Annotated in this window: 60 protein-coding genes, 1 pseudogene and 2 other annotated features (1 of these 63 running past the window's edge); of the genes and pseudogenes, 53 read left to right on the top strand and 8 right to left on the bottom strand. The window is 41.3% G+C overall.

What is annotated here, in order from left to right; genetic code table 11:
* From DS742_RS12285 to DS742_RS12190, 20 genes and pseudogenes are all read left to right on the top strand, one after another.
* Nucleotides 1–22, top strand: partial view of a KOW domain-containing RNA-binding protein gene (locus DS742_RS12285; protein WP_117417299.1) — the final stretch only. Its footprint begins 260 nt before the window's first position; only the last 22 of its 282 coding nucleotides appear in the window; its start codon lies beyond the left edge, outside the window; its stop codon occupies nt 20–22.
* A 5-nt stretch (nt 23–27) separates the two neighbouring features.
* Nucleotides 28–246 carry a translation initiation factor IF-1 gene (gene infA, locus DS742_RS12280; protein ID WP_013274317.1) on the top strand — a complete coding sequence of 73 codons (219 nt, stop codon included), beginning with the start codon at nt 28–30 and terminating at the stop codon, nt 244–246.
* Nucleotides 247–591: 345 nt separating this feature from the next.
* Complete coding sequence (rpmJ, locus tag DS742_RS12275) at nt 592–705, top strand: 50S ribosomal protein L36 (RefSeq protein ID WP_003497809.1); 114 nt, start codon at nt 592–594, stop codon at nt 703–705.
* A 27-nt stretch (nt 706–732) separates the two neighbouring features.
* A complete protein-coding gene (gene rpsM, locus DS742_RS12270) occupies nt 733–1,101 on the top strand; it encodes a 30S ribosomal protein S13 (RefSeq protein ID WP_104439438.1) in 369 nt (122 codons plus the stop codon).
* A 130-nt stretch (nt 1,102–1,231) separates the two neighbouring features.
* A complete protein-coding gene (gene rpsK / locus DS742_RS12265; protein ID WP_006771855.1) occupies nt 1,232–1,633 on the top strand; it encodes a 30S ribosomal protein S11 in 402 nt (133 codons plus the stop codon).
* A gap of 16 nt (nt 1,634–1,649) precedes the next feature.
* Nucleotides 1,650–2,243, top strand: coding sequence for a 30S ribosomal protein S4 (gene rpsD, locus DS742_RS12260; protein WP_117417298.1), 594 nt, complete (start codon nt 1,650–1,652; stop codon nt 2,241–2,243).
* 108 nt (nt 2,244–2,351) lie between these two features.
* Nucleotides 2,352–3,320: a DNA-directed RNA polymerase subunit alpha gene (locus tag DS742_RS12255; RefSeq protein WP_097002521.1), complete on the top strand. Its 969-nt coding sequence runs from the start codon at nt 2,352–2,354 to the stop codon at nt 3,318–3,320.
* 97 nt (nt 3,321–3,417) lie between these two features.
* Entirely contained in the window at nt 3,418–3,954 is a 537-nt protein-coding gene (locus DS742_RS12250; protein WP_117417297.1) for a bL17 family ribosomal protein, read from the top strand.
* A 193-nt stretch (nt 3,955–4,147) separates the two neighbouring features.
* A complete protein-coding gene (locus tag DS742_RS12245; RefSeq protein ID WP_117417296.1) occupies nt 4,148–5,377 on the top strand; it encodes a PspC-like choline-binding domain-containing protein in 1,230 nt (409 codons plus the stop codon).
* Nucleotides 5,378–5,399: 22 nt separating this feature from the next.
* A complete protein-coding gene (locus DS742_RS12240) occupies nt 5,400–6,422 on the top strand; it encodes an N-acetylmuramoyl-L-alanine amidase family protein (RefSeq protein WP_117417295.1) in 1,023 nt (340 codons plus the stop codon).
* A gap of 192 nt (nt 6,423–6,614) precedes the next feature.
* Entirely contained in the window at nt 6,615–7,520 is a 906-nt protein-coding gene (locus DS742_RS12235) for an energy-coupling factor transporter ATPase (RefSeq protein ID WP_117417294.1), read from the top strand.
* Nucleotides 7,510–8,358: an energy-coupling factor transporter ATPase gene (locus tag DS742_RS12230; RefSeq protein WP_117417293.1), complete on the top strand. Its 849-nt coding sequence runs from the start codon at nt 7,510–7,512 to the stop codon at nt 8,356–8,358. The genes DS742_RS12235 and DS742_RS12230 overlap by 11 nt, the downstream gene beginning before the upstream one ends.
* A gap of 13 nt (nt 8,359–8,371) precedes the next feature.
* A complete protein-coding gene (locus tag DS742_RS12225; RefSeq protein WP_117417292.1) occupies nt 8,372–9,184 on the top strand; it encodes an energy-coupling factor transporter transmembrane component T family protein in 813 nt (270 codons plus the stop codon).
* Between the two features lie 16 nt (nt 9,185–9,200).
* A pseudogene (gene truA, locus DS742_RS12220) lies at nt 9,201–9,935 on the top strand (tRNA pseudouridine(38-40) synthase TruA); the annotation flags it as partial.
* A 567-nt stretch (nt 9,936–10,502) separates the two neighbouring features.
* On the top strand, nt 10,503–10,937 hold the full coding sequence (rplM, locus tag DS742_RS12215; protein ID WP_117417290.1) for a 50S ribosomal protein L13: 435 nt from the start codon (nt 10,503–10,505) through the stop codon (nt 10,935–10,937).
* A 28-nt stretch (nt 10,938–10,965) separates the two neighbouring features.
* Complete coding sequence (rpsI, locus tag DS742_RS12210; RefSeq protein ID WP_117417289.1) at nt 10,966–11,358, top strand: 30S ribosomal protein S9; 393 nt, start codon at nt 10,966–10,968, stop codon at nt 11,356–11,358.
* 406 nt (nt 11,359–11,764) lie between these two features.
* A complete protein-coding gene (locus DS742_RS12205; RefSeq protein WP_117417288.1) occupies nt 11,765–13,453 on the top strand; it encodes an ABC transporter ATP-binding protein in 1,689 nt (562 codons plus the stop codon).
* Nucleotides 13,454–13,563: 110 nt separating this feature from the next.
* Nucleotides 13,564–14,586 (top strand): transglutaminase domain-containing protein, encoded by a 1,023-nt coding sequence (locus DS742_RS12200; protein ID WP_117417287.1) that lies wholly within the window; start codon nt 13,564–13,566, stop codon nt 14,584–14,586.
* An 84-nt stretch (nt 14,587–14,670) separates the two neighbouring features.
* Nucleotides 14,671–15,531, top strand: coding sequence for an RNA polymerase sigma factor (locus DS742_RS12195; RefSeq protein WP_117417286.1), 861 nt, complete (start codon nt 14,671–14,673; stop codon nt 15,529–15,531).
* Nucleotides 15,528–15,845 (top strand): hypothetical protein, encoded by a 318-nt coding sequence (locus DS742_RS12190; RefSeq protein WP_117417285.1) that lies wholly within the window; start codon nt 15,528–15,530, stop codon nt 15,843–15,845. The genes DS742_RS12195 and DS742_RS12190 overlap by 4 nt, the downstream gene beginning before the upstream one ends.
* Here the strand turns inward: DS742_RS12190 and DS742_RS12185 are convergent.
* Entirely contained in the window at nt 15,842–16,756 is a 915-nt protein-coding gene (locus tag DS742_RS12185) for a helix-turn-helix domain-containing protein (RefSeq protein ID WP_117417284.1), read from the bottom strand. The two genes, DS742_RS12190 and DS742_RS12185, sit on opposite strands and share 4 nt — an antisense overlap.
* A gap of 152 nt (nt 16,757–16,908) precedes the next feature.
* On the opposite strand from DS742_RS12185, the gene DS742_RS12180 reads away from it, so the two are divergent.
* Together DS742_RS12180 and DS742_RS12175 are read left to right on the top strand one after the other, a co-directional pair.
* On the top strand, nt 16,909–18,255 hold the full coding sequence (locus DS742_RS12180) for an MATE family efflux transporter (RefSeq protein ID WP_117417283.1): 1,347 nt from the start codon (nt 16,909–16,911) through the stop codon (nt 18,253–18,255).
* 51 nt (nt 18,256–18,306) lie between these two features.
* The gene (locus tag DS742_RS12175) at nt 18,307–18,978 is read left to right on the top strand and encodes an HAD family hydrolase (protein WP_117417282.1); all 672 of its coding nucleotides are present in this window, start codon (nt 18,307–18,309) and stop codon (nt 18,976–18,978) included.
* On the opposite strand, the gene DS742_RS12170 is transcribed toward DS742_RS12175, so the two are convergent.
* A complete protein-coding gene (locus tag DS742_RS12170) occupies nt 18,975–20,111 on the bottom strand; it encodes an alpha/beta hydrolase family protein (protein ID WP_117417281.1) in 1,137 nt (378 codons plus the stop codon). The two genes, DS742_RS12175 and DS742_RS12170, sit on opposite strands and share 4 nt — an antisense overlap.
* Before the next feature lie 140 nt (nt 20,112–20,251).
* On the opposite strand from DS742_RS12170, the gene DS742_RS12165 reads away from it, so the two are divergent.
* From DS742_RS12165 to DS742_RS12155, 3 genes are all read left to right on the top strand, one after another.
* Nucleotides 20,252–20,797 carry a TetR/AcrR family transcriptional regulator gene (locus DS742_RS12165; RefSeq protein ID WP_170313445.1) on the top strand — a complete coding sequence of 182 codons (546 nt, stop codon included), beginning with the start codon at nt 20,252–20,254 and terminating at the stop codon, nt 20,795–20,797.
* Between the two features lie 75 nt (nt 20,798–20,872).
* Nucleotides 20,873–21,457, top strand: coding sequence for a PadR family transcriptional regulator (locus tag DS742_RS12160; protein WP_117417279.1), 585 nt, complete (start codon nt 20,873–20,875; stop codon nt 21,455–21,457).
* A gap of 91 nt (nt 21,458–21,548) precedes the next feature.
* Nucleotides 21,549–22,355: a flavodoxin family protein gene (locus tag DS742_RS12155; RefSeq protein WP_117417278.1), complete on the top strand. Its 807-nt coding sequence runs from the start codon at nt 21,549–21,551 to the stop codon at nt 22,353–22,355.
* On the opposite strand, the gene DS742_RS12150 is transcribed toward DS742_RS12155, so the two are convergent.
* On the bottom strand, nt 22,352–23,104 hold the full coding sequence (locus DS742_RS12150; protein WP_117417277.1) for a helix-turn-helix domain-containing protein: 753 nt from the start codon (nt 23,102–23,104) through the stop codon (nt 22,352–22,354). The genes DS742_RS12155 and DS742_RS12150 overlap by 4 nt on opposite strands.
* A 136-nt stretch (nt 23,105–23,240) precedes the next feature.
* Here DS742_RS12150 and DS742_RS12145 point away from each other — a divergent pair, with 136 nt between their 5' ends.
* From DS742_RS12145 to DS742_RS12115, 7 genes are all read left to right on the top strand, one after another.
* Nucleotides 23,241–24,260 (top strand): glycoside hydrolase family 5 protein, encoded by a 1,020-nt coding sequence (locus DS742_RS12145; RefSeq protein WP_117417276.1) that lies wholly within the window; start codon nt 23,241–23,243, stop codon nt 24,258–24,260.
* A 110-nt stretch (nt 24,261–24,370) separates the two neighbouring features.
* Nucleotides 24,371–24,623, top strand: a binding site (T-box leader).
* A 110-nt stretch (nt 24,624–24,733) separates the two neighbouring features.
* Nucleotides 24,734–25,945 carry a tyrosine--tRNA ligase gene (tyrS, locus tag DS742_RS12140; RefSeq protein ID WP_117417275.1) on the top strand — a complete coding sequence of 404 codons (1,212 nt, stop codon included), beginning with the start codon at nt 24,734–24,736 and terminating at the stop codon, nt 25,943–25,945.
* A gap of 410 nt (nt 25,946–26,355) precedes the next feature.
* A complete protein-coding gene (gene rsgA / locus DS742_RS12135; protein WP_170313444.1) occupies nt 26,356–27,366 on the top strand; it encodes a ribosome small subunit-dependent GTPase A in 1,011 nt (336 codons plus the stop codon).
* Nucleotides 27,367–28,356, top strand: a complete 990-nt coding sequence (locus DS742_RS12130; RefSeq protein ID WP_117417273.1) for a GNAT family N-acetyltransferase — start codon at nt 27,367–27,369, stop codon at nt 28,354–28,356.
* A gap of 57 nt (nt 28,357–28,413) precedes the next feature.
* Nucleotides 28,414–29,268, top strand: coding sequence for an AAA family ATPase (locus tag DS742_RS12125; protein ID WP_117417272.1), 855 nt, complete (start codon nt 28,414–28,416; stop codon nt 29,266–29,268).
* Between the two features lie 42 nt (nt 29,269–29,310).
* Complete coding sequence (locus tag DS742_RS12120) at nt 29,311–29,769, top strand: GNAT family N-acetyltransferase (protein ID WP_117417333.1); 459 nt, start codon at nt 29,311–29,313, stop codon at nt 29,767–29,769.
* A gap of 16 nt (nt 29,770–29,785) precedes the next feature.
* Nucleotides 29,786–30,064 (top strand): YciI family protein, encoded by a 279-nt coding sequence (locus tag DS742_RS12115; RefSeq protein WP_117417271.1) that lies wholly within the window; start codon nt 29,786–29,788, stop codon nt 30,062–30,064.
* 82 nt (nt 30,065–30,146) lie between these two features.
* Here the strand turns inward: DS742_RS12115 and DS742_RS12110 are convergent, their stop codons facing one another.
* Entirely contained in the window at nt 30,147–31,034 is an 888-nt protein-coding gene (locus DS742_RS12110) for a sigma-70 family RNA polymerase sigma factor (RefSeq protein ID WP_242996463.1), read from the bottom strand.
* A gap of 142 nt (nt 31,035–31,176) precedes the next feature.
* Nucleotides 31,177–31,752: a 50S ribosomal protein L25/general stress protein Ctc gene (locus DS742_RS12105; RefSeq protein WP_117417269.1), complete on the bottom strand. Its 576-nt coding sequence runs from the start codon at nt 31,750–31,752 to the stop codon at nt 31,177–31,179.
* A gap of 286 nt (nt 31,753–32,038) precedes the next feature.
* Nucleotides 32,039–32,304: a binding site (T-box leader), on the top strand.
* A gap of 59 nt (nt 32,305–32,363) precedes the next feature.
* Here DS742_RS12105 and DS742_RS12100 point away from each other — a divergent pair.
* From DS742_RS12100 to DS742_RS12045, 12 genes are all read left to right on the top strand, one after another.
* A complete protein-coding gene (locus DS742_RS12100; protein WP_170313443.1) occupies nt 32,364–34,736 on the top strand; it encodes a valine--tRNA ligase in 2,373 nt (790 codons plus the stop codon).
* A gap of 90 nt (nt 34,737–34,826) precedes the next feature.
* A complete protein-coding gene (locus DS742_RS12095) occupies nt 34,827–35,471 on the top strand; it encodes a class I SAM-dependent methyltransferase (RefSeq protein WP_117417267.1) in 645 nt (214 codons plus the stop codon).
* 419 nt (nt 35,472–35,890) lie between these two features.
* Nucleotides 35,891–36,877 carry an ABC transporter ATP-binding protein gene (locus DS742_RS12090; RefSeq protein ID WP_117417266.1) on the top strand — a complete coding sequence of 329 codons (987 nt, stop codon included), beginning with the start codon at nt 35,891–35,893 and terminating at the stop codon, nt 36,875–36,877.
* Complete coding sequence (locus DS742_RS12085) at nt 36,864–37,664, top strand: ABC transporter permease (protein ID WP_242996462.1); 801 nt, start codon at nt 36,864–36,866, stop codon at nt 37,662–37,664. Before DS742_RS12090 ends, DS742_RS12085 begins: the two co-directional genes overlap by 14 nt.
* Entirely contained in the window at nt 37,664–38,464 is an 801-nt protein-coding gene (locus DS742_RS12080) for an ABC transporter permease (protein ID WP_242996461.1), read from the top strand. Before DS742_RS12085 ends, DS742_RS12080 begins: the two co-directional genes overlap by 1 nt.
* Before the next feature lie 15 nt (nt 38,465–38,479).
* A complete protein-coding gene (locus DS742_RS12075) occupies nt 38,480–39,355 on the top strand; it encodes a GNAT family N-acetyltransferase (RefSeq protein WP_117417265.1) in 876 nt (291 codons plus the stop codon).
* 88 nt (nt 39,356–39,443) lie between these two features.
* Nucleotides 39,444–39,737 carry a diguanylate cyclase domain-containing protein gene (locus tag DS742_RS12070; protein ID WP_117417264.1) on the top strand — a complete coding sequence of 98 codons (294 nt, stop codon included), beginning with the start codon at nt 39,444–39,446 and terminating at the stop codon, nt 39,735–39,737.
* Between the two features lie 27 nt (nt 39,738–39,764).
* The gene (locus DS742_RS12065; protein ID WP_117417263.1) at nt 39,765–41,036 is read left to right on the top strand and encodes an Nramp family divalent metal transporter; all 1,272 of its coding nucleotides are present in this window, start codon (nt 39,765–39,767) and stop codon (nt 41,034–41,036) included.
* Nucleotides 41,037–41,071: 35 nt separating this feature from the next.
* Entirely contained in the window at nt 41,072–41,647 is a 576-nt protein-coding gene (locus DS742_RS12060) for a GNAT family N-acetyltransferase (protein WP_117417262.1), read from the top strand.
* Between the two features lie 112 nt (nt 41,648–41,759).
* Nucleotides 41,760–43,007 carry a [Fe-Fe] hydrogenase large subunit C-terminal domain-containing protein gene (locus DS742_RS12055; RefSeq protein WP_117417261.1) on the top strand — a complete coding sequence of 416 codons (1,248 nt, stop codon included), beginning with the start codon at nt 41,760–41,762 and terminating at the stop codon, nt 43,005–43,007.
* Nucleotides 43,004–43,831 (top strand): amidohydrolase family protein, encoded by an 828-nt coding sequence (locus DS742_RS12050; protein WP_117417260.1) that lies wholly within the window; start codon nt 43,004–43,006, stop codon nt 43,829–43,831. The genes DS742_RS12055 and DS742_RS12050 overlap by 4 nt, the downstream gene beginning before the upstream one ends.
* A complete protein-coding gene (locus tag DS742_RS12045; protein ID WP_117417259.1) occupies nt 43,806–44,444 on the top strand; it encodes a CatB-related O-acetyltransferase in 639 nt (212 codons plus the stop codon). Before DS742_RS12050 ends, DS742_RS12045 begins: the two co-directional genes overlap by 26 nt.
* Before the next feature lie 51 nt (nt 44,445–44,495).
* Here the strand turns inward: DS742_RS12045 and DS742_RS12040 are convergent, their stop codons facing one another.
* Together DS742_RS12040 and DS742_RS12035 are read right to left on the bottom strand one after the other, a co-directional pair.
* Nucleotides 44,496–45,107: a GNAT family N-acetyltransferase gene (locus tag DS742_RS12040; protein ID WP_117417258.1), complete on the bottom strand. Its 612-nt coding sequence runs from the start codon at nt 45,105–45,107 to the stop codon at nt 44,496–44,498.
* An 11-nt stretch (nt 45,108–45,118) separates the two neighbouring features.
* Entirely contained in the window at nt 45,119–45,691 is a 573-nt protein-coding gene (locus DS742_RS12035; RefSeq protein WP_117417257.1) for a TetR/AcrR family transcriptional regulator, read from the bottom strand.
* 178 nt (nt 45,692–45,869) lie between these two features.
* On the opposite strand from DS742_RS12035, the gene DS742_RS12030 reads away from it, so the two are divergent.
* From DS742_RS12030 to DS742_RS12020, 3 genes are all read left to right on the top strand, one after another.
* Nucleotides 45,870–46,742: an aminoglycoside 6-adenylyltransferase gene (locus DS742_RS12030; RefSeq protein WP_117417256.1), complete on the top strand. Its 873-nt coding sequence runs from the start codon at nt 45,870–45,872 to the stop codon at nt 46,740–46,742.
* Between the two features lie 70 nt (nt 46,743–46,812).
* Nucleotides 46,813–47,697, top strand: a complete 885-nt coding sequence (locus DS742_RS12025; RefSeq protein WP_117417255.1) for a LysR family transcriptional regulator — start codon at nt 46,813–46,815, stop codon at nt 47,695–47,697.
* Between the two features lie 119 nt (nt 47,698–47,816).
* Nucleotides 47,817–49,754, top strand: a complete 1,938-nt coding sequence (locus DS742_RS12020; protein ID WP_117417254.1) for an oxidoreductase — start codon at nt 47,817–47,819, stop codon at nt 49,752–49,754.
* Nucleotides 49,755–49,828: 74 nt separating this feature from the next.
* Here DS742_RS12020 and DS742_RS12015 read toward each other — a convergent pair whose 3' ends face one another.
* Complete coding sequence (locus tag DS742_RS12015; RefSeq protein WP_117417253.1) at nt 49,829–50,770, bottom strand: NAD(P)H-binding protein; 942 nt, start codon at nt 50,768–50,770, stop codon at nt 49,829–49,831.
* Between the two features lie 274 nt (nt 50,771–51,044).
* Between DS742_RS12015 and DS742_RS12010 the strand changes: the two genes are divergently transcribed.
* The 6 genes from DS742_RS12010 (at nt 51,045) to DS742_RS11985 (ending at nt 57,403) form a co-directional block, all read left to right on the top strand.
* Entirely contained in the window at nt 51,045–52,019 is a 975-nt protein-coding gene (locus DS742_RS12010; protein WP_117417252.1) for a hypothetical protein, read from the top strand.
* A gap of 17 nt (nt 52,020–52,036) precedes the next feature.
* Nucleotides 52,037–53,356 (top strand): 4Fe-4S dicluster domain-containing protein, encoded by a 1,320-nt coding sequence (locus DS742_RS12005; protein ID WP_117417251.1) that lies wholly within the window; start codon nt 52,037–52,039, stop codon nt 53,354–53,356.
* 29 nt (nt 53,357–53,385) lie between these two features.
* A complete protein-coding gene (locus tag DS742_RS12000) occupies nt 53,386–53,889 on the top strand; it encodes a GreA/GreB family elongation factor (protein ID WP_117417250.1) in 504 nt (167 codons plus the stop codon).
* Between the two features lie 23 nt (nt 53,890–53,912).
* Nucleotides 53,913–55,256, top strand: a complete 1,344-nt coding sequence (locus DS742_RS11995) for an MATE family efflux transporter (RefSeq protein ID WP_242996459.1) — start codon at nt 53,913–53,915, stop codon at nt 55,254–55,256.
* Entirely contained in the window at nt 55,253–55,861 is a 609-nt protein-coding gene (locus DS742_RS11990; protein WP_117417249.1) for an HAD family hydrolase, read from the top strand. Before DS742_RS11995 ends, DS742_RS11990 begins: the two co-directional genes overlap by 4 nt.
* Before the next feature lie 237 nt (nt 55,862–56,098).
* Complete coding sequence (locus DS742_RS11985; RefSeq protein WP_117417248.1) at nt 56,099–57,403, top strand: IS30 family transposase; 1,305 nt, start codon at nt 56,099–56,101, stop codon at nt 57,401–57,403.
* Nucleotides 57,404–57,671: the final 268 nt, after the last annotated feature.

Here is a 57,671-nt window from a genome sequence, read left to right as displayed (position 1 = left end):
AGATCAGGTTGTTAGGAGGTAAGCTTTATGTCAAAAGCAGATGTTATTGAAATTGAAGGCACCGTTGTGGAGAAGCTTCCCAATGCCATGTTCCAGGTTGAACTGGAAAACGGGCATCAGGTATTAGCTCACATAAGCGGAAAACTTCGCATGAACTACATTCGTATTTTACCAGGTGATAAGGTGACCATTGAGATGTCCCCTTATGATTTAAGCAAGGGAAGAATCATCTGGCGAGATAAATAAAGCGTCCGGGTCCGGCGCGTTCCACATCAGGAACGCGACACACCAGGGCAAAGGGTTAATAAATATATAGGAAAAAGCGCTTGCATTTTAAAACAAACAGTGTTATAATGCTATAGCGACTTTGTTGAAATACTGGGTGTATTATGCCCATGAGGGCAGCACTGGTTTTAAGATAAAAACACACTGCGGGTATACTCAGAAAGCTCTTTTGGAAGGAGACTCCTTTGCCGCCGGATTTATATAAGAAGAAATCAGGTGCGGAGGGATTATCTTTGCACATAAGCGTCTTATGACGGACGCGAAGTGTTTCATGCGAAAGGGCGCATAACGGAAAGGAGAATTGCTGTGAAGGTTAGATCATCAGTCAAGCCGATTTGCGAAAAATGCAAAATCATCAAAAGAAAAGGCAGTATCAGAGTAATCTGTGAAAATCCTAAGCATAAGCAGAGACAAGGTTAAAATAATTAATGGAGGTGTACTACACACATGGCTCGTATTTCAGGTGTTGATTTACCAAGAGAAAAACGTGTTGAGATCGGTTTAACTTACATCTACGGTATTGGTAGAACCAGTTCAAACCGCATTCTTACAACTGCTGGCGTTAATCCTGACACTCGTGTTAAGGACTTAACCGATGACGAAGTAAAGAGAATTGCAGAAGTGATTACGGAATCTCAGACTGTAGAAGGTGATTTACGTAGAGAAATCGCTATGAACATCAAGAGACTTCAGGAAATCGGCTGCTATCGCGGAATCCGTCATAGAAAGAGTCTTCCGGTTCGTGGTCAGAAAACTAAGACTAACGCAAGAACTCGTAAGGGTCCAAGAAAGACTGTAGCAAACAAGAAAAAGTAAGATACTAAATTTAACAGCGAATCACGTTACATGTTTTAAAAACAGGAATAACAGGATTCAGATTTCGTACCCTGCGTTACGCGGCTGCGGGCAGGGCGGAGCAACTATAAAGAAAGTAGGTTAGTTTAAAATGGCTAAAAAAGTGTCCACTACTAAAAAAGTGACAAAAAAGCGCGTAAAGAAAAACGTTGAACGCGGACAAGCACATATCCAGTCATCTTTTAATAACACAATTGTGACATTAACAGATACACAGGGTAATGCATTATCCTGGGCAAGTGCTGGTGGTCTGGGATTTAGAGGTTCAAGGAAATCTACTCCATATGCAGCTCAGATGGCGGCAGAAACTGCTACTAAAGCAGCTCTTGTACATGGTTTAAAATCAGTAGACGTTATGGTTAAAGGTCCTGGTTCAGGCCGTGAAGCAGCTATTCGTGCACTTCAGGCATGCGGTTTAGAAGTAACCAGCATCAAGGATGTAACTCCTGTACCACATAACGGATGTCGTCCACCAAAACGTAGAAGAGTCTAATTAGGAGGTAATTACAGTGGCAGTTGATAGAGTTCCTGTTCTTAAAAGATGTAGATCCCTTGGTCTTGATCCAATCTATTTAGGAATAGATAAAAAATCAAAGAGAGAATTAAAAAGAGCAAACAGAAAGATGAGTGAGTACGGCATTCAGCTGAGAGAAAAGCAGAAAGCTAAATTCATCTACGGTGTGCTTGAGAAACCTTTCCGTAACTATTATGCCAAGGCTGAAAGAATGAATGGTATGGTTGGTGAAAACCTTATGATTCTTCTTGAGAGAAGACTTGACAACGTAGTATTCCGTATGGGATTCGGAAGAACAAGAAGAGAGACCAGACAGATGGTTGACCACAAGAGCATTCTTGTTAATGGCAAATGCGTAAACATTCCTTCCTTCATCGTAAAGGTTGGAGATGTGATCGAAGTAAAAGAAAAATGCAAAACCAATGCAAGATTCAAAAGTGTTCAGGAAACAACGGCTGGCCGTATGGTTCCGGCATGGCTTGATGTTGACCATGAGAATTTACGTGGTACTGTTAAAGAGTTACCAACAAGAGATGAGATTGATGTTCCAGTGAATGAAATGCTTATCGTCGAGTTGTACTCCAAATAATTGAAAGTCTGTTGATAGAAGCTGGCTTTCGCCCGGGGGCGTTATGCTTCCGGGCAAGGTTTGAGTATAAGACCCTCGATACAAAATACCCAAAAGGAGGGGCTATTAGTGTTCGATTTTGAAAAACCAAACATTGAGATTGCTGAAATCTCAGAAGACAAAAAATATGGCAAGTTTGTAGTTGAACCGCTTGAAAGAGGTTATGGCACGACTTTAGGTAATTCCTTAAGAAGAATCATGCTTTCTTCCTTACCGGGCGCTGCAGTCAGTCAGGTAAAAATCGACGGCGTTTTGCATGAATTCAGTTCTATTCCTGGAGTTAAGGAAGATGTGACTGAGATCATTATGAACATCAAGAGCTTATCTATTAAAAACAACAGCGATACCAACGAGGCAAAGGTTGCATACATTGAGTTTGAAGGCGAAGGTGTTGTAACTGCTGCTGATATCCAGGCTGATCCCGATATTGAGATCATGAACCCGGATCAGGTTATCGCTACGCTTAGCGGCGGCACAGACAGCAAGTTCTATATGGAACTTACTATTACAAAGGGCCGTGGTTATGTGAGTGCAGACAAGAATAAGAGTGAAGATTTACCGATAGGTGTGATTGCTGTTGATTCTATTTATACACCAGTAGAGCGCGTCAACATGACGGTAGAAAACACCCGAGTAGGTCAGGTTACCGATTATGATAAGCTGACATTAGATGTATTTACAAATGGAACTCTGGCACCGGATGAAGCAGTCAGTCTGGCTGCAAAGGTACTGAGTGAGCATTTGAACTTATTCATTGATTTATCTGAGAACGCCAAGACTGCAGAAGTTATGGTGGAGAAGGAAGACAATGAGAAGGAAAAAGTTCTGGAGATGAACATTGATGAACTGGAGCTTTCTGTCCGTTCTTATAATTGTCTCAAGAGAGCCGGAATCAATACGGTAGAAGAACTGTGCAACAGAACTTCTGAGGATATGATGAAGGTTCGAAACTTAGGCCGCAAGTCTTTAGAAGAAGTGCTGGCAAAGTTGAAGGAATTAGGCTTACAGCTGAATCCAAGCGATGATACCAATGCATAATTGATTCGCTTAAGCAGTTGATTTATGGAGATTAAGCACTGATACAGTAAGACCGAAGAAGCATGTATCCGTGTTCCACAAATGGAGGAATATTGAGATGGCAGGATATAGAAAACTGGGAAAAACTTCCAGTCAGAGAAAAGCGTTAATCAGAAGCCAGGTAACTGCATTAATCTATAATGGCAAGATCGTGACAACAGAAGCAAGAGCAAAAGAAATCCGCAAAGTTGCAGAAGGTCTGATCGCTCTGGCAGTTAAGGAGAAAGATAACTTCGAGACTGTTAAAGTCACAGCTAAGGTTGCACGTAAAGATAAAGACGGCAAGAGAGTAAAAGATGTTGTAAACGGCAAGAAAGTAACTGTTTATGATGAAGTGGAAAAAGAGATCAAGAAAGATCTTCCTTCCAGACTTCATGCAAGAAGACAGATGTTAAAGGTCCTTTACGATGTAACAGAAGTTCCGTCTGAAGCTGCAGGAAGAAAGAAGAATACAAAGTCTGTTGATCTTCCAAAGAAGCTGTTTGATGAGGTTGCACCAAAGTATGTATCCCGTAACGGTGGTTACACACGTATCGTTAAGATCGGCCAGCGTAAAGGTGATGCAGCGATGGAAGTAGTTCTTGAGCTTGTATAATTAATATTTAAATCCCGGTATGGAAGCGATTCCTTATCGGGTTTTTTATATCTCCCATCAGTTAAGAAACGCAAGAATAAAGAAAGAATATCGTAAGTTGACGGACAATTACTTTCAGGGCTATAATGTAAATTGTAGAATATTATGGTTCTATTGTAAAAATGCGCTAAAATAAAATCGGGAGGTATTAAGTATGAAGCGTTTAAAGAGACTGGTGACTTTCGTCTCTGCATTGGGGGTATTGACGGCAAGCATACCGTTTGCGACAATGGCAGCTACCGTAAAAACCATAACGTCTGTAACGATTAACGTAGGGTTGGAAGAGATTTCCAATGGAGACACTCTGCCTTCTGAAACTTCTTTTTCAACCACATCGGAAAGCGGCAATTATGTTTACACCAACAATAACAGATATGAAGTGTCAGACTTGGACTGGATTACATCTGACAGCAAGGAAATGAAAATTGGATCTGAACCGAAGATGAAGGTTACGCTGCATGCTACGGATGCTGATGAATATGCATTTAAAGGCGGCTATCAGTCGAGCAATATTACGATCAAGGGGGGCACCTATGTTTCCTCAAACCGTTCTGGTACAGATACATTATATGTAACATTTACCTTTAAACCGATCAAGGGAACCTATGATTCTCCGGAAGATGCTGACTGGAAGGATTCTGGTTTTGGCAATGCCAGATGGAGTGAACCAGATAACGGCTCCGGTGCTTATGATGTATATTTATACCGCGGAAGCTCCCTTATTAAGAAGGTAGAGAAACTGAAAGCAACTTCTTATAATTTTTATCCCTATATGACCAAAGCAGGCACCTACAGTTTTAAAGTACGCACAGTGCCATATAGTAGCACTGAAGATAAATACGGAAAGAACAGTGACTGGACTGAATCCGGTGAGGTATATGTACCTCAGGAAAAGGTATCAGACGGCAGCGGACAGGACAGCGGGACGGCATCCACCGGAGCAGTAGGCTGGATCAAGAATGGTAACTCCTGGAGTTACCGCTATCCAGATGGAACCTATTTAAAGAATAACTGGTCTAAAATCAATAACATATGGTATCTTTTTGATGGTAATGGAGTGATGCTGACCGGCTGGCAGCAAAAGGGTGACAAAACTTATTACTTTAACAGTGACGGAGCCATGCTTACGGGATGGTACAAATCTGATAACAAATGGTACTATTTAAATCCTTCCACTACAAACGGAGTTGAGGGTGCACTGATAACTGGCTGGATTTCCTACAACAACAAGTGGTATTATGCTGATTCCAAGGGCGTCATGCAGGAAGGCTGGAAGCAGATCGATGGCAATTGGTTCTATTTTTATCCAGGTGAGGGCTCAAAGGCTGTGAACACCAATATCAGCGGTTTTGCAATAGATGGAGAGGGAATCTGGAGAAAGTAGGGAAGAAAGGAAGTAGATATTGATGAATTGGAGAAAAGGGAAAGGAATATGGTTTCTGCTTTTATGCATGATCATGATTCTTGGAACCGGAATAACAGCATCAGCGTCAGGCAGCTTAAGGATCTACGTGGAGAATGGCAGTAAGAGTTCCTGGACGGAGGGAATTAATGTTCCCACTGTAAAAGTGAATTATTCGGAAGAAAGCCCCGACTGGAGCAAGAAAGAGGATCAATGGGAGCCTGGAAAGAAGGTAAAGGGGACCATTCGGGTATCCGGTTCTTATGAGAGATCGGATTGCACCGTGAAAGGTGCAAATCTGCTTTCTGTAAACAGTGAAGACGGGGAGACTGTCATCACCTTCTCTTATGTTCCGGTTGCAAAACTGGAATGCCCGGAAAAGGCAGGCTGGAGCGATGCTGCAAAAACCAAAGCCTCCTGGAAGAAGGTGCCGTTCGCTTCCAGATATCAGGTAGTCCTGTATCAGGAAGGCGGTATCTGGATTAAAAGCCTGACCACATCTTCCACATCAGTAGATCTTCTTCCTTATATGAGCAGTGGTTATAAATACTTCTACACAGTGAAAGCCATCTTAAAGGATTCATCGGAAGAGGATTATTTAAAAGAAGGAGATATCACTACTTCTGATGATTCTGTAGTTCAGGAACTGGGCGAGACGTTAGGTGTATGGGCAACTTACCAGGAAGGTAAGAAGTACCGCGGAGAAGACGGCAACTATGTGACTGGCGGCTGGAAGATGATCAGCGGTAAATGGTATTATTTTAAGCAGGATGGCTATGCTGTAACCGGCTGGCAGAAGGTTGATGAGAAATGGTACTATATGGACGCAGAAGCTATAATGAAGACCGGCTGGCAGGAACTCAATGGAATATGGTACTACTTTAATACCGACGGAGATATGGCGATCGGATGGATTCAGCCGACACCGGGCAAATGGTATTATCTCAACGGAGATGGAAGCCTGGCTACGAATACAACGGTAGATGGAAATTATAAGGTTAATGAATCAGGCTTATGGATACAATAAAGCAGATAGATGGTATGGATGGAAACGTCTGTACCATCTATCTGTTTTTGTAAGGAAAAACTATATTTTCACCAATTTTTGCTTTTAATCCTTCGTTTTTGCAAAAGATACATGCCGATGCTTGACTGTTATGCAATATTCAACTAAAATTATGTGGCATACGGATGTATCACTTTTAAAGAAAGGTTTACTATGGGAATAATTAAAACGTCGAAACTGATATTTGATTATATCAGAAAAGATGAAGAAGAAAATATTGAAGAAATTAAACGTGCCATTGACGGTGTGAGCCTGGATCTGGAAAAGGGACAGTTCATTGCAGTACTTGGCCATAATGGATCTGGTAAATCAACCTTTGCAAAACAGCTCAATGCCATATTGCTGCCTACGGAAGGTACGGTATGGATTCAGGATTTAGATACTTCCAGGGAAGAGAATCTCTGGGAGGTCCGCAAGAAGACAGGAATGGTTTTCCAGAATCCGGATAATCAGATCATTGGAAATATTGTAGAAGAGGATGTGGGTTTCGGACCTGAGAATCTAGGTGTGCCTACAGAGGAAATCTGGAAACGGGTGGACGAGAGTTTAAAAAGCGTTGGAATGGCTGCATACCGCTTAAAGTCCCCTAACAGGCTGTCTGGAGGGCAAAAGCAGCGGGTTGCCATAGCAGGTGTAATGGCCATGAGACCCCAGTGCATCGTGTTAGATGAACCTACCGCCATGTTAGATCCCAATGGGCGCAAAGAAGTGGTTAAAACGGTTCATGAACTGAACCGGAAAGAGGGAATCACGGTTCTGCTTATCACCCACTACATGGAAGAGGTAACAGGTTCTGACAGAGTGATCGTAATGGATGAAGGCAGGGTAGTCATGGATGGCACGCCACGTGAGATATTTTCTCAGGTTGAGAAGCTTAAATCCTACCGGCTGGATGTTCCCCAGGTCACAGAGCTTGCTTATGAGTTAAAACAAAAAGGTCTTGATCTGCCTGATGGGATATTGACACTGGATGAGCTGATGGAGAACCTTCTTCCACGGTTTGCAGAACGTTTTCCCGGAGAAGTAATTCTGGAGAACGGAGGAAGCCATGGCAATTAAAGCAGAGCATATCAATTATATCTATGGAAAAGGGACAGCCTTTGAGCAGCATGCATTAAAGGATGTGAACCTGGAGATACAGGATGGAGAATTCGTGGGGCTGATCGGTCATACCGGTTCCGGTAAGTCTACCTTAATCCAGCATTTAAACGGACTGCTCCGTGCAACAGACGGAAAGCTATATTATAATGGAAGTAATATTTATAATGACGGTTATGACCTCAGGGCTTTGAGAAGTCATGTAGGACTTGTATTTCAGTATCCTGAGCATCAGCTTTTTGAAATCGATGTATTTACCGATGTCTGTTTTGGGCCTAAAAATCAGGGACTGAACAAGGAAGAAACGGCCAAGCGGGCGAGAGAAGCGCTTACCATGGTAGGTCTTGATGAAAGTTACTATAAACGGTCTCCTTTTGAACTTTCCGGAGGTCAGAAAAGGCGTGTTGCAATTGCTGGCGTTCTCGCCATGAATCCGGATGTTCTGATTCTTGATGAGCCCACAGCGGGGCTGGACCCAAAAGGAAGAGATGAGATTCTGGATCAGATCAAGCGGCTTCATGAGGAACGGAACATGACGATTATTCTAGTCTCCCACAGCATGGAAGATGTGGCCCGGTATGTAGACCGGATTCTGGTCATGAATCATGGAGAAAAGGTGTTTGACGATACACCAAAGGAAGTGTTTCAGCATTATAAGGAACTGGAAGCAATGGGCCTGGCAGCTCCTGCGATCACCTATGTGGTTCAGACGCTGAAATCCCACGGTGTTCCCATTGATACCAGCATTACAACAATAGAAGAAGCCAGAGACGAGATTTTAAAGCTTCTGGGAAAATAGACAGGGAGATATTATGCTGAAAGATATTACATTAGGGCAGTATTATCCGGTGGAATCCATTCTTCATAAACTGGATCCCCGGACAAAGCTGTTTGGGACCATGGTTTTTATCATATCCCTATTTATTGCAAATGATATCTGGGCCTATATGATAGCTACTGTGTTTCTTGCAGCGGCCATAAAGCTCAGTAATGTTCCTTTTAAGTTTATGGTCAGGGGCCTGAAGGCGATTGTATTTCTGCTTCTGATCAGCGTCAGCTTCAATCTGTTTCTGACACCCGGCAAGGCAGTTCTGACTTTAGGATTTTTAAAGATCACAAAGGAAGGATTTATGGTGGCTGGTTTTATGGGAATCCGGCTGATTTATCTGGTGGTTGGATCTTCCATCATGACGCTGACGACCACTCCTAACCAGCTGACTGACGGTCTGGAGAAGAGCCTTGGATTCTTAAACCGTTTCCGTGTACCGGTGCATGAGGTATCCATGATGATGTCCATTGCGCTGCGCTTTATACCGATTCTGGTGGAAGAAACGGATAAGATCATGAAGGCGCAGATGGCAAGAGGTGCGGACTTTGAGACCGGGAATCTGATCCAGAAGGCGAAAAATATGATTCCTCTTCTGGTGCCTCTTTTTATCTCTGCGTTCCGCCGTGCCACAGATCTTGCCATGGCGATGGAAGCCAGATGCTACCGGGGCGGAGAAGGCCGGACGAAAATGAAGCCGCTTAAGTATGGAAACCAGGACAGAATCACATATCTGGTGTATGTTCTTTATCTTGCCGTCATTATAGGTCTCCGGATCCTGAGAGTGAAGAGCTTTTAAGAACAAAGGAGGATTTATGAAACGGGTTAAGATGATCGTTGCCTACGATGGAACCAATTACTGTGGCTGGCAGATCCAGAACAATGGAATCACCATTGAGGAGGTTTTAAACCGCACTCTGACCGACTTATTAAAGGAGCCGGTCACTGTAACCGGTGCCAGCAGGACAGATTCCGGGGTGCATTCGGAGGGAAATGTGGCAGTTTTTGATACAGAAAACCGAATGCCTGCAGACAAGATCTGTTTTGCCTTAAACCAGAGGCTGCCGGAAGATATCCGGGTGCTTCACTCGGAGGAAGTTCCGGGCAGTTACCACCCCAGGAAGCAAAACTGTATTAAAACTTACGAGTATAAGATTATGAACCGGAAGATCGAAGTTCCAACCATGCGGCTGTACAGCTATTTCTGTTACTTCCCCCTTGATGTGGAAAAGATGCGGGAGGGTGCTGCCTGTCTGATCGGCGAACATGATTTTAAAAGCTTCTGCACCGCAAGAGGGCAGGCAGAGGAAACGGTACGGACCATTTACAGTCTGGAGGTTTTAAAGTCTGATGATCTTATTACAATCCGGATTAAGGGCAATGGATTTTTATATAATATGGTAAGAATCATTGCAGGAACACTGATGAAAGTGGGCATGGGAGTTTATCCTCCCGGGCATGTGGAAGAGATTTTAGACGCCAGGGACCGGAATGCAGCAGGACCGAAAGCTGCGGCGAAAGGTCTTACTCTGGTGAGCCTTGAGTATGAAAAAGAACTTGAGAAAGAAATTAAGGGTGAAAATAAGGAGTGGAGTTATACTCTTTATCAGGATCGGATTGCTTCTCATAAGGAAGCTAGTCTGGTGATCCGCAGATGCAGGGAAGAGGATTTTGAACGGCTTCTGATCCGTGTCGTGCATCAGGCAGTAAGAAACGGAGCTCATACTGTTTTGGTAAAGGACGAAGAACAGGAAGGCCGGATTATTACAGGCAGGGCATATGGATTTTACAGCTTTTCACCTGACGAATCAGGAAATGGATGGATGGTAACTGGAAGCCAGCCTGCAAAGCCTTGATTTTAAAGGAAAAAACCCCTGCTTTTACAGGAAAAAAGGTTGACACACAGCTAGAAATGTAATATAATGTATAACTGTGACGTTAGACGAAAATGTTCAAGCCAAGCCCCGGAATGAGCATTTTGTAATATAACTTTTGGAAAGTTGTTTTCAGCTTTTCGAGAAAAGGTGCCGCTTTTTGCACCGTCTATCCGGTTATGAAAACATGTTTTCGTAATATGGAAATGCTTAAAAACACCATAATTTACAGGAGGTTGTCCAATGAAGACTTTTATGGCTAGTCCAGCAACAATTGAAAGAAAATGGTACGTAGTTGACGCTACAGGATATACATTAGGACGCTTGGCTTCAGAAGTAGCTAAAGTATTAAGAGGAAAGAACAAACCGATTTACACACCACATATGGATTGCGGTGATTATGTAATCGTAGTGAACGCAAATAAGATTGAAGTTACCGGTAAGAAGTTAGATCAGAAGATTTACTACAGCCATTCTGATTATGTTGGCGGTATGAAAGAAACAACTTTAAGAGAAATGATGGCTAAAAAGCCTGAAAGAGTTATTGAATTAGCAGTTAAGGGAATGCTTCCAAAGGGACCTTTAGGAAGAAGCATGATAACAAAACTTCACGTATACGCTGGCGCAGAACATGATAACGCTGCTCAGAAACCAGAAGTTTTAGAATTCAAATTTTAATCAGAGGTGCTGAAAGGAGGAAGTTATCATGGCTAATGCAAAATTTTACGGAACAGGTAGAAGAAAAAAATCTATCGCTAGAGTATATTTAGTACCAGGTACAGGTAAGATCACCATCAATAAGAGAGACATCGATCAGTACTTCGGTCTTGAGACATTAAAGGTTGTTGTTCGTCAGCCATTAACAGCAACAGAGACAGTAGATAAGTTTGACGTTTTAGTAAACGTACACGGCGGTGGTTTCACCGGACAGGCTGGTGCAGTAAGACACGGAATCGCCAGAGCTTTACTTAAGGCAGACATTGAATTCCGTCCAGTTCTTAAGAAAGCAGGATTCTTAACAAGAGATCCAAGAATGAAAGAAAGAAAGAAATACGGCTTAAAGGCAGCTCGTCGTGCGCCGCAGTTCTCAAAGAGATAATAAGCAGATTTATACAAACCCTTGTAAATACTCATTTGCAAGGGTTTTTCTTTACCCTAATTATTTGGTAACAAATGAATTGCACGAATGAAAATGCTGCCAGAGAAATATTACTTAACTACGTGCCCTCACTAAAACGCTGGAAAAAGGATTGGGATTAGGATTCAATCACAAAAAATAGTAAAATAGTGGTGTTTACATGGTATATTTAGAGCAGTATAATGGTATCAGCAGATATAATTAATAGATCGGCGGTGAAATATTTTGAAATATATTCGAGGTAATTTCTCAGTACAGTTGATATAAACTGTTAGCAGATTGTGCTGAGGTTAATGTTATAACATGTTAACAGTCTCAACTGTACTGCTTCACTTTTTAGAGTAAGAAAATAAGAAGGAGTACAGAAATGAGCCAAATGAAGGAAATCTTAAAAGAAAATAGAAAAGCTGTTGCTTTGTACATTACAACCGGTTTATTGATCGCATTTTTAACAAACTATAAAATTAAGTTTTTTCAGCAAATTATAGATGGTTTCAACAGTCATTCAATAAACATAGATATCATTGCTGCCTATGGGCTCGTATTAATTAGTTTTTATATGTTGAATTATTTGGACGAGTATCCGAAACAGAAACTTGGTAATGCAATTTATTTGGATTTTAAAATGCAGGCTTTAAAGAAGGTTAGCAGAATTCAATATATAGATTATCAGTCATTGGGAACGGGGAAACTTACACAAAGTATTGAAAATGGAGCAAATGCAGGAAAAGGAATTATCTTTGGATTTTGGTTATGTGTTATTAGACAGTTGATTCCTACAATTATCTTCAGTGTCCTTATTATATGGAGAATGAACAAATTTATTACTTATTTAATCTTGTGTGGTTACGTGATTGTATTTATCATTACAAATTTACTATTGAAGGTTTTGTATGTAATAAAAGAAAATATCCTGTGTAATGAAGAGATGATGAATCATTATCTGGTCCGGGGATTTATGGAAATGGTAGTGTTTCGTATGAACCGCCGCTTTCCTTATGAAATTCAAAAAGCAGAAAGTTCGAAGACTGAAATTGTGAAATCAAAAGTTAAGATGAATATGATTCATGAAGCTTTTTTCACCATATTTGCCTTACTTGTGGCAGTTTTAAATGTAGGAATACTTGTATTTGCCTGGCTGAATCAATCTGTTTCCATAGGAACATCGGTGGCTTTGCTTTCATTAGTTGAGAATGCATATACGCCCATTGCAATTTTCAATGTCTTATTTGTTCAATACAAGCTGGATAAGGCAACATATCGCAAATTTGAAGAGTTTTTCAATATGAAAAATGATGAGCAGCTGGATATTGGAAAAAGTATTGTGGTAGAACAGGGTGAAATTCATATAAAAAATTTATACTTTCAGTACGATAGGAAGATGGTTATAAATAATTTAAACATCCAGATCCATAGGGGTGAAAAAATTGCGTTAGTAGGAAGCAGCGGTTCAGGAAAAACAACATTAGTCAAGCTTTTATTAGGACTGTTAAAATATGAGTCTGGCAGTATCAAGATTGATGGTCATGAATTAAAAGAAATATGCCTAAACAGTTTATATGAAAATATGAGCTATATCTCACAGGATGCCCCAGTCTTTGATGGTACAATCAGAGAAAATATGATTTATAATCAAAACGTATATAGCGATTATATTTGGGAAGTATTAAAAAAATTGAAATTGAATGATTTGGTATTAAAGATGGAGAAAGGAATTGATACTCTAATTGGTGAGCGTGGCATGACATTATCAGGAGGTGAGAGGCAGAGGCTGGCACTAGCCAGGCTGTGGTTTCAAAAAAATAATATTGTTATTTTGGATGAAGCGACCTCTGCTTTGGATAATATAACAGAAGAAGATGTTATGAAGGAAATTATGATTCTATTGTCGGGTAAAACAGTCATAGCAATTGCGCATCGACTAACTTCCATAATAAATTTTGACCGGATTATTGTATTTAATGATGGCTGCATTGTTGAACAAGGTACATTTAATGAACTTTTATCCAATGGACTGTATTTTTATGATTTATATAAATCAGCCGGCAGTAATTGAAGAAGTTCCATAATACTCGATCCCTGGAAATTTATATACTTTCAGGGATCTCTTACATTACAGGCAATGAAATAATAAACTTAATACTACTATTTTGGAGAAACAATAAAATGGAACCATATTACTATAATCAGATGAATAGGCAGCAACAAAGAATCTATCAGGTTATGAAGAGTGGCCTGGAGTCCCTTTCACAGAGTTTTGATGTACAAAGAACCGATGGAGCTGAGCTCAGCGAGATCTTTTTTAAGTTGAGATTGGATTGTCCGGAGATATTTTATGCTTCGACATTTCAATATTCCTTCTACGATAACTCTACGTTAGTAAAGATGAAGCCGGTTTATTTATTTGATAAGAATAAAATCAGGGAGCATCAGGCGGCAATGTCTGCCAGGGTGGAAAAGCTTGCCAGGGTGGTGAAAGATAAAAGTGACTGGGAAAAGGAACAATACATTCATGATTTTATCTGTGGAAATGTGACTTACGATAAGCTGAAGAAACAATATTCACATGAAATTCTGGGTCCATTGGGGCAGGGAGTAGGCGTTTGTGAAGGAATTGCAAAATCAGTGAAGATCCTTTGTGATCAGCTTTCTATTCCCTGTATTGTTGCCATTTCGGAAAATAATCCGGAAAAGAACATCAAATACCGGCACGCCTGGAACGTGGTTCGAATCAATGGGGTATGGTATCATTTGGACGCCACATTCGATAATACGTTAGGAAAAAAAGAATTAAGATATGATTATTTCAACCTGGATGATAAGAATATTTTTAAGGATCATGAAACTGTGATATACAAGGTTCCGGAGTGCGGCAATGGCGATCATTTCTTTTATAAAGAGAAGAAACTTTCATTCACCAAATTGGAAGATATAGCAAAGCGCTGCCAGCAGGCAATCAAAAAAGGAAAGGTCTTAACCTTTCATTGGAGAGGCGGATATCTCACCAAAGATGTCATGAAGGAAATATTGGAAATTATTGCAGGAGCGGCCAGGGAGAAAGGCAGACACAGTCAGATTTCTATAAACTGGCCTCAGGCAATTATTCGTGTGAAATTCATTGAGGAGCAGGTGGAAGATTCAGTTAAGATGGAAGACGCTTATGAAGAAGAGAATGATGCAGAAATGTAGAAGAGTATAAATTAAATAATCTGTCACAACTGCCAGGTTCTGGCTGTCTAATTATTGACACATAAAATTAAGGAGGAACAAGTCATGCAAAGCGAAATATTTCACTTATTTGACAGGGCAGTGGAAGGGGATAAGGAGGCCCTTGAAGGACTAATTCTAAGCGTACAGGATATGATTTATAACCTGTCTCTTCGAATGCTGGGAATGCCTTGTGATGCAGAGGATGCGACGCAGGAAATTATTATTAAAGTTATTACTCAGCTCTCTGCATTTCGTAAGGAAAGTGCATTTTCTACGTGGGTTTATCGTATCGCTGCCAACTATTTAATCAATTACAAAAAGACTATGTTTGCACAGCATCAGCTCAGTTTTGAGTTTTATGGGCAGGATATTGATAATGGGTTCATTGATAACACGAATCAATTAACGCAAAGCGTAGACGAGAATCTTCTGGCTGAAGAATTGAAACATTCCTGTACCAATGTTATGCTTCAGTGCCTTGACCCGGAAAGCCGTCTGATCTATGTTCTTGGTGTTATGTTTAAGGTGGATAGTAAGATTTGCGGTGAAATTCTGGAGATTTCACCAGAAGCATACCGTCAGCGCCTGTCACGCATTCGAAAACAGGTTGGAGAATTTTTGAGTGAATATTGTGGTTTATCCCAGACAGGCAAATGTAATTGTAAGAAGCGGGTTGGATATGCCATACATACGAGAAGGTTAGATCCCCAGAATTTAGAGTATAGTAATATGTCCAGAGCTGATGAAAATACGATTTTAAATTTCACTCAGGCAATGGAAGAAATGGATCAGATGTCATTTGTTTTTGCACAGCTTCCAAAATACCGTTCACCAGATGTGATTCATAAATTTATTAAAAATCTTCTGGATACCTATGCAATGAGAGTTATTACCGGAAATGCCGGGGAGGAAATAACCGTATGAAGGAATTCTTACTGACGTTACTAATTGGTATAGTTGCAGGTGTTGTTGATGTGCTGCCAATGATAAAAATGAAGTTTGATAAATATTCAATCGCTTCTGCATTTGTATTTTATCTGATTCTTCCATTTATCATATTTAATATTAAGTTCAATGGAATTGCATGGTGGTTAAAAGGCGGAATGATTGGATTGGGTGTAGCATTACCAGTTATCATTCTTGCGTCCAGGGACGATAAAAAATCAATCGTGCCGATGACCGTCATGTCAGCTGTATTGGGAACAGTGATTAATACCGCAGGTTATTATCTAATTTAAAACGGTGTTTTAGACCGGTTTTCCTGTATTGCAGCGCGGTATTCCGTGGGGGTGGCACCCACCAATGCCTTGAACTGTTTTGTAAAGTAGCTGTGGCTGGAAAAGCCACAGTCAAAAGCGATTTCGGTTATGGGTGCATCTGTGGTTGAAAGCTGTTCTGCAGCTTTAAAAAGACGCCTCTGCTGAATATACTCCATCGGGCTGTAATGCAGATACCGGCTGAATATTCGCTGGCATTCTCTGGTGCAGATATTTGCCGTATCTGCAATTTCTTTTACCGTCATTACACTTCTTAAATTTCCGTCAATCCATTCTAACATTTGCTTCAAACGGGATTCCTGCAGAGTTGGCATTCTGCGGGAGGGCATGGTCTGATGCTTTTCCTTTGTGTATAGCAATATTTTTGACAGCGCTTCCCGAACTTCAAACTCATATCCGGATTTCTCCTTCTCACAGGCAGTAAAGGCTGTATCAAACTGCTGAAAAAAGGCTTCATCTCCTGCCTCCTTTTGAAATTTCAGAAAATCCGGACCTGCATCCAATAAGGGGCGGACATACATTGTGTCAAAGACACTTCCAGGGGTACCGCCTATGATGCCAGAGTCAAATACAAAGGAATGATAGATACAGGGGGAAGGTACAGCTGCGGCAAAAGAATGCAGTACTCCGGTGTTAATAAAGTACCCTTCCCCCGCTTCCGCGTGATATATATTATCTCCGATCTGAATTATCACGCTGCCCTGCAATAAAAGAAAGACTTCTAATTCCCGGTGCCAGTGGGAAGGGATACAATCAGCAATGTATTGGTGGATATCCCCTTCATTTGCATACATATTAAAAAGCTGTAAGCCTTGTTCCTGCAATTCCTTCCTGTAACAATCTGTTGAAACAAAAGTTCTGTTCCGTATCATAAAATCCCCCTCTTTTGTCGCTTTTTTTATAGTATATGACGTTTCTGTGAAAGCAGCAATGGGAATTTACGCTTATAATAAAAATAAAAAATACAGATAGAATCGTGGATTTCGGGTGCTGCATCTGTAAGTGATCAAAAGGGGGGATTTTCATGCAGTCGGATTACAAAAGTCGCGTTCTTGATATGACAAAGGGCAGTCCGTTTCAACTGCTTCTCTATTTTTCTCTGCCGCTTTTTTTCGGAAACCTGTTGCAGCAGCTCTATAGTCTGGCAGATACTTCGATCGCAGGCCATCTTTTAGGGGATGGAGCTTTGGCGCAGATTGGAGCTACTGCGGCACTTTACAGTCTTATTACCAATTTTGCTTTTGGATTAAACAATGGTCTGGCTTTGACTGTAAGCAAATATTTTGGTGCCGGGGAGCAAAAGGAAATGAAGCAGGCTGTCTGCTGGATGGTGAGTATCTCCTGCATTTTTGCCGTATTTCTTACAGCAGGTTTTTTGCTGCTTAAGTATTCGCTTTTATCGGGCCTGCAGATACCAGAAGATACTTTGGCAGGGGCATTGAGCTATTTTACCATTATTTTAGCCGGCATTCCTTTGACCATGGCGTATAATCTGGAATTCAGTCTGCTTCAGGCTGTTGGCAACAGCTTTACTCCGCTGCTGTTTCTGCTCTTTAGCAGCGTACTGAATGTGGGACTTGATTTTTTGTTTATGGGAAGTCTGGCAATGGGAGTGCAGGGAGCGGCGACAGCCACTGTACTCGCACAGGGAATCAGTGCTGTATTGTGCTTTTTTTACATTGTTAAGAATTATCGGGGACTTCATTTCCATAAAAAGGATTTACGGGTAAAGCCGGAATTTGTTTTGAAAATGCTCTGGACCGGGCTTAGCATGGCACTTATGAGTACGATCTATAATATTGGCAGTGTTGTTTTGCAAAGCAGTATTAATGCACTTGGCAGTGTCTATATTGCCGCTCAGATGGGAGCCCGCCGTCTGGCAGAATTATTCTATAATCCGGGTCTTGCCCTGGCTGCAAGTATTGCAACTTATTCCAGCCAAAACTATGGGGCCAACTGCCGTTCCCGGATCACAAAAGGAATTAAGACAGCCCTGCTTTTATATGGAGTGTGGTGGCTGTTTGCTGTTTTATTTACATTTCTGTTTGCTGAAAATGCAGTAAAGCTCATCACAGGAAGTGGAAGTCAGGAAGTTGTTTCCAATGCGGTACTTTACCTCCAAATCAGTATTCCGATGATTCCTCCAATGGCACTGCTGGTAATTATACGAAGCGCTTTACAGGGGATGGGGCGTCCGGTTTTGCCGCTTTTATGCAGTGTTATCGAACTGATAGGAAAAGTCTGGTTTTCGCTTTGGGCTGTACCTGTCTGGGGGTACATAGCTGTATGTGTCTGCGAACCTGTCTTATGGGTGATCTGTGCTCTGGTTATTTTGACAGCTCCGATTGTTTATCGCAGAGAATTTGCTTAAGACAGCCTCCGCTTTGGTTATCATTTATTTAAAAAGAGAAAGGAACAGATTATGATAAAAGCAGTTATTTTTGATTTGGACGGATTGATCATTGATAGTGAAGTCATTTCATATCAACTGTACCAGGAGTTACTAAATAAATATGGATATTCCTTTACCATAGAGGACTATGCACAAAATTACAGCGGTAAAACAGAATTAGGGAATATGGAAGCGATTGTAAGGAATTATCAGCTGCCTGTTTCCATACAGGAAGGATTAGATTACACCCTGTCAAGGGAGAAAGAGTATTTCATAAAAGGAGTTTCATTAAAATCTGGTGTCAGAGAGCTGTTGGATTATCTAAAGAAAAATAAATATAAGATAGCTTTGGCTTCCTCCAGTACCAGAGAGAGAGCGTTGTATGCTTTGATACAACATGGAATTGAACGTTATTTTGATGAAATGGTATTTGGTACGGAAGTAGAAAATGGAAAACCAAATCCGGATATATTTCTGAAAGCATGTGAAAAAGTAAAAATTGATCCTGAAAACTGTCTTGTGCTGGAAGATAGCGAGGCTGGAATACAGGCTTCTTATTCTGCCGGTATTCCTGTGATCTGCGTGCCTGATATGAAAAAACCCGCGGTAAAATTTCAAAAGATGACAGAAATAATCCTGCCATCTTTACTGGAAGTGATAAATTATTTAGATAAGAAGGCTGTGACAGAAACAGTGTATTAGTTTTTAATATGATTCATCCAATCCAGTATTTCGTCAACCGCTAACTGATAATTTCCGGTCTGGCAGTGCTGTTCCCCTCCCTCTGCCTTTGTAAACATCCTTGTGGAAAGACTTTTTGCATGTTTGATTTTATCTGACAGGCGGTAAAACTGGTCATTGGGGATATAATGATCCTTTTTACCGGCAAGCAGCAGTACATGACAGGTAAGCTTATCACAGACATCCTGGGGCAGGGAGTGCTTTAATAATTCTCTGTAAAAATCATAAGGTGTCTTCGTTCCTGTTATGTACATTCCCTGCATCATCGCCCAATCGGCAATCAGGCTTTTTTTCCTGAGAAATCGAAGAATCAGGTTTGCTGTTCGCTTTTTCCTGTGCAATACAAGGTATCTTACCATATATTTGAGCACAGAGGGAAATATGTTAGTCATGCAGAGAAAACCATTTTCAAGAACATCAAAAGCAGCCACTGCTTTGATTCTAGGTTCAAAAGCAGCGGCTCTGACCGCCAGATATCCGCCCCAGGAAATGCCAATCATGGTACAGGATGTTACATTATAATAATCCAGCACACAGGAAGCCGGTTTTTCCCAGTCCGCCATGAATTTCAGCCCGTTTTTTAATGTTTTTCCCTGCCCTCCGCCTTCAAAGAGTATCACGGTAAAGCCATTGTTTGTAAAGTCAATGATAGCAGGGACAAATTCTTCAATAAAGGAATCGTAGCCACCGCAAATTAATAAAATACTTTTTTCATTTTCACTTTTAAAATAAAGGCTATGCATATGTGAATTCATAAAGGGTATTTCGTGTACCGTATAGTTTAAATTCATTTGCCTGAATGCCAGATGAAAATATTTACAGGATATTTCATACATATTATTTTTCTGAGGATGATCTTCCTTAAGAAAAAATTCTGCCATTCTATAGGCATAAGCGGTACGCAAATGCTGGGAAGTATTCCTGTAATAATCACCCAGATCCGACCACACATGATACCATGTTGTCAGGTCTTTGATGCCCCGGGTTTTTTCAATGATTTTTTCTGCATCGGCAGCTGTATCTCCATAGGCGATTATCCGGTTAATTTGAAAATCAAGCTGCTGGATCCCCGTGATATTCTTGATATAAGTCATCTTTTAATCCTCCATCTCTAATGTGTTACAGTTGACGCATATTACGAAACTTATTATAATGATCCGGTATGGACTTTACAATGGTATTGGTTATTGTGTTACAGATTCATGGGAACCGTGACAGATTAGGGGAGAATCATATGAATAAAATGAATTACAGAATTGCGCTGCAATCGAGAAAGATGTTGATGGATGGTTTAATTAAGCTTATGGAGACATATGAGTTCTCTATGATTACCGTGACTCAGATTTGTCAGGAAGCGGGACTGTCGCGCAGAACCTTCTATCGCTTATATAATACCAGGGAGGATATTTTAAATGAATACATGAGTACGTTGGCAGAGGAATTTTTTTGTATGGTGGCTGATAAGGCTCCTCATCACTATACTGAAGTTGCTGTTATTTATTTTGAATTCTGGAAACAGCACGAGATTTTTTTGAATCTGCTAAAAAAGAATAAAATGCTTGAATTAATTTACCGTATATCAGGGGAAATAGCACCGGTTGTCTTTCAGGATGTGAAACCAGATATGAAACTTGATGACATGACACTTTCCTACCTGTTATCCTATAGTCTTGGAGGTTTGAATGGATTGCTGATCAGATGGGTGGATGAAGGAATGAAACTGTCATCGGAGCAGATAAAGACAATTCTGGAGGGGGCACTTCAGATTGCGGTGATTTAATTTGCAAATAAAAAACTTGATAATATCCAACGTTGGATATATAATTGATTTATCTTTACGGGTGAGGTGCTTTTAATGGTACAATTATTTATCCTTTTCTTTTTTAGTATTAAGCCTACACATGGCTATGAAATTCAGAGATTTATTAGTCTGAACCGTATGTCTGAATGGAATAATATAAAATCCGGGTCGATATACTATGCAATTAAAAAATTGGAAAAAGATGGATACATCCGCATGATTGACAAACCGGAAGAAGGAGAGAAGAAAAAGCAGATATATGAAATAACACAAAGAGGCAGAGACGTACTTAAGAAACTGGCATATAACGAGATGAGCAAACCTTTGCAGGGAGCAGCATCAGAAAAATTTCTTTTATATCCCATTATTGCCAATCTCCAAAAGGAAGAAATAATTCAATGCGTCGAAAAACATATCATTGATTTAAAAGCACAGAAGATTCGGATAGATGATTGGAGAAAAGAGAAGGGACAAAAAGCCTGTTCTATGGAAGTTATAACATTAGATTATATGATAACAACTGTAGACAGCCAGATTATCTGGCATAATATGATGTTAGAAAATCTGGACAATATAATTCAGGAATCAAAGGAAATTGTAAAGCTGATTAAGGAAACAGACTTTATGAAATATGAATGATAAGTAATTAATCATGCACCAAAATGAAATAAGATCATTTTGGTGTAAAAAAATATCATTATATCCAATGTTGGATAGAAAGGAGTGAAATATGAAAGTTCTGGTTATTTCAGGAAGTCCGAGAAAAAAAGACAGTTACCTCATATGCATGGAGATCGGAAATGAATTAAAGAAGTACGATTCTGCAATTGACTTTGAGTATTTACAATTGAGTGAGTCTTATATTGAGGAATGTAAGGGCTGCGGTATCTGCTTTCAAAAAAGTGAATTATTATGTCCCTGCAGAGAGGATGAGATTGGAATGATAAAAGAAAAGATGAAGAAAGCAGATGCAGTAATTATTTCCAGCCCTGTCTATGCCTATCAGGTTACGGGGCAGATGAAAAAGTTCATTGATCGTTTGTCTTATTTATTTCATCGACAGGAACTATGCGGAAAACCTGTACTTCTTGTAATAACGACAGATGGCGGGGGGAGTAAACAGGTTTACAAATATCTTAAAATGACGGTATCCGGCTGGGCAATGGACCTGGTTGGTGATATACAGATAATTTCACCAATGTATTTTAAAAATAGAGAACCAAAAGGGGTTTTTAAGTATAACAAACGTACCTTTGAGAAAGGACAGAAGAAAATAAAAGCCTTATCAAAAAAATTATATGAGAAAATGAGTCAACGTAACAAAAAAACACTTACATATTATGATATATTTCTATTTAACTGCCTGCGAAGTAAAATATATACATCAGATGCAGACCGTATTTATTGGAAGGAGAAGGGCTGGATTGATGCTCCTTACTTTTATGAAGTGGATTTAAATCCAGTAAAACGTATTTTTGGAAAGATAATGAAGCGGCTCATTGATAAACTTGGGAAAAAATTATCTTCCGGAAGTTAGCCCTTTCCCCCCATCTCTGTATTCCGAAAGTTGAAATTTCGATATTTCAAAGGTGTCATACCTGTTTTCTTATGGAAAATCTCTGTAAAATAGCTTTGATTTGGAAAAGCTAAAACAGAGGAGATTTCTGAAGGGGTATAGTCAGAATAAATCAGCATATTCTGGGCTGTCTCGATTTTCTTATCCTGAATGTAACGGCTGACTGTCATCCCGGCTTCTTTCTTAAAAAGACGGGATAAATAGGAGGGATTTAGATCTACAAGAGACGCAAGAGTCTCTATGGTGATCCGGGTATGCAGGTTGTCCAGGATGTAGTCAATGCATGCTGAAATATGCCTGGATGTGATTTTGTTTTTCCTCAGATTCTTCATACGTTTTGCATAGTCCAGGCACATGACAGGATGAAGCGCGGCAACATCCTCCGGTTTCGTGCAGCCGTCAGCCTTTAAAATATAGAAGTCACTGAGACCATAGGCGGTTGAAAGTTCCATTCCTCCCTCCATACAATATCTGGCGACCATAGCTGCAGTAATAGCAAAATGGTATTTTATATTTTGAAGGGAATTAACAGAAAGAGTACCAAGCCCTTTTTTGGATAAAAGAGACTCCTGGCAGAGTTCCTTTACTTTTGCAGTGCTGCCCGATTTTATCACAGAATAGAATTCCTGCTCCGGGGTATAAGGTGCCCGGACAAGATTGCTTTCTCTTCTCACAAATTCCTGAAAAGCAAGTTCCTTTTTAATATTCATTGTTAAGATCCTTTTTACGTGGTTATTTTCTATTGAATTATATCATAAAAACAATATAAAAGAAAAGAAAATGATATCATTTACCGGTAATATCAGATAGTATAAAGCTATCTGAAAGGAAAGGCAGTGAGGCTGTATGAAACTGAAAAGAGGGCTTAATTTAGGGGGATATTTATCTCAGTGTACTCATAATATGCATCATTACAGTACATTTATCGGGAAATCGGATATTGAACAGATAGCAGCATGGGGATTTGATCATATCCGGTTACCAATTGATTACGAGGTTCTGGAAGATAAGGATGGCAATCCCATAGAAGAAGGGTATGAACTTGTCCGTTGTGTATGTGACTGCTGCAGGGAAAGCAGACTGGATGTAATACTGGATCTGCATAAGGCATATGGCTACGATTTTAATGATGCTGGAAACAGGCAGAAGAATGATTTGTTTCATAATCCATATTTGCAGGAACGTTTTGTCAGCCTGTGGAACAGCATTGCAACGGAGTTTAAAAATCGTGATAATGTCGCCTTTGAATTGCTGAATGAGGTTGTAGAAAAGGAAAATGCATTGCTTTGGAATGATCTGATTGACAAAACGGTATCAGCAATACGGAAAATTGATTCATTCGTACCCATTATTTATGGGGGAATACAGTGGAATAGTGCCAGCACATTAAAATTACTAAAAATACCAGAAGATAAAAATATTATCTTTACCTTTCACTTTTATGAGCCGCTTTTGTTTACCCATCAAAAGGCGCACTGGGTCAAACAGATGGATCCGCAGAAGGATATTTTTTATCCCGAAAGCATGGATTATTACCGGTCCCAGTCTGCCGCGCTGGGAGAGCAGGGAGAAGCTGTCTTGAATTCAAAGGCTGAGACCATGGGGAAAGAGTTCTTAGAGGAGATGGTAAAAGAAGCAGTTCTTGCAGCAAAGAAGGCAGGTACTCAGCTGTACTGCGGAGAGTTCGGAGTAATTGACCAGGCACCTGTTATGGATACACTGCGGTGGTTTCGTGATGTACATGCTATATTTGAAAAATATCAGATTGGCTGTTCCATATGGACTTATAAAGACATGGATTTTGGACTGACAGGAAAACATTATGAGGAGATCAGGAAAGATCTGATTCATTTATGGACGAAATAACTGCAAAATTATTACTGAATCTTGGTCTTGACGAATCAAAAAAAGCATGATAATATTTGTTCAATTAAATATTTGCATTACAAAGAATTATAAAATAATTCGGAGTATAAGAAAAGGCTATGAAAAGAAAGAGTAGCATTTTCAATTCCAAACAGAAAGATGCCGGTTGATGAGAGGCTCATGGATAGAAAGTGTGAATACATCTTGGAGCTGCGCACCGAACCGATTTAAGAAGTAGGCTGCGACGGAGAGCACACCGTAATCAGGTGCAAGGGTATCGCCAGGGCCGTACCCGATGAGGTAGACAATGTGAGTTGTCTATAAACTTAAGGTGGTAACACGAGAGTAACTCTCGTCCTTTTGGAAACAGGAGGACGGGAGTTTTTTATTTGTTTTAACTCAGCTCTTTGTTTTCTGGATTTCTTATAGAGCATGCAAATATTAATAATAATATTACAAGGAGATATTGAGTTATGTTAACACCGAAAGAACAAATGCGTATCATCTGCAAAGGGGTTCACCAGTGCGTCAATGAAGCGGAGCTGCTTGCCAAACTGGAGAAATCTTATAACCAGGAAGAACCATTGATCATTAAGTTAGGACTTGATCCTTCCGCACCGGATATTCATCTGGGTCATGCTGTAGTTTTGAGAAAGATCAGGCAGATGCAGGAACTGGGACATCAGGCAGTTATTATCATTGGGGACTTTACAGGGAAAATAGGGGATCCGACAGGGAAATCCAAAGGAAGAGTGGCATTAAGTGATGAAAAGGTAAAAGAAAATGCACTGACTTATTGTGAACAAATATTTAAAATACTGGACAAAGAGAAGACAATCGTAAGATTCAACAGTGAGTGGCTTTCAAAGCTGAATTTTGAAGATGTCATTCGGCTGGCTGCAACGTCGACGGTTGCAAGAATGATGGAACGGGATGATTTTCAAAACCGTTATAAGAATGGTGTTCCTATCGGTATCCATGAATTTTTTTACCCGCTCATGCAGGCTTATGATTCAGTGGAGATAAAAGCAGATATTGAATTAGGAGGAACGGATCAGACCTTTAACATTTTGATGGGGCGCACATTACAGAAATCAATGGGGATCGACCAGCAAATTGCTTTATTTATGCCAATTCTGGAAGGACTCGATGGTGTGGAGAAAATGAGCAAAAGCTTAGGAAACTATATCGGGGTAAGTGAGCCGGCAGAAGTTATGTTTAAGAAGGTGATGGAAGTACCGGATGATTTGATAATCAGATATTATGAGCTGGCAACAGATGAACATCCGGATGAAATTGACAGGGTAAAAGCGGAATTATCAAATAGAGCAAATCCGCGGGACATTAAGTTCCAATTAGCAAAAATTATTACAGGGCTTTATCACGAGGAGGAAGAGGTGCAAAGCGCCATTTCTTACTATGATATGGCGTTCAGTAAAAAAACAATTCCAGATGATATCCCCATATTGCTTTTGGATCTGGAGAAAGATACGGTAAATGACAGTATTCCCGGTCTGATTGAACTGGGATATATTAAAAGCAAAAGTGAATTTATCCGTCTGATAAGACAAGGTGGAATTCAGATCAATGGTGAGAAAATGAATGAAGATGAAATAAATAATGTCCTGTTTAACGGAGATGTCATGAAGATTGGCAAAAAAAGATTTGTAAAAATTAATAAGTAATTTTATGGGCAGACCTCCCGCCAGAATTTTCGCGGGAGGTTTGAAAGTATAGATTGACGCTGCTGAAAAAATGTGCTATCTTATTTGTAATTGGAAGTGTTATTACCAAAATAACCCATTAGCGGACCTGAAAGGAGAATGTGATATGTCAGATGTATTATTTGTAAAAGAGGTAATGAATGAATAACTGAATATTGGGCATATGACAATTATGTTTAATATGCCGCCTGTAGACTCTTATATATCGCTTAACTCTGTTAAACACACGATAAGATGTGTTTTTTTTGTGCCTTTTTTTGGAAAGCAAACCGCAGTGACAGCCATAAGGGCTATTACCGCGGCATTTTTATGCCCTTTTTAACCGTTGGCAATTTCATATGCCAACGAAAAAATGGAAGAGAGGTTGCTTTTTGAAAGAAAGAATGAAAGGTTTTATAACCGCGGTTCACAGGGAACGTTATGAAGTAAAAGTAAATGGGGAAGATTTGTATGCCAGATTAAAAGCGGGAATATATTTTATCGATCAATGCGAGGAAGAATTCCCGACGATTGGTGACAATGTGGAATTGGAGTATAATCCCCTGGGTGACTGTCTGATTATAAAGACACTGGAACGGAAATCTGCATTTTCCAGGAAAGATCCGGATGTGGGAATGGGGGAGCAGATTATCGCAGTAAATTTTGATTACGTGTTTATTTTAATGTCTCTGAACTATGATTTTAATTTAAAACGGCTGGAGCGATATTTGACCGCCTCGTGGCAAAGCGGTGGGCAGCCGGTTATTGTCCTCACAAAAGCAGACATTGCAGAAGAAACGGAAGAAAAACTGGAACTTGTAAAACAGATTGCAATGGGTACGGATATCTGCATGGTCAGTGCAGTGACAGGTGAAGGCATGGAGCAGCTAAAGCCCTATCTGGAGCCTGATAAGACTACTGTGTTCCTGGGATCATCTGGAGTGGGAAAGTCCACATTCACCAATTATCTGCTGGGAAGAGAACTTATGAAAACTGGAGAAATCAGAGAAGATGATTCAAAAGGACATCATACAACTACCCACCGTCAGCTGTTTGTATTGGATAATGGGTCCAGGATTATTGATACACCGGGGATGCGGGAACTGGGAATGTGGATTGTGGACGATGGGATGGATTTCAGCTTTTCTGACATCAATGATTTAATCATGCAGTGCAGATTCAGTAACTGTACCCATAACGGAGAACCGGGGTGTGCAGTAGCTCAGGCAATGGAAGATGGTACATTGACAGAGAAAAGATGGAAAAACTACCGGAAAATCCAAAAGGAGTCTAAGTTTCAGGCAGCAAAAGAAAGCAGGCAGCAGGCTGTTGTAAGAAAGAAGAGTAACAAGAAAAAGCAGGGGCATTTTTCAAAAATGAATGAAACAGGGGGAGAATGGTAAATGAAGATTGTTAAGGCAGAAGAAGTGCATGTGGAAGAAGCGCTGAAGTTAGCAACAGATGAATACAAAAGTGAGTGCAGGCAGATCAAACAATTGCCGGAGATTGATGTTACAAAACAGCTTAGAGAGTTGATTACCGGTTTATTCCGGAATAACTATGGAGTTGTTGCAATGATCGAGGGGGTAATGGCTGGATATCTTGCATTTACAGGACCCATCGAGGGATTCTTCGGGAAATGCACGGGAGCCTGTTCTCCGTTGGGCGGAAGCGCCTTTTCCGGTAATGACAGGGGAAAACTATGCTCAAAACTGCTGGCAGCAGCAATGGAACAATTGATGAAAGAAGCCCAGGTTACCAGTTTTGCTCTGAGCCGGTATGCGAATGATCCTTTCGTAGACCGGTCACTGGTATTAAATGGTTTCGGAATCCGGTGCAGCGATGCGGTTATGAGTTTGAATGAGTTTAAAATAAGAGAAACATTTCACGGTGATCTTACTTTTACAGAGCTTATTGATGATGAAAAGAGGCGTATTCTTGATTTAAGATATGGATTAGTAAAGTATTTGCTGGATTCACCGGTTTTTTATCCGACTGATATCCGCCAATATATGAATCGGTTTCCCGGAGAAAAAACGCGCGTATTTGCAGCATTAAGGGCGGATAAGGTGATTGGTTTTTTAGCAATACAGGATGAAGGAGAGAATTTTATCAGTGAAACTAATTCGATGATAAATATCTGCGGTGCATTTGTGAAAGAAGAATATCGGGGTAAGCATGTGGCGGATGATCTGCTGTCTTATGTCTGCGATGTATGTAAGAGGGAAGGGTTTCAATATCTTGGTGTGGATTGTGAGACCTTAAATCCTACTGCACTCCGCTTTTGGGGGAAATATTTTAAAAACTACACTTACAGTTATCACCGGAGGATTGATGAACGGGTCATCGGATATGAAGCATATCTGAAAAAAGAGTGGATATCTCATATTTAAAATAGTACAATAGTGGATAAAGCAGGCAGATAAAGCAGAAACAGGGGGAGTTTTATAATGATTTATTTATCACAATTTTCTTTTCCTGATATAGAAGTGGAATATAGCTTCACAATGGGAGAGAAACGAACTTGCTATGATACCTTTTATCCATTTCAGATACTGTCAAAGAATCATTTAACAAGGCTGGATTTTGAGCCGGTTACGATTTTATATGGGGGCAATGGGTCGGGGAAGACAACCGCTTTAAACGTGATTGCAGAGAAGCTTTGCCTTACCCGGGAAGCCCTTTACAACCGGTCCAATTTTTTTAAGGACTACACGGATCTGTGTTCTTATGAAGTGGAAGAGCCGGTTACACGAGACAGCCGGATTATAACCAGTGACGATGTCTTTGATTTCATGCTTAATATCAGGTCTTTGAATGAGGGGATCCATCAAAAGCGGGAAGAACTGTTTGATGAATACTTAGATTCAAAGTATTCCAGTTTTCAGATGAGATCTTTGGATGACTATGATCAGCTAAAGAAGGTTAACATGTCCCGGAGAAATACCCAGTCCCGATACATCAGAAAGAACCTGATGGGAAACGTAAGGGAGCATTCCAATGGGGAGAGCGCTTATCTGTTTTTTTGTGAAAAGATTAAGGAAAATGGATTGTATTTACTGGACGAGCCGGAGAACAGCTTATCACCGGGGCGGCAGCAGGAATTATTGGAATTTTTAGAAGATTCGGCACGGTTCTTTCATTGCCAGTTTGTTATAGCAACTCATTCCCCGTTTCTGCTGTCTATGAAGGGGGCAAAAATTTACGATATGGATGAGGATCCGGTTGATATTAAAAAATGGACTGAACTTTCCAATGTGCAGGCTTATTATCAATTTTTAAAAAAATATGAAAAAGAGTTTTAATAAAGGGTCAATAACATAAAAATTATGCTTGAAAGGATTGTTATGAATATATCATATAGGAAAGCACAAAAAGAAGATGCTGATTTGTTAGTTCAGATTTATAATGCGGCATTTTATGACGATTATATCAGATATGGGGAATGTCCAGCTTACGGAAGAACCAGAGAACGTATGGAAAAATCTCTGGAAAAATTCCCTAAGGATATTATCTGTTATGAAGGTTCTGCGGTTGGTGTCATTTCTGTAGAAGATAAGGGAAACGGAGAATATTATCTTGGCTGTCTTTGTATTATGCCTCAATACCAGGGAAAGGGGATTGGTACTCAGGCAATTGATTATATGCTGGACAGTCATCCGGACTGGAATAAGATTACCTTAATTACACCGATAGATAAAGAAGAGAATGTTAGTTTCTATACAAAAAAATGCGGATTTAAAATTGATGGAAGTCAGATTGATGGAAACGTTCGGCTTGCGCACTTTGTTATGGAGCGGACATAATAAAGGAGATGGAACCATGTATGTTTATTTAATGAAAAACGAAAAACCTCTCAATGAAGAACTTATTAAGAGACACGTAGAGTATTTGAAAAGTCTGAAAAGCCAGGGAAAACTCGTACTCTGCGGACCGTTCACCGACTATCCCGGAGGAATGGTTATTTTTCTGGCTGAGAATCTGGAAGAAGCCACTGATATTGCCAAGGCAGATCCGTTTATTTTATCAGGATGCAAGACATTCGAGATCAGAACGTTGGAGCATGCAAATGAGGAAAATAATTATCTTTTAGAAGTATAAAAAGAGATGAAAAAATCAGGCAGACAGCATATTTTGCTGCCTGCTATTTCTCGCATCTGCAGTAGTGTGAGTTTTGTGTAGTTTACATAAAATCAATCAGAAATTTTCTGCGGTTTGGTGAGCGCAGCGTTCGTAAGGCCCGTGCTTCAATCTGCCTTATTCGTTCTCTGGTCACACCGATATGATTTCCCACTTCTTCCAGAGTATGAGGCATATATCCATTGAGACCAAATCTCATATTTACAACCATCTGCTCTCTCGGTTTTAACGATAACAACTGCTTTTTAATTTCTTCTTTGAGCATAGTATCGACCACACTTTCTTCGGGGGACAATATGGTTTTGTCTTCAATAAAATCACTCAAAAAGCTTGCATTATCGTCACCTATGGGAGTATCCAGTGAAATTGTTGATGCAGAATCTACCATAATCCGTTCTATTCTTTCCACAGAGAATCCTGTGATATCCGATACGTCCTGAGTTGTAAAGGAGTCCTGTTCCTGGTTCAGCTGACGCAGGGTACTGTTTAACATGTTTACATCTTCTCTGTAATGAACCGGTAATCGGATTGTGCGGTCCTGCTCTGCAATTCCCCGGGTGACTGCCTGGCGAATCCACCATGTAGCGTAGGTGGAGAAACGGTACCCCAGTGTATAATCATACCGCTCAACAGCTTTCATGAGGCCAATATTTCCTTCCTGAATGAGGTCGAGCAGGGTTAGCGACTGAACATATGATTCATGCTTTTTTGCAATACTGACCACAAGCCTGAGATTCGAACAAATGAGTCTGTTTTTTGCTTTCTTGTTGCCTTGCGCGGAGAGCTGTGCAAGCTGGTATTCTTCTTCCTGGGTTAGTAAAGGTGCTTCCCCTGCCTGTAATAAATACATTTTTATGGGATCGTCTATATTTGAATCAAGTTGTTTTTCTAAAACCGATGCATCCACATCCTGCTGTTTCGCTTCCGACATTTGGTCCTCCTGCATTCATGATAGTTCCTGTCCGTAATCGCTGCCTGTACCTCTTTTTATAAATAAAACACAGAGCCTGTCATGTCTTATCGCAAATTGACAATCAAGGCTCTTTTTGGAAGCACCCTTATTCTATATATCGTTATTCGGCTGCCTGTTCAGTATCCGTTGCAGCCGCATATCTTTTTTCTGTAATTCTTAAAACAATGCTGTCTGTCTCTACCTGCAGATCAATCCGGTCACTTAAGAATTCTGGAATATCTCCCACTGTTACGATTGTTCCAACAGGCTTTCCCTCTAAGTCTACAGTAACAGTGTCAATCATATCTTCCGGTAAAGAAGCATATGGGATTTCCATCAGCATCTTATCCAGTACCCCGGTAACAAATTCGGCATTTTCTAAAATGACGTGTGCCAGGCTGTTTACCTTTGTCTTTGGGTCCAATGCCTGGAAATCAATATACTCAATTTTACTATCTGCGAAACATCTGCGGCTGTCCTTAATTTGTGTTATGATTGTCTGATCCTCTAATTTAAGCTGAATCTTGCTTCCCAGCCGTAGTTTACGAAGTAGTTTTTCAGCAGACTTCTCTTCCATTTGAATCGATATGGAATTAGGAAGGCTGCCTCCAAAAATGCAGCAAGGCACAATGCCTTTTCTCCGCAATTGTTTTGCCTTTAATTGTTCATTACGTTTTTCTACTGTAATAGTATCCATTGTGATCCTCCTCGTGAATTTTTTTATTGAATAAATTTGGCTGCTATTGAAAAAAGAAGGGCTTTCATGGTTTCATTATAGAATGAAATCAACAAAAGCCCTTCTTCAATAGACGGTTCTTTTTTATTCAAGTGATATAAGTATATCACATATGCCGGAGAAAAGCAAATCCATTAATTATAATATTCGCCGTTTGTGAGAAAATTTTTTTGTGTTATGTAAAAAAAACAGTTTTTTAATGTTGACACCAAAAAATTATGTGCTAAAATAAGGATAACAAACACAGACAAAAGCGTTGACGAGGAGGAGTACATGCGATTCCGGATGGACAGAGAGAAGATGGCTGGTGAAAATCTTCGTGATGGGAGCATGGAAGTAGCCTTTGAGCTTTGGATTGAACGGATATGATCCCAGTAGACTCCAACGGAGATTCCCACCGTTATCAGGGGAAGCGATATCGGAAGAGATTTTTCGTCTTCCCGTATTGTATTGAGAGCAGAAAATCATTTCTGAATTTAGGTGGTACCGCGGACACGTTAATTCGCCCTAAGCATAGCTTGGGGCTTATTTTTTTGTCTGTTTTGGAGTAAAAATTACAGGAGGTATCCATCATGGATAAGAAGTATGATTTTCAAAAATCAGAGAAGCAGTTTACACAGTTCTGGGAAGAGAATGAAATTTACAAGTACAGACAGGGGAAGGAACGGCCGGTTTATTCTATTGATACGCCGCCGCCAACTGTCAGCGGGAAACTTCATATCGGTCATGTATTTTCCTATACTCAGGCAGAAATAATAGCCAGATTTAAACGTATGCAGGGATATGATGTATTCTATCCGCTGGGCTTTGATGACAATGGTCTCCCCACAGAACGGCTGGTGGAGCGGGATAGAAAGATCAGAGCCGGACAGCTGCCCAGAAGCCAGTTTCGGAATGTTTGTGTGGAGACGATTGAAAAGTATGAAAATGATTTCACAGATCTTTTTAAAAAACTGGGATTCAGCGTAGACTGGGAGTTGAGTTATCAGACAGTTTCTTCTCTGTCCCAGAAAATTTCCCAGAGATCATTTCTTAATCTGGTAAAAATGAAAAAGGCGTACAGAAAGGAGTCGCCAGTTTTATGGTGCACGCAGTGCCAGACCTCCATTGCACAGGCGGAGCTGGAAACCAGAGATTTAGAATCCAGCTTTTACTATCTGAATTTTAAAACGTCTATGGGAGATTTATTGATTGCAACCACCAGACCGGAACTTTTATATGGCTGTGTGTGCGTATTTGTTCATCCGGAGGATGAAAGATACCGTAAATTCATTGGGAAGACAGCCAGAGTTCCCTTATACGATTTTGAGATACCGATTATGGCAGATGAAATGGTGTCTATGGAAAAAGGAACAGGTGCTGTTATGTGCGCAACCTTTGGAGACACGGCAGATGTCTCGTGGTACCAGACACATCACCTTCCTTATAAAAAAATAATTCTTCCTGACGGAACCATAAGCGGCGAAGTTCCCTATATAGGAGGATTGGAAATCAGCCAGGCGAGACGGACTATAGTGGAAGAATTAAAAACCAGAGATCTGCTTGTAAAACAGGAGGCTGTCTCCCATAGTGTTGCAGTCCATGAGCGGTGCGGCAGCGCAGTAGAGATCATTCCTTCCAATCAATGGTATATTGATGTATTGTCTGAGAAGGACAGATTTTTAAAGGCAGTTGATGAGATCAGCTGGCATCCGGCTTATATGAAGAAACGATATCAGATATGGGTAGAGAATTTAAAATGGGACTGGTGTATTTCCAGGCAGAGGTATTTCGGAGTTCCATTTCCGGTCTGGTATTGTAAGGATTGCAAAGAGCCTGTTTTTGCGGAGGAAGACCAGCTGCCGGTAAATCCAATGGAAGAAATGCCCCGGAAGTCATGTAGCTGCGGATGCAGGCAGTTCCTGCCGGAAGAAGCAGTTTTTGATACCTGGGCAACATCATCCGTAACCCCTTTCATCAATGCCGGATATGGTGAGGACTATGACAGAAGCAGTGAAATTCTGCCCATGGGAATGAGAAATCAGGCTCATGAGATTATTCGTACCTGGGCGTTTTATACTATTGTAAAAAGCCTCTACCATACTGGAGAAATTCCCTGGAAGGATATTATGATCAGCGGGTTTGTACTGGCAAAACCTGGGGAGAAGATCAGTAAATCCAAAAACAATGGATCAGAATCACCTCTGGCCCTTATTGAAATACATTCGGCTGATGCAATCCGGTATTGGGCCGCCAGCAATAAGCTGGGGACGGATACATTTTTCAGCGAAGATGAGATGAAGGTATCCAGGAGATTTTTGACAAAGCTTTACAACGCGGCAAAATTTGCAGTCTTACAACTGGGAGATTATAAAAAGAAGGAAGAGTTTAATCAGGAGATGCTGCTCCCTATTGACCGGTGGATGTTGGAACGTGTAATTGAAACCACCGGTGTTGTAAAGGCGCTTTTAGACGAATTTGAGATCGGTCAGGCAAGGCATGAAATTGATGAACTGTTCTGGAAAGATTTCTGTGATTACTATATTGAAATTGTGAAGGAACGCCTTTATCAGCCGCAAAAGCATGGTGTAAAGGAACGATATTCCGGCCAATATGCTCTGTATCACAGCCTGCTTGGTATATTAGAACTGTATGCTGTTTATACCCCTTTTATAACAGAGTATATTTACCAGGACTTTTATCGGAGCCATGAGAAAAAACTGTCGATTCACCAGATGGTGTGGGACAGGAAAGACGCCAATAAGGATTATCTTGAATTTGGGGATCAGGTAAAAGAGCTGATTGGGGCGGTTCGCAGAGAAAAGACAGAAAAACAACTGTCTATGAAAGATGAAATACCAGAAGTAATTATAACCAGCCCAAAAAGATTTCGGGAGTTTTTTGAAGATACCCAGTTGGATATCCAGGCCTGTACCGGCGCGAAAAAAATTATTTTAAGGAGCTGAACGATTCAGAGAAAAGTTTGAGGTTGCGTGGATTCTCCATCCGCTGTATTCTTATCTGTATAGTATTAGAAATGGAAAGGTGATGCCGAAATGGAACGGATGGAGGATTTTTTCGCGGCACGGGTTGACGGATATGAGGAACACATGCTTTCTGGTGTAGAAGGATGTGAGCAGGCGTATGCTCTGGTCCCATCTCTTCTCCCTGTATCATGCAGTAATTTACTGGATCTGGGGTGCGGAACAGGTCTGGAACTGAAACAGATTTTTAAAAGATTTCCGGATCTTTCTGTCACGGGGATTGATTTAACCAGGGAAATGCTTGATCAATTAAAACGTAATTTTCAGGACAGGAAAATTAATTTAATATGTGGAAGTTATTTCGATGTTGATTTGAAAACGGAAGAGTATGACAGTGCAATATCTTTTCAGACAATGCATCATTTTAGCCATGAAGCAAAGATTGGCTTATACCGGAAAATTTTTAGCGCCCTGAAAGATCATGGACTCTACATTGAATGCGACTACATGGTTGAGAATCAGGATGAGGAGGACTTTTACTTTGCCGAAAATAAAAGGATCAGAAAAGAGCTGAATATTCCTGAAAGGGAATTTTATCATTATGATACACCCTGTACTGTCGCAAATCAGATTGCAATGCTAAGACAGGGCGGATTTGACAGGATAGAATCGGTATTCCGCATAGGACAGACTACAATTCTTGCTGCGTATAAATAAGCGGGTGCCCAAAATCAGGAAAAGGGATTGACAGATATTTCCATATAGGGTAATATCAGATTATTATAAAGAAAAGAGAGGTATGTGTATGTTATGTGTGTCAGTATTGGAGATCGCAACTAATTAAATAGTTGAAAAGGAAAGACGAAGAAGCTTTACGTGATTAGTCTGCCCTTTTTCGGCTGCTATGCCGATAATCTGCCTTACTGAATGCTTGACTTTTGCACTGCGAAAGCTCATACCTTCCAAATATATGTCTGTAACAGACGGACTTTTGAAAGCATAACGGTAATGTTATGCTTTTTTTGTACTTTTTTGTGAAAGCTGTCTGAGAGCAGGTCTTATTTGAGAACGCAAAGCTTATGCCTGTGGGGCAGATGAATCGGTGGTCATTTTTATTTATTAAAAGGGGAAAAGACATGGATATCATTAAAACTGCAGGATTAACAAAGAATTACAGGAGATTTAAGAAACAGGCGGGTATTATAGGAAGCATTAAGGGGCTTATAAGACGGGAATACGAAGTGAAACAGGCAGTGAGCAATTTGGATCTTACGATCAGGGAAGGCGAGTTTGTGGGGTTGATTGGTCCCAATGGAGCGGGAAAAACGACTCTGGTTAAAATGCTTACGGGAATCATTGCGCCCACTTGCGGTTCTTTAAGTGTGCTGGGGTACTATCCCAACGATTTAAAGCATGAATTTAAACAGCAGTATGCTGTTGTTATGGGGCAGAAGAGCCAGCTGTTTTTTGAACTGACGGTGGAAGATACACTTCGGCTGTTTAAAGAAATTTATGGGTTGCCGGAAGAGGAATACCAGGCTTCCAGGGATTACTTTGTAAATCTGTTTCAGGTACAGGAGCTGATGCATGTACAGGTAAGGACTCTGTCTCTTGGAGAACGGATGAAGATGGAGCTGATTGCTGCACTGCTTCACAATCCGAAGATTATTTTCTTAGATGAACCGACGATTGGGTTAGATGCAGTGGCATCCAAACAGATCCGGGGATTTTTAGCGGAAATCAATGAAAAAAAGGGGACTACGATTATACTTACCTCCCATTACATGGAAGACATCAAGGCATTGTGCAAACGGTCAATTGTTATCAATCATGGATGTAAAATCTATGATGGTGATACAGAGAAGCTTTTTGAGCGGTACCAGAAGTATAAAAAAATAACAGTTACATTTCAGGAGCCAACTTCACTTCCAAAGCTTCAGTCTGAAGCACGGATTATGGAACAGACACCTTATAAGAAGGTAATTACGGTACCGAAAGAAAATTCTGCGGGCTTACTGGGAGAACTTATGCGCTTAATACCCAGTGACATATCAGTGGAAGAGGAAGAAATTGGAACTGTGGTGGAGAGAATTTATCAGGAAGGGGGAAATGGAATTGCGTAAATACCTGGAGATTATCAAAATTTTTATAAAGACCCAGCTTGCCTGGCGGGGAGATGCGGTGATTCAGACTCTGTTTACTCTGACAAAGATTTTATTTGCCTGTCTGCTGTGGGGAACGATATTTAAGGACCGGGATGAGGTTGCCGGGTTTACCATTAACAGCATGCTGTCTTATTATATCATCAGCTCTTTTCTCAGACAGCTGGATATGTCTTCCCGTGTGAGCGGTGAGATCAGCCAGAGGATCAGGAATGGGACCTTTTCCAAATATATGGTCCTGCCTGTAAATATACAGGGTTATTTTATTGCCATGGAAATGGGAATTGTGCTTTTTTATCTCTTTCTGGATTTCATGACATCAGTCTTATGGATTATCGTATTCCGTATCAGGTTAGTATTTGTGTCAGACCCTGCTGCACTGCTGGGAGCAGCGGTTTTGATTCTTCTTGGGCTCTTTTTCATGATTCAGCTAAATTACTATCTGGGTCTGCTCACCTTAAAATATGAGGAAATAGGAACATTTCTGATGATAAAAGACAATCTGGTGGCTTTTGTTACAGGTAGCATTATTCCACTTGCTTTGCTGCCGGAAGGGTTTGTCACGGTTATGAAGGCGTTCCCATTTTATTATGTGACATATCTGCCTTCCATGCTGCTCATCGGAAGGCTTAAGGGAGAACTGGGAATGGGACTACTGGTTCTTTCCTGCTGGTGCGTAATTCTACAGGCAGTCATTCATGTTACATGGCATAATTACAGGATTAAGTATGATGGGGTGGGGATATAATGAACAGAATGAAAAGAAATTTACGGGTGGTCAGAGTATTAATAGATATGCGGCTTCAGAATCTGATGATGTTCCGGCTCAGTTTTTTCGGACCTTTTTTTGTTGACAGTTGTGTGTTCCTCATTCAGCTGTGTGTGTTTCAGGCAGTTTATTCCAATGTGGACCGGATCGGAACATGGGGAAAGGGCCAGATGATTCTTTATATTGGGACATTTTCCATGATCAATGCTTTAAATATGGTGCTATATTTTTTCGGGATTAATAATATCCCGGATAAAATTAAGAATGGAGATATGGATTTATATCTGACGAAACCGGTAAGTCCTTTGCTGCGGCTGACCTTTGAACGGATCAATCCCGGGTCTGTTCCTCTCCTTCTCTTAAGCGGAGTAATTATTGCTTATGGGATTAAGGAGGGTGGAATAAAGGTCACTCCTTTTCTGGTACTGGGATATGTGTTCTGGGTGGCGGTTATGACCGTGTTATATTATCTGGTTGAAGTATTGATCCGCTCCCTTTCGTTTTTTATCTTATCCAGTGGAAATGCAGTGATACTGGAAGAGGCAGGATTAACCCTGTGTATGCAGCTGCCGGGAATTGTGTTTTACGGGTTTTACAAAGTGATTTTTTATATGATTCTTCCTTACGGCATCATGGCAACCCTGCCGGTTCAGTTTCTCATAACAGAGCTGACTGCAGGAGGTGCTGTGTGGGGAATAGTGGTTGCAGTGGCATTTACCCTGCTCACGGCTTTTGTCTGGAAGCAGGGAATTCGGCATTATAACAGTGCAAGTTCGTAAAAGGAGAAATGAAAGATGAGAGACAGTTATGTGATAAGAAAAGGTTATCAGGATGATGAAAGGGCAAGGAAAAGTTTTAACCGTCTTGCAGGACAGGTATTTGGCCTGGATTTTGAAAAATGGTATCAGAACGGTTTCTGGAAGAGCAATTATATTCCTTATTCGATTCTGGAAGGGGATGAGGTACTTGCAAATGTTTCGGTAAGCCCCATGTTATTTTTAGAAAATGGGGAGCCGAAGCATTACATACAGCTGGGGACGGTTATGACCTGCAAATCCTGCCGGAAACAGGGACTGATCAGACAGCTGATTCAGGAAATCCAGAAAGATTATGATGGAAAGACAGACGGATGGTTTTTATTTGCAAATGAAAGTGTGCTGGATTTTTATCCGAAGTTTGGTTTTAGAAGATCCGATGAATTTGAATATGGAAAAGATGTGATCATTGATGCAGATGCAACTGCGGTAAAAGTACAGATAGAAGAAAAAGATAATCTTTTAAGGCTGCGGCAGAGCATGAGAGAAAGTTGCCCACAAAGCAGCCTGTGGCTGGAAAACCATGAGGAACTTACCATGTTTTATGCGCTGGACTACATGAGAAAAAAAATATATTTCCTGCCGGAGTACGATGCATATGTTTTTGCCGGCTTCGAGAAAGGACAATTGTATCTCCACCAGATCTTTGCTCCTGAACAGGTGGATGTAAACCGGATTGCTGCTGCTTTTGGCAGAGAGGTAAAGACTCTGGTTCTGGGTTTTACTCCTATTGACAAACAGGGCTTTACATGCAGAAAGACCGGGAGAAATGATACCGTGCTGTATATAAAAGGCTCAGCGTTAAATAGGATTGAGCGGGATTGTTTAAGGATACCTGAGCTGGCTCATACGTAACTATACTATACGGAATGATTAGTGATAATTTTTAACAGGCTGCCATGAAAAAATTGACGGTTCTACTGACTGGTGATACAATTTCAGAATAAAAGGATCAGGAATAGCAGGATTTGCTTACCGGTATGGAGGAGATGAGTTCTGCCTTATATTTTATAATACTGATATGAAAGAAGCTTACGAGACGGCAGTTTTAATTCAGAGCGGATTAAAGCAGGTGGATTTGAAAGATTATCCGGGACTGAAACTGACTGCCAGCTTCGGGCTTGCAGAATATCAGAATGGAATGAATGCTGCAAGACTGTTCCTGAATGCAGACCAGGCGTTATATCAGGCTAAAATTACGAGAGATGCCATACGGATACATGAAGAAGAGAAATAATGAAGATACGAAGGGAGGTTAAATGAGATGTTCGATTTGTTTAAAAAGGAAAAAACAAAACATCACAGGCCTAAATTAGGATTAAAGGAACTGCTTCATTATGTGGGACCAGGGCTTTTGGTCACAGTAGGTTTTATAGATCCGGGAAACTGGGCTTCCAATATTGCAGCAGGATCGGATTTTGGATATACATTACTTTGGATGGTAACACTGTCAACCATTATGCTGATTATACTTCAGCACAATGTAGCACATTTGGGAATTGTAACGGGGGACTGTCTGGCTGAGGCAGCTCACAGGCATTTAAAACCCTGGCTTTCAAAAATTGTTCTGTCAACTGCAGTTCTGGCGGCAATATCTACGGCCATGGCGGAGATCCTGGGAGCGGCGATTGCTTTGAATCTGCTGTTTCGGATTCCTGTAAAACTGGCTTCTGTTCTTATACTGGCCCTGATCCTGTGGATGCTGTTTACCAATTCATACCAGAAGCTGGAAAAATGGATCATCGGTTTTGTCTCCATCATTGGGCTGTCTTTTATTTATGAACTGAGTATGGTCAATGTGGATTGGAATCAGGCAGTAGCGGGCTGGACAACTATACGGTTTCCAAAGGGCTCCATGCTTATCATTATGTCGGTACTGGGGGCAGTGGTTATGCCTCATAATCTATTTCTCCACTCAGAGATAATACAAAGCAGACAGTGGAATTTAGAGGATGAATCCATTCAGAAGCTTCAGTTAAAATATGAATTTGCTGACACCTTATTATCCATGATTATCGGCTGGGCGATCAACAGCGCCATGATTATACTGGCAGCCACTACATTTTTCAGTAAAGGAGAGCATGTCTCAGAGCTTGGGCAGGCCGAACAGATGTTAAAACCGCTGGTTGGCCAGGGGGCAAGCCTGATTTTTGCCGTAGCACTGCTGTTTTCGGGAATTGCCTCCACTACGACTGCCGGTATGGCAGGAGGCTCCATATTTGCAGGAATGTTCGGCGAGCCTTATGATCCCGACGATCCACATACCAGGTTTGGCGTGACATGGATATTGGTGATTGCTGCATTTGTTATATCTTTGATTCGTGATCCTTTTAAAGGGCTGGTCTATAGTCAGATGCTTTTAAGTGTCCAGCTTCCGGTTACTGTGTTTTTACAGATCTATCTTACATCTTCAGAGAAGGTTATGGGGAAATATAAAAATGGACTTCGGGATAAGATTTTTCTTATTGCCATTGGTGTGATACTGACAGTTTTAAATATAATGCTTTTAATTGCTGTTGGGAAGGGAGGAGTGTAACAGTAACGGGTCAATCATGCGAGGAGGAATGTGAGATGAATTTTTTGGGCACAGTTGTTCTGGAAACAGAGAGGTTAATAATACGTCCGTTTAACGCTGGGGATGCCCGTGATATGTTTCATAACTGGGCAAACAACAGTCATGTTACCAGATATTTAACCTGGCCGGTTCATGAGACGGAGGCGGATTCTGGCGAAATTCTTAACATATGGGTGAAGGAGTATGAAGATCCTAAGAATTATAACTGGTGTATTGAGTGGAAGGAAAACCACCAGGCCATCGGCAGCATAGCGGTGGTACACATGAAGGAAGAGATTGAAGAGGCAGAGATTGGATACTGTATCGGCGAAGAATACTGGAGAAAGGGGATCATGACGGAAGCCTTAATGGCTGTGATCCGGTTTTTGTTTGAAGAAGCTGGCTTCAACCGGGTATGTGCGAGGCATGATACCAATAATCCCAATTCGGGCAGAGTCATGAAAGCGGCCGGAATGCAGTATGAGGGTACTATGCGCCAGGCGGGGAAAAACAACCGGGGAATCTGTGATTATACGTTATATGCCATTACAAAAGACCAATATTCTGGCAGTTCATATGTTAAAAGGAGTTAACCGGAATAGTAAGAAAGAAAAAAGGTATGATAATGGTAATTGCATGAAAGTCTGAAGCGATACAGAGAATTATGTGATATAAAACAGAAAGCATACATGCGGGAGGTTATTTATGCAGACATTTAAAGAACTATATGAGAGTACGGTAAGTGCCGCACTTGCGGGAGATTTTGATCCGGCAGAATCTGATAATGGAAATTCCTACGATCCTTTTCATCTCGACTGCCTGTTAAATCCCAGCAAGCATCCCATTGTGATTCGTACGGGTACCTGCGACTGCGGGGACGCAGAACAGAAGGAATGTCTTAAGAGGTGTCCGTTTGGAGCGCTTAAGGCAGAGGAAGACGGGGTAGTGGTTGATCCTGATTTATGTCTGGGCTGTGAAAAATGCATTGACGGCTGTGCCAGTGAAAAGCTTACCGCCAGTACGGATATCATTCCTGCCCTCAAAGCGGTAAGAAGCGCCAAGGGGCTTGTTTATGCCATGATAGCTCCGGCATTTTTAGGACAGTTCTCCAGTGATGTCACACCTGGAAAGCTTAGAAGTGCATTAAAAGAAGTGGGATTTGACGGTATGCTGGAGGTAGCTTTATTTGCCGATATCCTGACACTGAAAGAAGCTCTGGAATTTGATAAAAATATCAAAGGAAGCGGAGACTATCAGCTGACCAGCTGCTGCTGCCCCATGTGGATCGGTATGATCCGTAAGGTTTACCATCAGCTCCTGCCACATGTGCCCGGTTCTGTGTCTCCCATGGTTGCCTGCGCTAAAGTAATAAAAGTACTCCATCCCGATGCATTAACCGTATTCATTGGTCCGTGTCTTGCGAAAAAAGCAGAAGCTAGAGAAAAGGATTTAGCCGGTGCAGTTGATTATGTTCTGACATTTCAGGAAGTGAAAAATATTTTTGATGCACTGGGAATTGACCCTGCAGCAATGGAAGAAAGTGAAAAGGATCATTCCTCCAAAGCCGGACGGATCTATGCAAGAAAGGGCGGTGTCAGTGAAGCAGTTGAGAATACCTTAAAAGCCATCAGCCCCCAGAAGGAAATCCAGATCAGGACCAAACAGGCGGATGGAGTTCCCGGATGCAAAAAAATGATTCAGGATATTATGGATGGAAATATTGATGCCAACTTTTATGAAGGTATGGGCTGTGTGGGCGGCTGCGTAGGCGGACCCAGATCCATTCTGGGAAGAGAAGAGGGAACCGGACTGGTGAACGAATATGGGGAAAAGGCCACATATCAGCATCCGGCTGAAAATCCTTATGTAATTGAGCTGCTTCACCGCTTAAACCTTGACACCATAGAAAGCCTTTTGGAGGAGACGGATTTATTCAGCCGTGATATTACATGATTTCAGAATATGGGAATAAGATCATTGACTCCCATGTGCATATGGGGACTTATGGCCTTTATGAAATAAAAATTGAGGATCTGGCAAAAGAGATGGACCGTTCCGGTGTGGAACAGGCAGTGATTTCTGATATCGGGCTCAATTCTCTTGATGAACATGGGGGCGAGAGATTCCCGGATACAGATACGATTACCTTAAACAGCCGTTCTCTTGAGATCATAAGCGAATACGGTGACAGGTTTTTATTATTATTCTGGATCCGCCCCCTTTTTGACCGGAATGAGGAACAGCTGATCCGCTTTCTTTACGAAAACAGAGAACGGATCGGAGGATTAAAGGTTCACCCCAAAACAGCAGGTGTTCCTTTTTCCTCCGCTGAGTACAGTCCTTACATAGAGATCTGCAGAAGACAGAAAATGCCGTTTTGTATCCATACCCAGGGGGATGGTTACTGCAATATGGAATATGTGTATGAAGCTGCGGTTAAGAACCCGGATGTCACGTTTGTTGCCGTCCATATGGATTTAGGAGGAGACAGGGAAAGAGCCGGTGATTTTATCGCTCGTTGTCCGAACCTTTACGGGGATACTACACTGGTTTCCAAAGAGGAAGTGGGAAAAGCCATTGAAAAATGCGGACCAGAGAAGATACTTTTTGGAACAGACGCCCTTGCGTTTGGCAGGGACAGTTATGACCGCTATGATGGCTTTTACGATTCCGTTCTTGAAAACTTCGGCAGGGCCGGGGCGGAGAAGGTATTTTATAAAAATGCCAGAAAATTATTCTGGAAGGAGAAGTATGAACAGCAATTTGATTTATCCTAGAAAACTTGACAAAGAAACAGTATACTTAAAAAATGTGGTGAAAGATCCGGCAATTGAGGTCGGGGATTATACCATTTATAATGATTATGTAAACGATCCTGTGTATTTTGAAAAAAATAATGTACTTTATCATTATCCGGTTAATAAAGAACGTCTGGTTATTGGCAGGTACTGTTCGATTGCATGCGGAGCAAAATTTATATTTACTTCCGCCAATCACACCCAGAGATCTCTGGCTACGTATCCTTTCGGGATATTTTTTGATGAGTGGGATCTTCCTGTGGAACGTATTGCTGATACGTGGGATAATAAAGGGGATATTGTGATCGGGAATGATGTGTGGATCGGTTATGAAGCAGTTATTATGCAGGGGGTACATATCGGAGATGGGGCAGTAATTGGGACCAGAGCTGTAGTAACGAAGGATGTGGAGCCTTACTCCATCGTAGGGGGGATTCCGGCAAGAACAATTCGTTCCCGTTTTGATCAGCCGGTGGTTGATGCACTGCTCTCTTTAAAATGGTGGAATTGGCCCGAAGAGAAAGTGAAAGCAAATTTAGAGGCAATTACTTCCGGGAATGTGAGAAAACTGCTGGAGGGAAATAGCAGGTAATTCCAGGAGGGCAGTACATTGGTCTGCCCTCCTGGCAATGTAAAAACTGTTTCAGCTTATATCTTTTACCATATAATACACCTTCTTAAAACCGGCTCTTTTCGTGAGCAGCCCCGTATTTTCTTCTTTGACAACCCGAAAACCAAGTCTTTCATAAAGCCTTTTGGCCTTGGGATTGGTATCTACTACTTCCAGTACTACCTGTTTGCGCCCAATCTTTTTTGCCAGCTCAAAGGTACGTAAAAGAAGGCTGGTGCCGATTCCTTTGCCGCGGGCCTGCTCTGATACAACAATGGGATCAATGTGCAGAACGTCTTTGTCTGCAGGCCTGTGAATGAGCCGGTATATCTGATAGGCGAGATATCTCCATAGTCCATCAATTGGAGAGAATACCTTGCAAAAAGAGGAATAGTAAAGGGGGGAAAAGAAATCAGATCCCTTTTCCAGACCTATAAATCCCAGAACCCGTTCATCCCTTACTGCATAAAGACCGTTTTTATATCGCAGGCTTTCAAAGAGTACTTCCGCTGCTTTTGAACGGTCTTTGGTAAAGATCCATAATGCGTGAAATTTTTTAGTGAATGCCTCATAATACAGACGGGCCACCTGCTTTTTCTGAACGCGTGTGAGTACATTTGTAATTTTTATATTGTCGTTTTCCATAGGCTCTCCTTTCATGGCTGCAAGTGCGCAGGTTGAAACCCCTGAAGTACGGTGGTTAATAACAGCCTGACTGCATCGTTTTTTGCCAGATTGCCGGAATGAATTTCCTGCCAGATGCCAAACAGCAGATTATAGATGACCGTGATCATCCACTGCACGGGTATGGATGGATTTAACAGGCCAGCCTGCTTCCAGTTTTCGATGGCATCTGCAAGGGGTTTCTTTAATTGTGCCTCACTCTCTGAAATCCTGGGATTCTCATCAACAGAAGCCGCATATGCGAGAAAATAGATTTTGTCACCAAGAGGTATGAGTCTCAGAAACAGTTCTTCCAGCGTTTTTTCCATCTCCTCCGGCTGAAAGCTCATATCCTGTAAGGCGTTCTCAACCAGATGAATTGCATTGATGGCTAGTTCGTTAAGCAGTGCTTCTCTTGATGAAAAATGGCGGTGCAGGGTTGCAATTCCTATATTTGCATAATCTGCAATTTCCTGCAGGGTAGCGGTTGGTCTTAAAGACAGCAGTTCTGTTGCAGATTCCAGTATTTCTTCATGTCTGCTTTTTTTATTTCTTTGATTTATCATATCTTAGCCCTCTGTGGTATTTTTAAATATTATATGATAGATTAAACTATCATAATTAGAATATCGTAATACTATTTTATTGTCAAGCGCTTTTTTGGACGGAGATGACAAATGGATAGAGTACAGTGAACACAGTCTGGAAGCAGAATGGGGGATATTTTGAGGAGGAATGGGAAATATGAGAACAGAAAAAGAGATGTATGATCTGATTCTTGGTACAGCTCAGGCTGATGACAGGATCAGAGGAGTTTACATGGGCGGGTCCAGAACAAATCCAAACGCAGTACCGGATCTGTTTCAGGATTATGATGTAGTTTACATAGTAAAAGAGACGAAGTCTTTTATTAATGATACTTCATGGATCGACCGTTTTGGTGACCGGCTTTTTATGCAGTATCCGGATGAAAATCCGGCTTATCCCCATAAGAAAGACGAAAGCTATGGATGGTTAATGCAGTTTTCAGACGGAAACAGGCTGGACCTTCATGTGATGACTCTGGATTGTGCCCTAAAGGATATTTCTGCTGACCGTCTTTGCAGAATCCTGATGGATAAAGATTACATTCTCCCGGTAATCCCTGAATCATCAGACCAAAGTCATTGGGTGAAAAGACCATCGCAAACAGAATTTTTATGTACCTGCAATGAATTCTGGTGGTGTCTTGATAACGTAGCCAAGGGATTGTGGAGGAATGAGATCCCATATGTGCAGGATATGATCAATTATCACATACGGCCCCAGCTGGTTACCCTGTTATCCTGGAAAATCGGAATTGCAACAGGTTTTTCCTGCAGTATTGGAAAAGCCGGTAAGGATATGTACCGGTGGCTGTCACATGGAGAGTGGGAGAGGTTTTTAAAGACATATACGGATGCTGAGACAGAACATATCTGGAAGGCAGTTGAAAAAATGTGTAACCTGTTTCATGAGACGGCGGGATTTGTGTCAAAAGAGCTTGGTTTTTTATATGACATGACGGAAGCGTCTAACTGTATGGAATATTTAGAACATGTCAGAACGCTGCCTTCGGATGCAAAACAAGTTTATTAATCAAATATTATTACTATTATCGTACATATCATGAACACGAAAATCCTGTGAGATAAAGGAGGGAGCGAGTTTGGATTTTAAAAAATTACGGTATTTCAGCGAAGTTGCAAGATTAAAAAGCTTTTCAAAAGCGGCTAAAGTATTATATGTTTCACAAACGGCAGTAAGTCAGCAGATCGCTGCAATGGAAGCGGAATTAGGCGTGGAGTTGTTTTACCGTGACAAGAAAAATGTACGCTTAACGCTGCCTGGAGAGGTTTTTTTGCAGGACTCAAAACGCATATTAAAGTTATATGAAAATGCAGTAATAAAAACAAGGGAAGTTTCATCAGGATCGGAGGGAATGATTAAAATCGGATTTTTCAGTATGTTTGACCGTGATGTGATCGCGCCTGTTCTATTCAGCTTCCATCAGGGATTCCCAAAAGTCAAGTTAAGTATTGTCCAGTGTAATTATGAAGATATGAAATTGAATATACTCAATGGAACAATAGATATTGGATTTTATTTTAAAATGGAATCAGAAGAGATCGAAGAACTGAAGGTATATCAGACGTATCCCCGATTATGTGTGAACCGGAATCACAGACTATCAGGGAAAACAGTGATTCAGCCAGAAGATTTAAAGGCAGAACAGGTGATTTCTTACATAAAAAATAAGGAGCAGTCAGATTACTATAAGGCACACCATAACACTGATAATCCGGGACTTTCAATCGATAATTCTATTTTGGTGGAAAATATGGATGACGCTGTAATGCTTGTCAGTATGAATGCCGGGATCAGTTTCTTACCTGAAATAACGAATTTTATCAATCATGATCAAGTTGTGTTTATCAGACAGGACGTTGAAAAGGTTCCTTTTAATGTCAATGCATACTGGTCAAAGGAGAATACGAATCCTGTCCTTTACCGGTTTCTAAACGAAATAAAGAAAAAATATTCTCTTTTTTAAGTACATATGTAAAAGTTTTTACAATTACCTGATTGCATTTCTGTATTGGACTTTAGCTGGCACCTTTGATATTGTTAATTTGTAAACAAAGTTCGGATAGGCAGAAGGAGAACACGAATATGGATAAACAGTATGGCAGCCTTTTAACACCGATACAGATCGGTCCCATGAAATTGAAAAACAGGATATCTTTCACTCCGGTATGGCCAAGCTTTGCCACGGCAGACGGTTTTGTAAACAGAGAATTAATGGAATGGACAAGAGATATCGTGAAAGGAGGCTGTGCATGTATCAACATTGGATGCGGCACAGTTAACCGGAATTTACCAAAAGAAATCACTCATCTTTTGCGAATGGGGGAGGAACCCGTTGTTAATGGATTATCGATGCTATGTGATCTGGTACATATGTATCAATGTAAAATCGGTATGGAACTTTTTGCAATTAATCTTTCACCGGCTTCTTTTGAAGAAAGAGATAAAAGTGCAGGGAAGCCGGCAGTGGAAATTGATCCCACGTTTCTTACAAAAGGGCAGATTCAGGATTTTATTAAAGACTTTGCAGATGCAGCAGACAGGGCCATGCGCAGTGGTGTGGACAGCCTGGTAATCCATGGCGCCCATGGTCAGCTTCCCGGCTGTTTTCTTTCAAAAGTAATTAATGAGCGTACGGATGAATATGGTACTGACTCTATGGAAAACCGGGCCCGTTTTACCAACGAGCTGTTAGAGGCGGTTCGCGCAAAAGTGGGGAATAAGGTTGCAATCGAATACCGGATTAATGCCAATGATATGATACCTGGTTCTCCAACAATAGAGGAAGTCATTGAATTTGTAAAATTAATAGAAGACAAAATAGATCTGCTTCATGTATCAAGAGGGATGCATTCCATACAGAACCTTGCGCCCTTTATTAACCAGCCGGTTTATTTTAATCATGGAATCAATATAGAGGATGCAGCGGTAATAAAGGCAGCAGTTAAGGTGCCGGTTACGGTAGTTGGTTCTGTCACACTGCAGCAGGCAGATGAGGCCATCCGTAAGGGTAAGATTGATATGGTATCCATGGCACGCGGTCTTATGGCAGATCCGGATATGGTTAATCACATCCGGCATGGCTGTGTTTCCAGGACCAGACCATGTATCAGGTGCAATAACTGTATTCAGAAGACCCACTATCTGCTTGCACCCATAAGGTGTACGGTTAATCCGTTAATGGGAATGGAATCTCTCTATTTCAATACTCCGGCGCCGGCAGAAAAGAAAAAAATTGCTGTGATCGGCGGAGGACCTGCCGGAATGGAAGCGGCCAGAACTGCGGCTCAACGAGGCCATAAGGTGGTTTTGTTTGAGAAGTCGGATCGGTTGGGCGGTGTTTTAAATCTGGCATCGATTCCTGATTTTAAAGCCGATATTAAGGCTTATCTGGACTGGGCTGTACGTGAAACAGAAGCCAAAAGCAGCATAGAGATTCGTAAAAATGTAAATGCAACTCCAGAGATGGTGGCAAAAGAAAATTTTGACGGAATTATTGTTGCAGTAGGATCAAATCCGATCATTCCATCCTTTGCGGAAGGAAATAACCGTGTTGTCTGGGTAGGAGATGCGGAAACAGGCAGAAAAGAGACTGGAAATGAAATAATTGTTGCAGGAGCAGGACTTACCGGCTGCGAAGCGGCATTAGCTCAGCGAAAGAAGGGGAAAAAGGTTACTCTTGTTGATATGATGCCGGAAGAAAATTTTGGCAGCGGCGGAGCAAAGTTTAATCAGATAGCCATTATAAATATGCTAAAGGACGAAGGCGTGATTTTCCGGGGGGGTTTGCGTCTTGTATCCATTGGTGATGCTTTTGCTGTTTTTGAAGATAAAGACAATAAGAGTGTAGAGATTCCCTGTGATACGGTTGTACTTTCCCTGGGAGTACAGGCTGATTCGTCTTTTGCAGATCAGTTTGCAGAGTGTGCCGCCGATGTTCTTTCAATTGGTGACTGCAATACAAAACAGGGTACGTTATATAATGCAGTCCATACTGGTCATGAGGCGGGGTATTTCATATAATTAAAAGCTTATAAAAAGAAGAATCCATGGAATCCTGTAAAAAACGCTGTAGAATTCCATGGATTTTTGACTAATTAATTATCCTTTGAATGACGTTCTCCAATCTGGAAGTCATCTGCATGTTCAAACATATATTGAACTGTGAGAGGCTCCTGACCGGTAAGATTTTTAAAATCATCCGTAAACACATCCATTTTGCCCAGGCGTATGGCCTGTGCAAAGGTTACCATTCCCTCTGAAGAAAACGGTGCTTCGGAATCTTCCTTAAACTTTCCGTCAGTGGTTCTGGGAACTCCCATAGAATCAAAGACAGCATAATTTTCTTCATCCGTCAGTTCCTCATAGGTTACATGGTTTCCTGTAACCTGATTTCCATATTCTATAAATTCAGAGATGGTCATTAACTGAGGTCCATTGATATTCAGAATGGTTTCGTGATAATTCTCGGATACAAGAGAATAAGCAATTGCTTTGGCGCAGTCTTTACGGGAAATGTAAGCCATTTTTCCGTTGCCCTGGCTATTTTTTAATACGCCATCCATTTTAGCAAAGGTAAAATAATTGGTGATCATGGCTTCTGCATACTGGGAATTGCGGAGGAAAATATAATCCAGTCCGGTCTGCCTGATGTAATCCTCTGTGAAGGCATGGTCGATTTTTTCAACACTGGGATTTGATTCATCTGCTGCATTCACAAGAGAGGTATAGATTATTTGTTCAACACCTGCTTTCTTAGCTGCATCGATTGCATTCTTGTGAGCATTCTGACGTTTTTTCCCCACAAAAGGCATGGAAATCAAAGCAATCTTGTCCGCATTGGCGAAGGCTTCGGCAAGTCCTTCGCTGCTGTTGAAATTCGTTACATGAGTTTCGATCCCCTGCTTGTCAAATTCTTTTAAGGCTTCCTGATTATAACCGCAGAGAATAATCCTGTCCCTGCCGACTATTTCCAATAAATATTTTGCTGCTTGCCGCCCTAAATTACCATCGGCTCCAGTTAATAATAATTTACCCATAATTGTAAATCCTCCTTCTTACTGTTTGTATTCCTATGATATGTTAATTATTAAACAAAGTCCAATGAGATAAATATATGGGCCATTCAAAAAACTAATTCTGGATATGCTTAAGAAAATGTTTTAAAGCAATGTTTTTATTATCTTTTAAATGTTATTATAAACTGTTTACAGTCACTCTACAAGAAAGTGTTTGCCTTTCTCCTTTTAACAGTGCTAAAATAACAGAGTATGTACGAAAGAACTGAAACGAGTGACAGGAAAGGATGGATGTATGGCGACAGGCAGAATGAATCAGCTGGTAGTGATGGTCAATTTGTGCAGCAGCGTAGTGGAAGGGATCGAACATCTGATTACTTCTCAGGGAAATGACCGGCTGAAAGAAGATGCTGTTTCCGGACTTCTTACTCTGGAAGAAAACTTAAAGGTACTCCAGGCGGACAAGACCGTAATCCATGAAACAAGATGGATGGCTGAAGTCATAAAAAACTGGTTGTTTGTCTATGACAGGGAATTCCGGGACCGTCTGTACCGCTGGTATTTTACGGCTTTAAAAGAGCTTAGAAATTTAATGTTTGCAGAGATTGAAATTTGTCCCGTCTGCTCCGGCAAAGGTGCGGTGCATTACGGAGCCTCTCTTTACATGGAGGGGGATGAAGCGGGAAAAGAGCTGCTAAAACCGGTCCGCATTTTTATGAAGTGCGGGGAGTGCGGAAATTATTATCTGGCAAAGGAAGAACCATGGATTATAAAAAGAAAAAAGAGAGCAGAACGCTCCCGGGCAAGATGTAGCAGAATACTTGCTGATATTAAAGGATTGGCTTCTGATGGTTCCATGCTGTTTATCGGCAGCCAAAACAGTCAATTATATAAAGAGGCGGCCAGTGCAGGTTATGAGATCAGTTCTCTGATTGAGTCCGAGGCAATGAACTCAGGCAAAAAGGGAAGCTATGGAGTGGTCATCATTGAACATCTTACGGACAGCCGTGATATGAATGCGATCCTTGATAAGGCAGCTGACTGTCTGGCAGATGGAGGAATTCTCTGGTTCGACGGACCGGATCTGGATAAATCAATGGATCTTCTGGAAAAGAAGGGGAGTGTGCTGTGGCGGGAAGCTGCTTCGGAGGTTTATCTGACCAGAGAGGGAACTAAGAATCTGGCAAAGCTGTTCGGGCTGACTGTAAAGTCCTTAAAGAGAGTGGGAACCACCCGGGGGCGAATTGAGGTAATTGCAAAAAAAGCATAAAGAAAGAAGGAATGGAAATGGGTCATCTGACAGCCCGTGATGCGTACTTAAATTTAAGTGACCGCATTAACTGGTTTACACAAGGGGCGCCTGAGTCGGAGACGCTTTATAAAATTCTTCAGGTTTTGTATTCGGAGAAAGAAGCAAAATGGGTGGCATTGCTGCCGGTACGGCCGTTTACGGTTAAAAAAGCAGCAAAAATCTGGGAGACTACGGAGTTTAAGGCCGAAAGGCTTTTAAATCACCTCTGTGAAAAAGCACTTTTGGTGGATTCCTATCATAACGGAATCCGGAAGTTTGTTATGCCGCCTCCCATGGCAGGTTTTATTGAATTTGCCCTGATGAGGACAAGAGGTGACATTGACCAGAAATACTTAGGTGAGCTTTACTATCAATACATGAACGTAGAAGAGGACTTTATCAAGGATTTATTCTTTGCTACGGAAACAAAACTGGGAAGAGTCTATGTTCAGGAACCTGTACTGATGACGGATAAAACAAACCATATCCTGGATTATGAACGGGCCTCACACATCGTGGAGGAAGCAGATTACATCGGTCTGGGGCTTTGCTACTGCCGCCATAAGATGTCTCATGCCGGCCATCCCTGTGAAATCAATGCTCCCTGGGACGTCTGCCTGACCTTTGACAATGTTGCCCGTTCCCTGGCAGAGCATGGGGATTATACAAGGCTGATTTCCAAAGAGGAGGCCATGGATGCGCTGGAGAGGTCCTATGCCAGCAATCTGGTGCAGATCGGAGAAAATGTGCGGGAGCATCCGGCATTTATCTGCAACTGCTGCGGATGCTGCTGTGAAGCGCTTCAGGCAGCCAGAAAGTTCAGCCCCATGCAGCCGGTTGCAACGACCAATTACATTCCCCGTATATCAGAAGAGACTTGTGTGGGCTGCGGAAAATGTGAGAAGGTGTGTCCTATTCTTGCGATCTCCATGGAAGACAATGAAAATGGAAAGAGAAAGGCAGTGGTGGATGAAGAAATCTGCCTTGGCTGCGGCGTATGCGCAAGAAACTGCAGTGTGAAAGCGATAAAACTGGAACGGAGGCCAAAGCAGATCATCACTCCGGTGAACAGCACCCATCGTTTTGTACTGCAGGCCATTGAAAAGGGAACCTTACAGAATCTTATTTTTGATAATCAGGCATTTGCCAGTCACCGCGCCATGGCAGCATTATTTGAGACCATTTTAAAGCTTCCTCCGGTGAAACAGGCATTGGCAAGTAAGCAGCTGAAATCCATATATTTAGACAGGCTTTTGTCTCTTTATAAGAGAAAACCAGTGGAAGCAGGTCCAAAGGGAAGTGAGAGCCTTTCTTAAACCAAAACGAAGAAAGAGGATGCAGTAACGTGTTTGACAAATTGACAGAGAATGATATTGACAAAATGAAGCAGGAAATCGAATACCGGAAACTGGTGGTGCGAAAGGAAGCCCTGGAAGCGGTTAAGGAAGCGAGAGCTCATGGCGATTTAAGTGAAAACTTCGAATACCATGCGGCGAAAAAGGATAAGAACCAGAATGAAAGCAGAATTCGTTATCTGGAGAAAATGATAAAGACTGCCCAGATCATTTCTGACGATTCAAAAGAGGATGAAATAGGGCTTTATAATACCGTGGATTTGTATTTTGAGGATGACGATGAGGTGGAGACCTATAAACTTGTTACAACCGTCCGTGGAAATTCCATGAAAGGCCTCATAAGCTCCGAATCGCCGTTAGGCAGTGCCATTCTGGGGCATAAAGTGGGAGACCGGATCTATGTTAAAGTGAATGATAAAGCTGGTTATTATGTAGTGGTGAAGCGACTGGAAAATACAAAGGATGATGGAAGCGACCAGCTGAGAAGTTACTGATCCGGCAAAGGAAGGGTTATTTGATGAAAGACATGACAAAAGGCAATATTTCCTCCCAGCTGATCCGTTTTTCCATTCCTCTGGTTCTGGGTAATTTATTTCAGCTGACTTACAATGCGGTGGACTCCATTATTGTGGGGCGTTTTGCAGGAGAGGATGCTCTGGCTGCAGTGGGGACTGCAAACCCCGTTATGAGCATTGTAATTTTAGGAATTACAGGAATCTGTATCGGGGCATCGGTGTTGATGAGCGAATTCTTTGGAGCAGGCGATGAAAAAAGACTAAAGGAGGAGGTCTCAACGGTACTTCTCTTTGGAAGCTTCTTTTCCTTTATCATTGCTGCGCTGGGATTTATTTCTTCCAGGGGAATCTTAAGGCTGCTCCGGGTTCCGGACCAGATTTTAGAGGATGCAGCCATGTATCTGCGGATCATTTTTTTGGGAATGCCTTTTACATTTTTTTATAATGCAGTGGCATCTGCACTGAGAAGTGTTGGAGATTCTAAAACTCCGGTACGGTTCCTGGCCGTGGCGTCTGTGTTAAATGGACTGCTTGATGTGGTTTTTGTGGCATGGTTTCAAATGGATGTTATAGGAGCGGCTCTTGCCACGGATATTGCAGAGGCAGTATCTGCCGGGCTTTGTATTCTTTACATATATAAAAGGGTCCCCCTTCTCAGGGTGGGCAGGAACGAAATTCGGCTGGACCGGGATCTTTTAAATCTGACTTTAAGACAGGGGGCCATTACAGCGCTGCAGCAGTCCTGCCAGCCAATCGGGAAGCTGCTGATACAGGGAATGATTAATCCCCTTGGTGTCAGCACCATTGCAGCGTTTAATGCAGTAAACAGGGTTGATGATTTTGCGTTTACGCCGGAGCAGAGCATTTCCAGCGGGATCATGACCTTTGTGGCCCAGAACAGGGGAGCTAAAAACAGCAGCCGCATAAAGAGGGGATTTCACACAGGACTAATGATTGAGGCAGGATACTGGGTTTTCATCTGCATTTTAATTCTCGTTATAAAAGAGCCTGTTATGAAGCTGTTCGTATCTGTTAACGATACGGGAATGGTGGAAATCGGAGTAAAATATCTGGGGCTGATGGCTTTTTTCTACCTCATGCCTGCATTTACCAATGGAATTCAGGGGTTCTTCAGGGGAATGGGAAATATGTCCATTACGCTGATTTCCACACTGATCCAGATCTCTGTGCGGGTGGTATTTGTATCACTTTTCGTTCCTGTAATGGGACTGAAGGGGGTTGCATATGCCAGCCTGATTGGCTGGGCCTGCATGCTTTTTGCAGAAGTACCTTATTATATTTGGTTTAAGAACAGAAATGAATTACTACAGGAGAGAGACAGATGATAAAAAATATTGTATTTGATATGGGAAAAGTACTGGTTGATTACGAAGGACACAAGGTGGGAACTGTTTTTATGGAAGATGAAGCGGAACGAAAAGAAGTCTGTACATCGGTCTTTGATTCCCAGGAATGGCTGCTGCTTGATATGGGGCTGATTTCAGAGGAGGATGCATTAAAGAGAATGCAGTCCCGTCTGTCCACAGATCACGCAAAGGAAATGGCAGAGCTTTGTCTGAAGCACTGGCATGAATATAATATGCAGCCGGTAAAAGAAATGGGTGAACTTGTGAGAGAGTTAAAAGAACAGGGCTATGGAATTTATCTGTGTTCCAACGCCTCCCTCCGCCTGCTGACCTATACGTCTGTCATTCCGGGAATTGAATATTTTGACGGAGTTCTCTTTTCTGCAGAAGTGAAGTGCATGAAGCCTCAAAAGGAGATGTACGGTCATCTCTTTGAACGGTTCCACCTAAAACCGGAGGAATGCTTTTTTATTGATGACCTGCTGATGAATGTGGAAGGGGCAAGGGAATGCGGTATGGAAGGATACTGCTTTGCTGACCGGGATTTAGAAGGTCTTAAGGAGTGTCTGAGAAAATTAAAATAAGCGCAGATTAAACGCGAAAAAGATCAGGAGCCTAAACTGCCTGATCTTTTTTTGCGCATAATTTTTTTGCCATAAAAGAGGCAAAGCTCAATTGTAAAATGACTTTCCCTTTTGAGCGGGAAAGTTAGGTACAAATATTTTAAAATAGTATAGAGAAATTCGTGTTACAAAAAAGGCAGGGCGAAGTCCCTGCCTTTCATGATATATTGAACTTAGCCGGTGCAGAAAGGAGACACTATGGCAAAGTTTTTATCTTATGAGGATCGATTGGAGATTGAAAGTGCACTGAAAGAGGATCTGACTTTTACAGAGATGGGTAAGAAACTGGGAAGGGACAGAACTACTATTACAAAAGAAATCCGTAACTATGCAGTTGAGCAGTGCACAGGATATTCAGCCTATCCTCATAATGTATGCAAGTATCGAAAAGGATGCAAGAGAAAAAAAGTGTGCGGAACAAATGAATGTAAGCATCCAATGGTAACCGTATGCAAACAGTGTGAAAGTCTTTGTAACAGGTATTGCGAACAGTTTGAAGAAGAAGTTTGTACCAGCAGATTTAAAGCTCCCTATGTATGTAATGGCTGCAGTGAAGTGAAAAAGTGTACACTGACGAAGACAATCTACGACGCATTGGAAGCCCACCGCCAGGCATCTGAAAAGATTGCACAATCAAGAAGTGGGATTCTTTCTACAGAAGGAGAAATTACCAGACTCAATGAGATCCTGGTTCCGCTGATTAAACAAGGACAGTCTATCCATCAGATTTATTTAAATAATAAGGACGAGCTAATGTGCAGCGAGAAGACTTTATACAATTACATAGATGGAAGTCTGTTTGATGTGAGAAACATTGATCTCCCACGGAAAGTAAAGTATCGTCCGCGTTATAAAAAACCAGAACTGAAGGTAGACAGAGGCTGCCGTGTAGGAAGAAACTATCATGATTACGAGGTGTATTTAGAGAAGCATCCTGATACAGCGGTGACCCAGATGGATTCTGTGATCGGGAGCAAAGGTGGAAAAGTTCTGCTCACAGTATTTTTTGTAGAAACGTCCTTGATGCTTGCATTCCTAAGAGATGCCAATACCTCTAAGTCAGTAATCGATGTTTATGAAGAACTATATCATAGGCTGGGGGGACAAGACTTTCGAAAGTTGTTTCCAATCATTTTAACAGATAACGGAAGTGAATTTTCTAATCCGAAGAGTATCGAGTATGGTGCAGATGGAAACGGAATTCGAAGAACCAGAATCTATTATTGCAATCCAAGTGCACCCTATCAAAAAGCAGAAATAGAGGTAGGTCATGAATTCATAAGAAGGGTATTACCAAAGGGGAAAAGCTTTGACGAACTGATACAGGAGGATATCAATCTGATGATGGATCATATCAATTCCTATAGAAGAAAAAAACTAAATGGGAAAAGCCCGTATGAAGCATTCTGTTTTTATTATGGAAAAGACCTGGCAGATAAACTAGGATGCCACGAGGTTGGCGCCAAAAGCATCAATCTAACACCAGGTCTATTGAAAAAGTAGCAAGATAATCGGAACATGAAACCACCGGCTGGAATGAAAAGAAACAGATACCAGCAGACGTGAATTTCGGAGTACAAAATTTGTAAGCCAAAAGTGACGTCCGGTTTTTGTGCGCCAAAATCATCTTGTTACCAGAGATTATACCATAGAAAGCAAGTGAAAAACGGGAAAGTCATAACAATTGTGGAATTTCGAGTTCAAAAATTGAAGGTCGATTTCAAAATGTGAAACTCGTTTACAAAACGGGAAACTCGAAATGCTATTGACC

Source organism: Lacrimispora amygdalina (assembly GCF_003432035.1).
Classification (GTDB): domain Bacteria; phylum Bacillota; class Clostridia; order Lachnospirales; family Lachnospiraceae; genus Lacrimispora; species Lacrimispora amygdalina.
This window is presented reverse-complemented; position numbering and strand designations above follow the sequence as displayed.

What these genes read in the sequence shown, in the direction of transcription:
- DS742_RS12045 (WP_117417259.1), top strand. Translation starts at nt 43,806, where the DNA reads ATGAACAGCAATTTGATTTATCCTAGAAAACTTGACAAAGAAACAGTA.
- DS742_RS12060 (WP_117417262.1), top strand. Translation starts at nt 41,072, where the DNA reads ATGAATTTTTTGGGCACAGTTGTTCTGGAAACAGAGAGGTTAATAATA.
- DS742_RS12125 (WP_117417272.1), top strand. Translation starts at nt 28,414, where the DNA reads ATGATTTATTTATCACAATTTTCTTTTCCTGATATAGAAGTGGAATAT.
- DS742_RS12035 (WP_117417257.1), bottom strand. Translation starts at nt 45,691, where the DNA reads ATGATAAATCAAAGAAATAAAAAAAGCAGACATGAAGAAATACTGGAA.
- DS742_RS12175 (WP_117417282.1), top strand. Translation starts at nt 18,307, where the DNA reads ATGATAAAAGCAGTTATTTTTGATTTGGACGGATTGATCATTGATAGT.
- DS742_RS12110 (WP_242996463.1), bottom strand. Translation starts at nt 31,034, where the DNA reads ATGTCGGAAGCGAAACAGCAGGATGTGGATGCATCGGTTTTAGAAAAA.
- DS742_RS11990 (WP_117417249.1), top strand. Translation starts at nt 55,253, where the DNA reads ATGATAAAAAATATTGTATTTGATATGGGAAAAGTACTGGTTGATTAC.
- tyrS (WP_117417275.1), top strand. Translation starts at nt 24,734, where the DNA reads ATGTTAACACCGAAAGAACAAATGCGTATCATCTGCAAAGGGGTTCAC.
- DS742_RS12130 (WP_117417273.1), top strand. Translation starts at nt 27,367, where the DNA reads ATGAAGATTGTTAAGGCAGAAGAAGTGCATGTGGAAGAAGCGCTGAAG.
- rpsI (WP_117417289.1), top strand. Translation starts at nt 10,966, where the DNA reads ATGGCTAATGCAAAATTTTACGGAACAGGTAGAAGAAAAAAATCTATC.
- rplM (WP_117417290.1), top strand. Translation starts at nt 10,503, where the DNA reads ATGAAGACTTTTATGGCTAGTCCAGCAACAATTGAAAGAAAATGGTAC.
- DS742_RS12250 (WP_117417297.1), top strand. Translation starts at nt 3,418, where the DNA reads ATGGCAGGATATAGAAAACTGGGAAAAACTTCCAGTCAGAGAAAAGCG.
- DS742_RS12065 (WP_117417263.1), top strand. Translation starts at nt 39,765, where the DNA reads ATGTTCGATTTGTTTAAAAAGGAAAAAACAAAACATCACAGGCCTAAA.
- DS742_RS12080 (WP_242996461.1), top strand. Translation starts at nt 37,664, where the DNA reads ATGAACAGAATGAAAAGAAATTTACGGGTGGTCAGAGTATTAATAGAT.
- DS742_RS12170 (WP_117417281.1), bottom strand. Translation starts at nt 20,111, where the DNA reads ATGACTTATATCAAGAATATCACGGGGATCCAGCAGCTTGATTTTCAA.
- DS742_RS12200 (WP_117417287.1), top strand. Translation starts at nt 13,564, where the DNA reads ATGGAACCATATTACTATAATCAGATGAATAGGCAGCAACAAAGAATC.
- rpsM (WP_104439438.1), top strand. Translation starts at nt 733, where the DNA reads ATGGCTCGTATTTCAGGTGTTGATTTACCAAGAGAAAAACGTGTTGAG.
- DS742_RS12150 (WP_117417277.1), bottom strand. Translation starts at nt 23,104, where the DNA reads ATGAATATTAAAAAGGAACTTGCTTTTCAGGAATTTGTGAGAAGAGAA.
- DS742_RS12205 (WP_117417288.1), top strand. Translation starts at nt 11,765, where the DNA reads ATGAGCCAAATGAAGGAAATCTTAAAAGAAAATAGAAAAGCTGTTGCT.
- rpsK (WP_006771855.1), top strand. Translation starts at nt 1,232, where the DNA reads ATGGCTAAAAAAGTGTCCACTACTAAAAAAGTGACAAAAAAGCGCGTA.
- DS742_RS12050 (WP_117417260.1), top strand. Translation starts at nt 43,004, where the DNA reads ATGATTTCAGAATATGGGAATAAGATCATTGACTCCCATGTGCATATG.
- DS742_RS12095 (WP_117417267.1), top strand. Translation starts at nt 34,827, where the DNA reads ATGGAACGGATGGAGGATTTTTTCGCGGCACGGGTTGACGGATATGAG.
- DS742_RS12015 (WP_117417253.1), bottom strand. Translation starts at nt 50,770, where the DNA reads ATGGGTAAATTATTATTAACTGGAGCCGATGGTAATTTAGGGCGGCAA.
- DS742_RS12030 (WP_117417256.1), top strand. Translation starts at nt 45,870, where the DNA reads ATGAGAACAGAAAAAGAGATGTATGATCTGATTCTTGGTACAGCTCAG.
- DS742_RS12190 (WP_117417285.1), top strand. Translation starts at nt 15,528, where the DNA reads ATGAAGGAATTCTTACTGACGTTACTAATTGGTATAGTTGCAGGTGTT.
- DS742_RS12155 (WP_117417278.1), top strand. Translation starts at nt 21,549, where the DNA reads ATGAAAGTTCTGGTTATTTCAGGAAGTCCGAGAAAAAAAGACAGTTAC.
- DS742_RS12195 (WP_117417286.1), top strand. Translation starts at nt 14,671, where the DNA reads ATGCAAAGCGAAATATTTCACTTATTTGACAGGGCAGTGGAAGGGGAT.
- DS742_RS12055 (WP_117417261.1), top strand. Translation starts at nt 41,760, where the DNA reads ATGCAGACATTTAAAGAACTATATGAGAGTACGGTAAGTGCCGCACTT.
- DS742_RS12240 (WP_117417295.1), top strand. Translation starts at nt 5,400, where the DNA reads ATGAATTGGAGAAAAGGGAAAGGAATATGGTTTCTGCTTTTATGCATG.
- DS742_RS12245 (WP_117417296.1), top strand. Translation starts at nt 4,148, where the DNA reads ATGAAGCGTTTAAAGAGACTGGTGACTTTCGTCTCTGCATTGGGGGTA.
- DS742_RS11995 (WP_242996459.1), top strand. Translation starts at nt 53,913, where the DNA reads ATGAAAGACATGACAAAAGGCAATATTTCCTCCCAGCTGATCCGTTTT.
- DS742_RS12090 (WP_117417266.1), top strand. Translation starts at nt 35,891, where the DNA reads ATGGATATCATTAAAACTGCAGGATTAACAAAGAATTACAGGAGATTT.
- DS742_RS12075 (WP_117417265.1), top strand. Translation starts at nt 38,480, where the DNA reads ATGAGAGACAGTTATGTGATAAGAAAAGGTTATCAGGATGATGAAAGG.
- DS742_RS12105 (WP_117417269.1), bottom strand. Translation starts at nt 31,752, where the DNA reads ATGGATACTATTACAGTAGAAAAACGTAATGAACAATTAAAGGCAAAA.
- DS742_RS12085 (WP_242996462.1), top strand. Translation starts at nt 36,864, where the DNA reads ATGGAATTGCGTAAATACCTGGAGATTATCAAAATTTTTATAAAGACC.
- DS742_RS12160 (WP_117417279.1), top strand. Translation starts at nt 20,873, where the DNA reads ATGGTACAATTATTTATCCTTTTCTTTTTTAGTATTAAGCCTACACAT.
- DS742_RS12165 (WP_170313445.1), top strand. Translation starts at nt 20,252, where the DNA reads ATGAATAAAATGAATTACAGAATTGCGCTGCAATCGAGAAAGATGTTG.
- DS742_RS12225 (WP_117417292.1), top strand. Translation starts at nt 8,372, where the DNA reads ATGCTGAAAGATATTACATTAGGGCAGTATTATCCGGTGGAATCCATT.
- DS742_RS12100 (WP_170313443.1), top strand. Translation starts at nt 32,364, where the DNA reads ATGGATAAGAAGTATGATTTTCAAAAATCAGAGAAGCAGTTTACACAG.
- DS742_RS12040 (WP_117417258.1), bottom strand. Translation starts at nt 45,107, where the DNA reads ATGGAAAACGACAATATAAAAATTACAAATGTACTCACACGCGTTCAG.
- DS742_RS12235 (WP_117417294.1), top strand. Translation starts at nt 6,615, where the DNA reads ATGGGAATAATTAAAACGTCGAAACTGATATTTGATTATATCAGAAAA.
- DS742_RS12010 (WP_117417252.1), top strand. Translation starts at nt 51,045, where the DNA reads ATGGCGACAGGCAGAATGAATCAGCTGGTAGTGATGGTCAATTTGTGC.
- DS742_RS12115 (WP_117417271.1), top strand. Translation starts at nt 29,786, where the DNA reads ATGTATGTTTATTTAATGAAAAACGAAAAACCTCTCAATGAAGAACTT.
- DS742_RS12185 (WP_117417284.1), bottom strand. Translation starts at nt 16,756, where the DNA reads ATGATACGGAACAGAACTTTTGTTTCAACAGATTGTTACAGGAAGGAA.
- DS742_RS12145 (WP_117417276.1), top strand. Translation starts at nt 23,241, where the DNA reads ATGAAACTGAAAAGAGGGCTTAATTTAGGGGGATATTTATCTCAGTGT.
- infA (WP_013274317.1), top strand. Translation starts at nt 28, where the DNA reads ATGTCAAAAGCAGATGTTATTGAAATTGAAGGCACCGTTGTGGAGAAG.
- DS742_RS12020 (WP_117417254.1), top strand. Translation starts at nt 47,817, where the DNA reads ATGGATAAACAGTATGGCAGCCTTTTAACACCGATACAGATCGGTCCC.
- DS742_RS11985 (WP_117417248.1), top strand. Translation starts at nt 56,099, where the DNA reads ATGGCAAAGTTTTTATCTTATGAGGATCGATTGGAGATTGAAAGTGCA.
- DS742_RS12230 (WP_117417293.1), top strand. Translation starts at nt 7,510, where the DNA reads ATGGCAATTAAAGCAGAGCATATCAATTATATCTATGGAAAAGGGACA.
- DS742_RS12180 (WP_117417283.1), top strand. Translation starts at nt 16,909, where the DNA reads ATGCAGTCGGATTACAAAAGTCGCGTTCTTGATATGACAAAGGGCAGT.
- DS742_RS12005 (WP_117417251.1), top strand. Translation starts at nt 52,037, where the DNA reads ATGGGTCATCTGACAGCCCGTGATGCGTACTTAAATTTAAGTGACCGC.
- DS742_RS12120 (WP_117417333.1), top strand. Translation starts at nt 29,311, where the DNA reads ATGAATATATCATATAGGAAAGCACAAAAAGAAGATGCTGATTTGTTA.